The organism is Algoriphagus sp. AGSA1 (assembly GCF_021390545.1).
Classification (GTDB): domain Bacteria; phylum Bacteroidota; class Bacteroidia; order Cytophagales; family Cyclobacteriaceae; genus Algoriphagus.
The window spans coordinates 57672-115342 of the sequence record NZ_JAJUWR010000010.1; the positions used below are offsets into that span (position 1 = coordinate 57672).

Sequence of the window (57671 nt, forward strand, 5' to 3'; positions counted from 1 at the left end):
ATGAAGATTTGGTGCTCCGGTATCCCAGTATGGAATGCCATCCGTTGGGGTATTTGCTAGATAGAAATCCGCTGTAGCAGTGGCCGCTTCTGAGAGTTCTTTGATCAGGTCTGCTTTCGAAATGATTTCAGAGTAATCGGTTTCTTCTACTTGATCTAAAATTTCAAGTGTTTCCCCAAGGCCGCAAATGGCCCATGCCAATCCGCGTGTCCAGGTGCTGAAACCTGTATAGCCTTGTTGTGAATTCGGGCAGCGATAATTCCCATCATTGGTGTTGAAGATGATCTCATGGGCAGTTCTGCCAGACAGGTCATAAGAATCCCTTCCGTTTCCATAAAATATTGAATAGCGAACGGTGCTCAGGATATGCTGTATTGCCCGCTGGATTAGGGAGATTCTACGGTCATTTTCGCCTTGGAGCACATGTCCTAGCGCATGGGAAACTATCAACGCCCTGCATGAGCGGATCGTGTCCACAAACAGGGAATGAGGACCATTAAAAGAATAAATAAATCCCCCGCTAGGGATTGATGTCCATCGCATGGCCTGCACTGCACCACTTACTTTCAAGGCAAGCTGGTAGAAGTTTTTCTCCCAGGCTGCACCCTCTATTTTACCCTCTTCTATCAATCTAAGGAGGTTTCCATAAGTGCTCACATTGTTAAATCCATGATCATGGACACCTACGTGTGTGAGGTGAGGAGCCATTTTATTCAAGGTATTATCACGGCCGATTTTCAAAAACTGCTCATCACCTGTGGCATCAAACTGAAGGATTGCGGATCCATATTGGAATCCCTGAGTCCATTCTGTCCAGCCTCGAGTCACATATTTGCCTTTTTCGGTAAAGACAGGAGCGCCCTTTGTAGTGTCGAAGGAGGATTCGATCAGATTGATTTTCCTCCCGGAGAGTTCCCAGAATTTTTTCAGAGGTTGTTGTAAGTTAGTTATAGAAATGTTCGAATCAAGCTTCATGAGTGGTTCTTTGGGTGAAATGATGTCTAACCATCAAAGTGAAAGTTAAAATAAACAGAATGCCATACATCAGGAAATCCAAAGGATATCCGGCTATTATACTAGGGACAATTTCTGTAAGTGACAGCAGGAAAATCGTAAGTGCGACAGAAGAGATCCACAGCAGTGCCTGCGGAGGTTTTTTGAAAATGACTGCCCCCAATACCACTGGCGCAATCATGGAGGTACCGGCAAAACTCACCCTGGCCAGGAGCACAAGTTCATTGCTCATGTACGTGGAAAATACCAGAACAATAAGGGAGAATATCAAAATGGAAAGCTTGGTTACTTTCATGTTGGACTTGTCAGTGCCTGAAAGTAAGGAGCGAAGTTCTGTGCCGAGGGCAAAGATCTGCGCATTTGTGGTCGATAGGCAGGCGGCAAAAAGACCTACCACAGCTAGTGCCGCCACAGGCACCGCCTGGTCAAATAACAGGGCGTTTTTCAAAAAATCCGCTGTACTTGCATCTGGATATTTGACAGCACCATAAAGTCCTATAAATGCTGTAGGCAAAATTACTAGAATAGCGAAAATCCCAACAGCATAAGCCATCCTATGCACGGATTTCAGGTTTTTCATCACCACCAAACGCGTAGTGAATTGAGGTTGGGAAACAGGAATCAATACAATTGCTATAGCAGACGCGATGAGAAATGGAGAAGTAAACAGACCTTTTGGGCCAGGAAGAGTCAGCAGACCAGCATTTGTTTGTGATATTTTTTCCAGGCCAGCTTCCAGTCCTCCGCTCAGTTTTAAACAAGTGGCCCCTATGATCCATATGACAGTCAGCATAATCACTCCCTGGATGGCATCGCTGTAAACTATGGCTTTTAGCCCACCTATTTCCGAGTAGATCAACATAATGAAAACCAGCACGGCAGACCATACCCAATACGGAAACATATCCGGAAATGCGGCATCCAGAAATATGGAGATGCCCCGGATTTGTATCGCCACATAAGGGATGAGAAACAGGAAGGCACTTGTAAAAACAAGATAGCCGGCAAAAGAATTCTGATAGCAGGACTTCATCAGTCCCGCTACTCCTTTATAGCCATTTATAGATGCCCGTTTGCGTAAAGCATAGCCAAACCATATCAGGAAGAAAACCATCAGTGCATCAGACAAGGCCAAGAAAATCCATGCCCCAACTCCATGGACACGAAAGAAGTCCGGCATCCCCATAAATGTGAAGGCAGAGAATAACGCTGCCGAAAAGGTCAGGAATCCCAGGATGGTTCCAATGTTGGATCCTGCAAAAATGAAATCATCAGAAGTCCTGTCTTTTCTATAGGATCGATACGAAGCATATCCCAACATTGCCAGGAATAGCGTGAAGAAGAATATTAACCATCCAATCATTGCTTCTTCGGATCATCAAATGGAAATACTTTTGAGCCGATGAAGGTGGCAAGTACCACCAGCACGGTAATCAGGAATCCAGACCAAAAGGCGAAAGGCACATTTGCCAATGAGGGGTCAGATTTCTCTTCTTTGAAAAGAAAAAGATATGAGCATGCTGTCAACACAAGCACAGCAAGCACCAATTGTTTCCATAGTTTGGATTTCATGTGTGTTTTTTTTAGCGGCCATATGCCCGCCTGTCTTCGGACAGGGAATCTTGCATTTAAGGATAATAATCCCTCTCTGTGTCGTTTATGACTTGCTCGATTTCATGGGAATAGGCCAAGGTTATTCTGGATATTTTGGGATTTACCTAAAAATAATTTCTAAGTAGCGCTTAAAATAGCAATTATCTCTTTTAATACTAACCTGTGGTGACGCTCTGTTAGATATTTCTTACGAAATGGATTTCATAAAAAACTAGTACAACTGAAATGGAGTTATTGGAATTACAGTTTCATCAGGCACAATTTACTTTTGGACAGCTCCCTCTTGTTTCCTTTAGAAAAGGGAGCTGTCAAATCCGAACATCTGAAATTGATGCCAGCGGTTTGTTTGAAAAAATGTGAAATTGCTGTTTGTTGCTTTTTAAAAATCAAATAGCCTTTTCCAAACTAACACGTACTGACTTGCTTATTGGGGTATTGCTTTTGTCGGCGAACTCATGAATTGGGACTAGAGGATTTGTTTCTGGAAAATAGGCAGCCAAATTACCAGGCGGGATCTGGTAAGGAATGACTAAAAATTGAAAGACCTTACGCTCCTGTCCTTCATAATTACTCATAATATTCACCACATCCATTTTCTTGAGATTCTCCCGAGCCATATCTGACTTGTTCATAAATAGCACCCGTCGTTCGTTGTGAATTCCTCGGTACCGATCATTAAGTCCATAAATGGTGGTGTTAAACTGATCGTGCGAGCGTATGCTCATCAGCAGGTACTCCTTTTCCTTTAGGTTGTGTATAGGTAATGAGGTGATGGAAAATTGTGCCCTTTGATTGGGAAGCATACTGAAATCAAGATCTCTGGCATTATTGGGCAGATAATAGCCAGATCCTTTGGACTTGGTATTTATGTCTTTGAAACCGGAAATCACTTCACCAAGTTTCTCTCGGAGTAAATCGTAATTAGAGCCCAACAGTTTCCATTTCACAGGATGATCTTCCCTGAAATATGCCGCTGCAATTCCGGCCACAATTTCCGGTTCGCTTTTGATATCATCAGAAATAGGAGTCAGAAATCCCTTTGATTGGTGGACGGCTCCCATGCTGTTTTCTACTGTGAAGTGCCGCTGCTCTCCATCCTTCATGTCCTTATCAGACCTTCCAAGAGTAGGTAAAATCAGGGCAGTTTTGCCAGTGATCACATGGCTTCGATTGAGTTTGGTGCTGATTTGAACGCTGAGGTCACAGTTTTGAAGAGCCTTGGCAGTGTATTCAGTATCAGAAGCAGCTGACACAAAATTGCCTCCCAGTCCAATGAACACCTTGGCTTTCCCTTCATGCATGGCTGGAATCGCTTTGACCACATCGACACCAGCATGTTCTGGGGCGTCGAAGCCAAAGGTGTTTTTGATGGCCGTATTTAATTCTTTGGACACAAAGTGCATGATGCCTACAGTTCTGTCTCCCTGTACATTGCTGTGACCTCGCACAGGACAGGTGCCGGCACCTGGTTTTCCCAAACTTCCTTTGAGCAAGAGTAAATTGACACATTCTTTGATGTTTTCTACCCCGTTTTTGTGCTGGGTAAGACCCATTGCCCAACAGATGATGATTTTGCTTTTTTTGGCCAAAAGCGCCACCGCTTCGTCGATTAACTTTTCTTCTATTCCGCAGAGTTCTAATAATTCCTGTTCAGACTGTGCGTGCAAGTGCTCTATAAGTGATTCATATCCGGCAGTGTATTTCCCGATGAATTCGTGGTCGAAAACTTTTCCGCTAACCTTATCCAGTGCGGCCAATTTCTTTTCAATCAATTTTAATAGCGCCACATCCTGATTGATTTTAACCTGTAGATAAATATCCGTCAATCCTACTCCATTCAGAAGTATCCCGGCAACTTCCTGGGGATTTCTAAAACGTATTAATCCGGCCTCCTGAAGTGGATTGACGGTAATGATTTTCCCTCCATTCCTTTTGCATTTCTCCAAAGCTGACAGCATTCGTGGATGGTTTGTTCCGGGGTTTTGTCCGATTACCATCACCACTTCGGCTTTGTCAAAATCCTCCAGTTTCACCGATCCTTTGCCTATTCCAAGTGTTTCAGAAAGCCCCACCCCACTGGATTCATGGCACATATTGGAGCAGTCAGGCATATTATTGGTGCCAAAGGCCCTAGCAAACAGTCCGTACAGAAATGCGGCTTCGTTGCTTGATCTTCCAGAGGTGTAAAAGATGGCTTGGTCTGGATGATCCAGTGCATGGAGGTGATCTGAAATAGTTCTAAATGCTTCTTCCCAAGTACACTCTTCGTAGTGATTTGAGTCTGGTCTCAGAATCATGGGGGCGGACAAACGTCCACTTTGGCCTATCTTATAATCTGACCAACTGGAAATTTCCTGTATGGAATAATTAGAAAAAAATGCATTGTCCACCTTTTTTGATGTAGCTTCTTCAGCTAAAGCCTTCGCTCCGTTTTCACAGTATTCTCCCAGTTTGGATCGGTTTTGAGGATCTGGCCAAGCACAACCTGGACAGTCAAAACCATCCTTTTGGTTCATGTGCGAAAGCGTCTGTAAAGACTTGATAACTCCCATTTCTTTGAAAGTATGTTGCAGCGCTACTTTTACTGCAGTGAAACCTGCGGCATATAGTGCAGGCTTTTTTAGATCTATTCCTGTAAATTCTTGATTGCTTTGAGCCTGGATATTCTTTCTGAAGGAGGATGGCATGGAGATGTAGTTCTAAAATTCGGTTTCTTTCTTAAGGTGAAAGGGCTATGAAACTCATAGGATTTAAGACTTAGGCTTATTTTTCTGATGGCTTATATCCGAATGGGCAGAAGCCAGCGCCTCGACAAGTGCTTCCTTGGATACCCTCTGGAGGTCAAAAGTAGTCCAGCCTTTTTCTCCCCACTTGTTGGGAACGGGGTAGATGGCACTTGGCTCATAGTCGCAAAAAGCGGTTTGTTCCGTTAGTGAAAGGAGCAGGTTTGCGGAGAGGGATTTCTCATGTAGTGTTGCGAAAATCCTCTTTTTTGCCACTTTGAAGGCTGTTCTGTCAAAATGTGGGGCACTTTCAGTTCCCGGAAAGGACAGAGCAAGTTGAGAAAATGAGTCTGGGGTTATCATGGTACATCATGTTTGCTTCCCTAAGTTCACAAATTCCCTCAAAAAAGTAAAAGCGGATTGGACATAGATCCAATCCGCTCTTTTTAAAAGAAAGTCGCTTCAGTTAGATTACCGTTACGAATTTCTCTTTTGGAGTACGTACTTTTTTCATATTGAGCAGCCAGTCGCTTTCCTCATTTCTATAGCCAAGTGGTAAGACGATCACAGATCGAAGGCCTTTGGATTTTAGATCCAAAATCTCATCCAAAGCCGTTGGGTCAAAACCTTCCATAGGAGTGGAGTCAATTTTTTGTTCAGCGGCAGCTATCAGGGCAGTTCCTAGAGCTATATAAGCCTGCCTGGCTGCATGGTTGAAGTTCTGTTCCGCAGTTTGGGCACCATAAGCTGTTATAAGTTTATTTCTATAGTCGTCCGTAGCTGAGTCAGGCAGGTTTCTCTGCTCGTTGTTATATTTGAAAACGCCATTGATTCTCTCTGGCGTGTAGTTGTCCCATGCTGCAAACACAAGCACGTGGGAAGCGTCTGTGATTTGGCTTTGCCCCCAAGCGATAGGCTTGATTTTTTCCTTTACTTCCTGATCGGTGATGACCAGGATTTCATACGGCTGCAATCCTGAAGAGGAAGCAGAAAGCCTAACTGCTTCGAGGATGTAATCTACTTTTTCTTGGGGAACGGGAGTCCCGTTCATTGATTTGGTGGCATATCGCCAATTCAGGTTTTCTAAAACTTGCATAATATGTTGGTTCAGTTTTCATGCGCTTGGGGTCTTGCCGACAAGCATTGATTGGTAAACACAATCAAAATATTAAAGTTCAATGTCTAGGTGATAAATGTTTATACATGTAATTTATTGCGTTGTTTGATAAACATCAGGCGACTTATTAATAATATCAGCAAAGGAAAATCGCATAATTAGGTGTCATCACATGAAATTCAATTTAACTTTGGGCGAAATTGATAGGCCCAGTTGGGGAATATTAAAAATATAGTATTAAATAGTATTAATAAATGTCCTATTTGATCAGAAAGGCCAATTTTGCTGACCTAAGTTCTTTGGTAGCAATGGCTAGGCTTTCATTTATTCAGGCGTTCACTGAGGGAAACAAAATCGAAAATGTGAATGCCTATTTGGAGGAGGCATTTACGGAAGAACAGTTTGCCGAGGAAATGGAAAATCCAGCCTCTGTTTTTTTCCTTTTGGAAGTGCAAGGCGTCCTGGCGGGATATACCAAAGTGAATTTCGTACCCGCCCAGACTGACCTCCATGACAACTCCAGTCTTGAAGTAGCCAGACTATATCTTCTGGAAGAGTTTATAGGGATGGGATTGGGTAAGGTTCTTCTTACCCATGCGATTAATTTTGCTAAGCTGAACAGGAAAAAATACCTCTGGCTAGGCGTGTGGGAAAAAAACAGACACGCGATCAAATTTTATGAGAAGCACGGCCTAAGTGTTTTTAGCTCACATCCCTTTCCTTTTGGGGATGAGATCCAGACGGACTTTTTGATGCGGATTGATTTCTGAACAGTTTCATCGGGCCAAAATAAATAACGGTCATGTTTTTAATGTGCTTGTGTACGCAGGGCTATTGATGTTTTTAGGGTTGAGACTTAGCGTGAATGACTCACTTCCAACATTTCATTGCTCGTCGTAATGGGAACTAAAGCACTATGAGAATTTTGGACTGCAATACTATCTCAGGGTTAAATAAGTCTGAAAGGGCAAAAAAAGACGACCCTGCCAGGTCGCCTTCGCTCTATAAATTGGGCTAGTAGGATAGGTTAATCTTCCCCCAGTTCGCCTCGTTCAGCCATTTTCTGCATCTTTTTGTTTGCATAGATAGCCACTTCTACACGTCTGTTTTGCTGACGTCCTTCGGCTGTCTCATTGGTGGCTATAGGTTGCATTTCACCATAGGCTGAGATTTCCATCCTGTTTTTTGCAATACCGTTTGCAGTCAAGAAATCTTCTACTGAATAGGCTCTTTTTCTGGATAATTCCATGTTATAATCATCTGATCCGCTGCTGTCTGTATGTCCTTCCACCAGGATATTTGTCTCCTCATACTTTTTCAATGTTTCAGCCAGTTCAGTCAAGTTTTGCTTTGAGACATCGCTTAGCTCAGATTTGTCCACTGGGAACATCAGTCCGGAATCGAAGGTGATTTTAATACCTTCTCCTACACGTTCTACTTTTGCGCCTTTTAGATCCCGCTGCAGTTCGTCAGCGGCTTTGTCCATCTGATGGCCGATGATCGCTCCCGCTGACCCACCGATCGCTGATCCTATTAATACACCTACTGCGGTATTCCCTTTGCCGGCGATCACACCGCCCAGTATTCCTCCTGCGGATCCACCGATTGCTCCGCCTTTTACTGCGTTGCTAGATTTACAACTCATAGCACCCAGAGTAGTCGAGGTGATTAGGGTTGCCATTAAAAGTTTGTTGGTCGTTTTCATAATTGTTGTCATTTATTTATCATATAACACTTCTGAGCTTGATTTGAGGGGATCTGATTCGATTGTTAATCCCTTTCTACCTATACTTTTCGAATTATCGATCTCAAAAGGTATGTTATGATGGAACATAGCACTCAATTGATGTACCAACTTAGCTAGGAAGCATCAGAAAAGATTTTTTAGGAAAATGCGTGGGAAAACTTCCCAATACTGTGGAGGTGTAGGATAAATAATCCCTCGCTGGTTTATCAAACTGTTATTACTGAAGTTTGGATTGTTTGCCACACCAGTAGCTGGTATTTTTGCGGAAAGTTTATCCGATGAAAAAAGTTTACCTGCTTCTCCTCAGTATTTTGGTTTTCCCACTAGTTTCTCCTGCACAGGAGAACACTGAGCCCATAGTGTTATTGATCTCTCTGGATGGGTTTCGATACGATTATGTGGCCAGATTCCAGCCGGAGAATTTAAGTAGATTTATAGCTACTGGTGTGGCGGCAAAAAGTATGATGCCCTCCTTTCCCAGCAAGACTTTCCCTAACCACTATACTATTGCGACAGGGATGAAGCCCGAGCATCATGGTCTGGTGGATAATTCATTTTATGATCCGAAGAAAGATCAGACCTACGGAATCGGTAAAACAGAGATCGTCCAAGATGGAACATGGTATGGCGGTACACCCCTTTGGGTACTGGCTGAGCAGAATAATATAAAAGCCGCCAGTTATTTTTTCGTCGGATCAGAGGCAGATGTGCAGGGAATCCACCCGAGCTATTATTATCCTTATGATGGAGGAGTGAGCAATCTGACTAGAGTGACGGAGGTGTTCAGATGGCTGGAGCTTCCAGCAGCCGAACGCCCCAGGATGATTACACTTTATTTCTCGGATATGGATGATGTGGGGCATCGCTACGGCCCGAATAACGATGCGCAATTGTCAATGGCTCTGGAAAGGCTGGATCGGGAGTTGGGGGCTTTATTTGAAGGACTAAAAAGTATTGATTTGCCGATCAATGTGATAATCGTATCGGATCATGGGATGACAGACATTCCTGTAGGTAATTTCCTAAACCTTAATGATCTCACACATGCTATACCCGGAAGGGTGGTTAATAATGGAGCTTTGGCTCATGTTTATTTGAAGAATGAAAAGGACAAAAAGAAAGTGATTAAAGCACTGGAAAAATCCTCTATGCCCATTCATGTGACTGATGTAGATCACAAGGAGAATTACCAGGATTTGATGTATAAGGATAGGATAGGGGATATTCTGATTATACCTGACAAAGGTTATTACTTTGCGTGGGGATCTGCCTTGCCCAGGATCAGGCAAAAAGCGGAGAGTATGGGGACTGATGTTTTAGGGGAGCACGGTTTTAGCCCAGCCTATAAGGACATGCATGCTGTTTTTTATGCGAATGGCCCGGCATTTAAATCAGGAATTGGGATAGAGACTTTTCAAAACGTCCATGTTTATCCCCTGATCTGTAAAATTCTTGGTTTACCGATTCCTGAGGATATAGATGGTAAATTAGAAGTATTGGAACCTATTTTAAGGTAGATAGAAATGGATAGAGGAGAGATCAAATCTAGAAAAGAAGTGGATTTTTTGGTCAGGAGATTTTATGACCAAGTCAGAAAACACGATACGCTGGGTCCAATTTTCAATGGAGTGGTTAAAGACTGGGATACCCATTTGATACACCTGAGTGATTTTTGGGAGATGATACTCCTACAAACAGGGCCTGGTGCGGGAAAATTTAATCCAGTGAAAGTACACCGACAGGTGGATGCGGAAGTGGACAACAGCATAGAACAAGCTCATTTTGGAAACTGGCTGAAGTTGTGGTTTGGGACAATCGACCGGTATTTTGAAGGGGAAGTGGCAGACTATGCCAAAGAACATGCAAGAAGGATGGCACATATGCTTTTTATGAGGATCTGGGAAGCAAGGGTGAGCTAGTAATCAGTGTTCAGTCACAGTATGTCAATGCCTAAAAAACGTTGGCCGATTTGAATTTTTCAATGCAGCCTGAAGACTGCAATACTTTGCTTCCAAGTCTGAAGCCCCAGGAAGCAAGCTAATAGATAGGAAAGTATCTCATGAGAATTGGCGGAATATTTTTAGCTTGAAGCATCGTTAACACTATCCCAAAGTCATGAAAAATATTTCGTTACTTCTATTTTTGATCTCTGTTCCATTTTTCGCGCGAAGCCAAACCCAAAACCTCTTTGATGGGAAAAGCTTATCAGGGTGGTACATGGATGTTCCAGACCTTGAAGCAGACAGCTCACTGAGAATCCCATTTATTGTCAGAGACGGACTTTTGGTGAGTTTGGGTACGCCTCAGGGCCATTTGATTTCGGAAGCTGAGTATGATAATTACACGCTGGAACTGGACTATCGTTTTGCAGGAGATCCAGGGAATTGTGGCATTTTAGTGCATGCCTCTACTCCTAGAGCTTTGTACGATATGTTTCCCCAGTCTATAGAAGTGCAGCTTATGCATAGCAATGCCGGTGACTTTTGGTGCATCCAGGAAAACATAGAAGTGGAGGATATGGAAGCGAGGCGCGGCCCTAGGGAGAATTGGGGAGTAAATGGAAAGAAGGAGAGGCGGATCAAAAATCTTACAGATGATTCTGAAAAGCCGTTAGGTGAGTGGAATCATATCAAGATCACCTGTGATGCGGATAAAGTGACGGTTTGGCTGAATGGTGATTTGGTCAATGACGGGTTCAATGCAACTGCCATGCGTGGCAAGATCGCATTGCAGGCAGAGGGAGCAGAAGTGGAGTTCAGGAATATAATGCTGACAGAACTTTAGGTGGAATGTGTAAGGGGCTAGATTAATTCAGAGAGAAGAAATAATAGCATTGAAGCATCCGGATTTTTTCGAAACCGAAGATGAATTTATTATATACTATAAGCTGAAACTTGTAAATTAAGTATGTTAAACCCGATTATAGATTTAAAAGCTACACATTGGGATGATTATTGATCGTCTGCCTGATTAAGACAGATTAAACATAGAAAACAGGTTGGGGTAAGGATATGTCCTTAAAAACGCAAATTAATCAGATGAAAAACTACAGTGTTCTAGTGTCGATCATTTCTGGAGGACTGCTTTTTTTGCAAAGCTGTGGTTCTGGCTCAGATAATATCACTACTCCTCAGGAATTGGTGACTGATGGAGAGGTGCTCTCTTTGCAGATCGATAGTCAGACCTCCAATGTGAGCGATGGACTTTTTGCTTACGAGGATAAAAACGGTTCCTGGCTCTTCAACCTGAATATGAGCAACAATGAAATCCAACTCTATAATCTGGATTCTGGTAAAATGCACAAGCGAATAGTATTTGACCTTGAAGGGCCAAATGGAGTAGGGTTTGTGCAGGGATTTTTCGTGCACTCGATGGATAGCATATTCTTGTTTGGTTTTCCTGACGGGGAACTCCATCTATCAGACACTACGGCTAAAGTGATTTCCAAGATCAATTATGAACCTCCTGCTGGTCATGATTTTGCCTTTATCCACAATGCCTATTTTGTTTCAGATCCTATTCTGCTGGGAGATAAGTTGTTGGTGAAGACACGACCGAATATGCGGGCATCCGAAGCCACTTCAGCATATCTTTCCGATAAAAAGCTCACCTATTCCATAGATCTAAATTCAAATGAGGTGACACTTTCCAAGATGGGATATCCAGCTGATTATACTTTAGGAGGCGCCAAACTACTGGATTTCAGTATGGCAAGAGCGGAAGATAAATTGGTTTACTCATTTATCGCAGATCACAATTTATATGTGTCCGATCTGGAGGGGGAAGTGCATTCGGTAGTTCCTGCCAAAAGCCAATATCTTGAGCAAACTTTTCAAAGCTTCCCGGATATTACTGATCGCACAGCTTTGCAGTCTTACTTGTTTGCATCTGACCGCTACGAGCGGGTTTTATATGATAAGTATCGTGGGGTGTTTTACCGCTTTGTATTTCCAAAAGTAGCCATAGAAAATGAAGAGGAAATCAATCAGCTCAGGAGATTTCCCAGAAAATTCTCAGTCATGATTCTTGACAAGGAGCTGAATATTTTGGGAGAAAAACTTATGCCTGAAAACACCTACTATCCAGGGAATTCCTTTGTGGGAGAAGAAGGGTTATATATCTCCATCAATCATCCGGACAATCCCAAAAACAGGGAGGATCTGATGAGTTTCGAAGTGTTTAAGCTGAGGGAATTGGAGTGAAGGATGTTTGGTGTCCGATGTCTGCTGCGGCTTCACTGTAGAATTTAGCCCTTCTTTGATGTTTGATAGTGTTTGCCGGAAGACCGATCCTGCGACTCCGCTCAGTACAGGTGACGGGAGGGCTAAGCTGTGGTCAATATTTTAGTGTTTAGCAACTAATCTACTTTTACTTTCATCAAAGCTTTAGATAGATTTGCTTAAGTTCAGGAGATTTGCCGTTTCGGTAATCTCTCTGCCTTCTAGAATAAATTTATCATAGTGATTTGAACTTACATATACCATGGAGTCCCCGACCTCGGCCAGCGTATTAAAACCGTTTGGAAATAGTGTTCTGCCAATGGGATATATCCATGCAAAGTATTTATACCAAGAAAGCACGTGTATAGCTCCTTCCATGGGTTTCATCGCACCGGGGCGATATGCAAAAACCTGCTTGAAGGACAGTTTTTTCAGGTCATTTTCGGTTTTTCCCTTCACTCTGGCCCAATGGGTTTTCCCTTTTTCGGAACTGTCGGTTCCCTGGCCAGATACATAAGTGAAGGTCATCTGGGGATTCAGCTTCGCTAAAGTGGTGGCAAAGCTCAGCGTCAACTCATACGTGATCATTTCGTATTGTTCTTTGCTGATTCCTAGTGAAGATATTCCTGCACAGAAAAAACATGCATCGTAGCCGGTAAGTCGGCTTTCTATAGTGCTTAAGTCAGTTAAATCACCATGGATTAACTCCTCCAGTTTCGGATGTTGGTGACCGTTTGGCTTGCGGCTTATAGCCAAAACTTTTTCTATTTTCGGGTTTTCCAGACAGCGCTGCATGACGCCTTCGCCGACCATTCCTGTAGTTCCTGTTATGATGATTTTCAGTGCCATGAGTTTTTATTATATGTTCGATGTCGGATGCCCGATGTCCGGTGCTGCCTCATCGTAGAGTTTAGCCAATCTTTTGATGGTTGATTAACACTGAAATTGATGCTACACCCGACACCCGACATCGGTCACCCTACACCATAACTACTTCAACTTCACCAGCGGATAGTTCAATCCATTCACCAGATTCTTCACCACTACATACTTGTCGAGGTTTCTAAAGAGCTCTGTAAGATTGCGGAAGCCATAGGATCGTGGATCAAAACTCGGGTCGATCTTTCTCAGAGAAGCCCCGATTTTGGCGATGTGGATTTCCTCCTCCTCATCGGAAGAGATCTCGAAAGCCTTATCTATAATGCTCAGATCCAGTTCCGCGGTTTCTTTTTCAGGCAATTCTTTCTTGACTTCCTCAGTCATCACTACATTTTTTCGTGTGGTACTGACCTGGGATTTCTCCACTTTCTTGGGAGCGGATTTGGGTTTTTCCTCAGGCAATAGGTTTTCTGCATAAGTGAAAATCTCACAGGATTGTACAAAGGCTTTCGGAGTGATCCTTCGGCCTATTCCCATCACAAACAAACCTTCTTCACGGATTCTTTTTGCCAATCCCGTGTAATCTGAATCCGAGGAAACAATGCAAAATCCATCCACACTTTTGCTGTGGAGTATGTCCATTGCATCGATGATCATGGAGCTGTCGGTGGAGTTTTTGCCGGTGGTGTAGGAAAATTTCTGGATGGGACTGAAGGAGTGAAGGTTGATCATCTCCTTCCAGCTGTTCATATGTGGAGTGGTCCAGTCGCCGTAAATTCTCCGGATGGTAGCCTTGCCGTATTTGGAAACCTCTTCGAGTATTTCCTTGATCAGTTTTGCCTGGGCATTATCCCCATCTATCAGGACGGCGATGTTGAATTTGTTGTTTTCCATTTATAAAAATTGAATGTATTCAATCTAAAGCTAGCAATTAATACGCCGAGGTGGGGAATTGGAGAGGGAAAATCCTTTTTAAGAGGAATGTTGAAGGTGAATGTGTTACTCTGCCGCCGTGGTCTGTGTCCTAACAGACCACTTGATGAATGTGTCGCCGTTGTGAGTGCTCACTCACAACTTTCTTCAAGTCATTTAATTAATGTTTCGAAATAACCAAAAATCAAGTGAGTGAAGACACTCACTTGGGCGGTGGGAGATCGAAGGTTACTCGATAGTTCGACCGCCGATGGGGTCGAATGGAATCGTGAGATATTCTTTTAACCATGGGTGCAACCCATGGTTATTGAGAAGTTTGATCCTTTCAGGATCATTCGTTTTTGTCACGATTTTTAAAACTGACCACGAAGTGGTCGAACCTTTCAATAACCGCGGGTGAAACCCGTGGATAACAAGGACTTTGAATAGAGAATAACAACCCTGAAGGGGTTGAACTATTTCTCTGCTATACTGCCGTGGTCTGTGTCCTCACAGACTACTTTTACGATTCCTATAAATAAGTGGGGCGATTACAAATTCCTCTCTTCGCTGTTGTGCATGTCCCCACTCACAACTTTTTTAGCTGTTTAAGAATTAAGTCTCTAATCAAGTGAGTGGAGACACTCACTTGGGCGGAAAATTGATCCTTTGTGATGACCGGCACCGCTGGTCTATCAGTTTAATTGGATTTATTTCTTCCGATTTTACCTGTTATAAGCATTACTGTTCCACCCCCAATAAAACAACCAGATAAAAAGCCAGTTAAATCATTGTAAGGAGCGAAAATCACTCCAATTCCAATGGTTATAAGGACAAGTCCAATAATTCTTATTTTGTTCATAAAGTGTGTGGTTTAGGCCGGTTTTGTGTAGTTCAACTACCATCAATTTAAAGGCTTTACCAAAGGTTCTTATTGATCTGCTGTCAATCATTGATTAAAGTTAGGAGAGATTAACCTCCTGTCCAATCAAGTGTAGCGGCTTCAGTAGCAGCTTCAAATTCTTAAGATTTACCCCTTCAACTTTTCCTCAAAAAAACCAACTGTCCTTTCCCAAGACAAAGTGGCTGCCGCTTCATCGTAGCGGGGAGTGGTATTATTATGAAAACCGTGATTCACATCTGGATACATAAATGCCTGATATTCTACTCCGTTTTCCTTTAGGGCTTCCTCGTAGGCTGGCCAGCCGGCATTTACCCGCTCGTCTAAACTTGCGAAATGCAGCATTAATGGTGTTTTGACCTGGACAGCTTCTTCCGCTGAAGGTTGACCTCCATAGTAAGGCACTGCCGCGCCAAGTTCCGGAATCCGCACTGCCATCATATTGGCTATCCATCCGCCAAAGCAGAAGCCCACCACACCCACTTCTCCCGTACAATTGGGATGGTTTTTCAGGTATTCATAAGCTGCGATAAAATCCTCCAGCATTTCATTTCGGTCTCTTTTGCTTTGCATTGCACGCCCTTCATCGTCATTTCCCGGATAGCCACCGAGTGGGGTAAGGGCATCCGGAGCCAAGGAGATAAATCCTGCCACTGCCGTTCTTCTTCCCACATCTTCTATGTAAGGATTCAAGCCACGGTTCTCATGAACGACTACTACTCCAGGGACTTTGCCGGAAGTACCTGTCGGAGTGGAAAGAAGTCCTTTGATCTTGCCACCTCCTTTTGGAGAATCGTAGGTGACGTAATCCGAAGCCAAGCGGGTATCGTCGGATTTGATCGTGCGGGTATCATCATAATTTGGCATCATCGCACTCATCAGTGCAGCGACAGTGATTCCGCCGACGGCGTAAGTGGAAAGTTTCTCGATGAATTGTCTTCGCTCCAGTTTGTTGTGAGCGTATGCATCGTATAGATCAAAAACCTCTTGGTTGATGTCTTCTTTTCTTAATTCTTGCATGGTTTGGGTTTTATAGTGTTTGTGGTAATTTACTGATTTGCATGAAGTAAATAAATTCGCTCGTGTAATTCTTTAGACGCTAGACATGAGAATCAAGAATCAAGACGTAAGACATAGGAATCTACCGTAACTTTCCCAACTTCCCACCTCCCAACTTCCCGCTTCCAACTTCCTTATATTCTTCCGAACTTGCAACTGCAAATCACTTCTCATTACCTTGGCTTCGAAAGTTCTATTTATCACCCCACCTTTTACCCAGCTGAACACGCCTTATCCGGCGACAGCTTATCTGAAGGGGTACCTCAATCAAATCGGCGTGGCCTCCAATCAGGTAGATCTTGGGATTGAGGTGATTTTGCGACTTTTTTCCAAGGCTGGATTAACCAAAATCTTTGAGGAAATAGACGTAAATCAGGCAGAATTGTCTGATAATACCGCCCGTATAGTGCGTCTGAAGGCTAACTACCTGCGGACAATTGATCCCGTGATTGCTTTTTTGCAGGATAAAAATCCCACTCTCGCCTATAGAATTGCCGAAGGAGATTACTTGCCTGAGGCAAGCCGTTTTGAGCAGTTGGATGATCTGGAATGGGCATTTGGGACACTGGGAATACGGGACAAAGCACGGTATTTCGCCACGCTTTATCTGGAGGATATCGGGGATTTGATTTCTGAGCAGATCGATCCGAATTTTGGGTTTAGCCGCTACGCAGAGCGGTTGGGTATGTCCGCCAATTCTTTTGATGAGATGCAAGAAGCATTGAATCAGCCTTCAGGCCTGATCGATGAATTGCTCTGTGAATTGCTGGAGCAAAAAATCCAGGAGTATGAGCCTACCACTGTGGCTTTTTCTGTGCCATTTCCCGGTAATCTCTACGGTGCTTTCAAGTGTGGGCAATACCTGAAAAGCCATCACCCAGAGCTGGTACTATGGATGGGGGGAGGCTACCCAAATACGGAATTGCGCTCGCTTAAAGAACCCCGGGTTTTTGATTACATGGATTTTATCGTGCTGGATGATGGGGAAGCCCCGATCAGACTTTTGCTGGATCATCTGAATGGGGATATTCCCGTTTCTGATTTGAAAAGGACGTTTACCAGAATTGAAGGCAAGGTCGTTTTTTGCAATAGTAGTCCTGCCAAAGACGTACCTCAGCGGGAAGTGGGAACGCCCGATTACAGCGATCTGCTGATCAGGGATTATTTATCCGTGATCGAGGTGGCTAATCCCATGCATAGACTTTGGTCGGATGGACGCTGGAATAAAATGACACTGGCCCATGGCTGCTATTGGGGGAAATGCACTTTCTGTGATGTATCTCTGGATTACATCGGAAGATATGAACCGATCACCGCTTCGATTCTTTGTGATCGTATTGAGGAGATTATCGTACAGACGGGTGAAAATGGTTTTCATTTTGTGGATGAAGCAGCACCGCCAGCTTTGATGCGGGATCTGGCGATAGAGATTCTCCGCCGGGGACTTTCGGTGGTCTGGTGGACGAATATCCGTTTCGAAAGCAGTTTCACGGCGGATCTTTGCAGACTTTTCCGGGCCTCAGGCTGTATCGCTGTTTCTGGTGGACTGGAAGTAGCTTCTGATCGTTTGTTAGCCTTGATCAAAAAAGGGGTGACTGTCTCTCAGGTGGCTCAGGTGACGAATCATTTTACCCAGGCAGGGATCATGGTTCATGCCTACCTGATGTATGGTTTTCCTACACAGACTGCCCAGGAGACGATTGATTCTTTGGAAATGGTGAGGCAGTTGATTCAGGCTGGAGTGATTCAGTCCGGTTTCTGGCATAGATTTGCCATGACGGCACATAGTCCGGTGGGATTGGACCCAAAAGCTTTCGGAGCAGTGAATCTGATGCCGACAGCAGGTTCTTTTGCCAACAATGATCTTCCTCACGATGACCCTACTGGAGCCGATCACGCGCTTTTTGGAGAGGGGCTGCGCAAATCACTTTTCAATTACATGCATGGTGTGTGCTTCGATGTACCGCTGGAGGAATGGTTTGAGACCAAGGTTCCAAGGACTACAGTTCCGAAGAATTTCATTGCCAATGAAATTAAAAATGAGCCTGCACCCGAGTATAAAGATCGAAACAGAATCTTATGGATTGGAGCCCAGCCGGAGTTGCAAATCTTCGAGGAAGATGAGCTCTCAGAATTGATTTTTTCAGGCAAAAAGGAAGATTTTGCAATGGAACTTCCGCTAGATTTGGGGCAGTGGATATATGAAATGCTGTTGACTGTGGGATATGGACAAAAACTAAATACGTTAAAGCCCATCCGGGAAAATTATGAATCGGCTATTGGGGATTTTGAAGAGCTGCTGGAATCTGAAGTATGGGAAATCCTGAGAGAGCAGGGCTTGCTGGTGTTTTAAAAGCTGGAAGACGGGAGACAGAAGAAGGTCACTTCGGTCACCCGTATTCCGTCCAGTAAAGCAAAGAGAATATTGCTGCTACTGGCATCATTGCGGATAATCACGTTTCTCTTAATACATTTCCAGATAATCTTCTAAACAACATCAGGTCAACAGTAACTTTTTCCCAAGTTGGGAAATGGCTCTTGTCTCAAATCGGGATTTTCTTACTCAAAGGTTGCCTTGAAAAAGCCAACAATTTTCCTGAAAGCTTGATTTTTTGGGTTTACTAATGTGTTTGTAGATGGAAAACTGCTATGGCACAACTTGTGAATTGAAGCCATAGCAATCAGTTAAGAACTTAAATATCCGCAATATGAACAACCTTTTCAAAGGATTAATCGCTGGCTACGGAGCTTATAAACTAGGTGGAGGATGTCTTGGAACTATCCTGGTCTTTGTGATAATTTTCATGCTTTTGGGACAGTGTAGCTAGGCTGTACTAGTTGTCTCTCTAGCTTACTTTGCCCATCTGCGGGTCTGAAATGCTGGCTTTCCCGGTTTCCAGTCTTCCGGCATAGGTGATTATCAGATCCGGATTTTCTTGGGTAGATAGGTGGATTTCATACCATCCATGGGTACTTAGGGTGTCGATTTTCAGGGTTTTTCCGGATCTTGGAGATAGGCTAAGTTCTTCTGTTATTTTCTGATATACTTCATCCCTAGCCAATAGTGTGAGTCGCGAAGAGGAGTGGTTTTTTATTTTAAACTCCAAAACACCCGTGGCTTTTTTGCTTTTAACAACCGGTATAGCACTTACCTCAATGGAAGTGTCAGAATTGTTGCATCTGAATTCTCTATAGAAGCCATTGGGTCCATAAACTCTAAGGTGGATCTTGCCGTTTTCAAATTCTTCAATTGGCCACTCATAAGTGATAGTGTCCCCAGATTTCACAGCGAAAGCCCAGGTTTTCACTGGTTCGAAAGCTTTTGATTTTGAACTAAGGTAGTTTCCAGGTGTATATACATTGAACGCAGACCCTAAGGAATCTTTGCCGAAAATCTTCTGTGAGGCTGAGAAGGCAATGATGAATTTCTTTCCATCAGGACTTAGTTTTCCATCCGCATGCAAGTCATACTTCAATCCATTAGAAGGCTTCGTGCCAGGCTCCTGTGTAGGAAATACCGAGGAGCTACTTGGGTTTTGTACTTCTCTTTTTGCTTCAGCTTCAGATAGTTTTATGAAATTGGTCGGTACGTTTTTGAATTTGGCATTATAGATCTGCTTTACAAATTCTTCCTGATTAATAGGTTCCGCATGTTGGATTTTCTCGCCGTTATAAGGTCTAAAAGCTGAGGTAAGATCACCACTCACAGTTCTTCTCCATGAGCTGATATTCGTTTCTTCAATGGATTTCCCCGTTTTTTTAGAAAGGAACGTTTCCAAAAACCGGATGGTGGAAGTGATGTCAAAGACTTCAGAATTTACCCATCCTCCACGTGACCATGGAGATACTATGATCAGTGGAACCCGGTAACCTAAGCCTACAGGGCTTGTTCTTGCTTCATCGGGTTTGAAACCTGCATTTAACTCTTCCTCCTCAGTGACGAATTCTCCAGCACTGGATAGTCCTTCGGATATTTTACCGTTTGGTTCCTTAGGATTTGGTGGTACGAAGGGAGGAACATGATCGAAATAGCCGTCATTTTCATCGTAATTGATGATAAAGATCGTCTTTTTCCATACTTCCGGATCTTCTGTCAGAATATTCATCACCTCCGAGACATACCAGGCGCCATACCATGGAGCACTTGGGTGATCAGAGAATTTCTGGGGAGCTACCAGCCAGGTGACAGTTGGTAAAGTACCATCCTTTACATCCTTGCGGAATTGGTGAAGTATATCTCCTTTGGGAATCAGGGTCTCTCTAGGCTCCCCATTTTCCTGATAACTGAGCTTTTCTGTCTGATGATAATCCGGATCGCCGGTATTCGTTTGGAAAGCTTTTTTATGTAGGTTCTTAGCATAGTCAGTTAGCTTTTCGAACTCTTCGGCATTCCATTTTTTCAGGTAAACTTCCAGATAGGCCAAGCTATCCTCTTTCTCCTTCAGTTCTTTTTGTAGATCTTCGAGATTGGTAGGATTGCTGGCTATAGTCACCTTTAAAGCAGCGATTTCGGAAGGGAGTTCCTTTTCTCTTTTTTGGAGAAAAAGGTAATGCTCGGGGTGAAAACGCACGCCGAACTGTGAAAACCACTCCAGATTGTTGTCTGTGAAGTTTGCCAAAAGCGACTCGGCTTCACCTTCCAGTTCTGTGGTGATACTGATTTCATTCTGATATACTTTCCAGGAGATGCCATTGTTCTCCAGTAGTTCCGGGAAAGTCCTCCAGTTCCCTTCCTTGGTATAGGTCAGTTCCCCATTTCGGACTTTGGCTTTTTCCCCATCCGCTCTGTGGGTTTTTCCTGTCCAGAAGTAGTTTCTGTTGGTGGTAGTGCCTGTGAGGGCTGCGCAAAAATGCTGGTCACATACGGTGAATGCGTCTGCCAGGGCGTAGTAGAATGGAAGATCCTCGCGACTGTAAAAACCCATTGTCAGTGGAATGTCCTTATAGCCCTTTCCGGGTCTTTTCGCCTCAATCCAGTTGTTGTACTTGCCATCGTTCCGGGCATCCACTTGATTTTCCCAAGAATGTGGGATGTCACTCATCCAGGTAGCATTGGTGTCCTTGATGTCTAACCGAAAAGGGGCGAAGCGGTTTCCATCCTTGTCCGGCTGCAGCCAGACGGGGTTTTGATCAGGAAGAGAGATAGCTCTGGGATCATTGAAGCCCCGGACTCCTTTCATCGTGCCAAAAGAATGGTCGAAGGATCTGTTTTCCTGCATTAGCAAGACCACATGCTCCGCATCATAAAAGGTTGTGCCTGGAGCGGCAGGAATGGCTATAGCACGTTGGATTGCAGCAGGCATAGCACTCCAGATACTTGCTCCGCCAGTGATCAAGGCTGCTTTCTTTAAAAATTCTCTTCTTGAATCGTTCATGTTCCCTGTTCTTATGGGGTAAGTATAGCGACTTTTGTTATTTGAGGACGACTTTTTAGGGTTTCCTTTTTGTTATTGTTTATTGATTTAGATAGAAAGCGAAACCCAATCAGAAACATAACTATTTTCTTGATTAATGGGGACTGGAAAGGGGACATTCCTTTATCCTAAGGGATGAAAAAAAGTTACCCTGGGAAGGCACAAAAAAAGTCCGCCTGAGCGGACTTAATATCAATAGGTGTATTTTACATACACTCGCTTTTGTATGCTTTGCTCATCCGGATTTAGCAGAGGAGGGGCAGCGACAGCATCTGCACTAGACCGCATCATTTCCATTTTGGCATAGTTCATTGGAATAGGCTGAGATTCTAAAGTCACTCTGTGCACCCGGATTGATTTGATTCCCAATGTCTGTGCGATTAACTGGGCTCTGCTTTCTGCGTTCTTCAATGCCTGGGCAAGAAGTTCATCCTCAAGGGATTTCTGGGTCGCTTCAGAAATCTGATAATTTATATTATAACTCATGTCGCCGGCACTTTGGATGGCTTCCACTATTTTCTGAATATCCTCATTCTTACTGTTCGTAGTTATTCTTAGGGTTTGTCTGGCCACATATCCAGAATCCCTGGAGACGTTGCTTCTGTAAATCCGGTTTACATTCACAGAGTAATTATCCGCTATCAGCTTGTAATCTTTGATTTTAGCTTTCTTAAGGGCATCTGATAGGATCTGTGTTTTTTTATTTAGCACATTTACCGCATCGGTGACCTTCATGGCCTTTTCTTCCAGATTGATATGGAAGGCGGCCTCATCGGGTGCGATCTTTTTCTCACTGAATCCTTCCACTTCTAGTAGAGGGACGGTCATATTGTCCTGAGCGAAGACTGGCACTGCGAGACACAAAGCCAGAAGTATAGTTAAGTAATTTTTCATATGTGTTTATAATTGTTTTTCAATGGTCACATGGAATCTCGCATAGTAGATAATCATCCCTTTGTGTGTCGCCTTCGACATGCTCGATTTCATATGTGTTAGGTTAGTTTTATATCCGTATGTTCAAAACCAAAGCCAAATTTAAGTGAGAAGGGTGCCGTTAAGAGAAATTAAGGAATGAGGAGTGAGTGGGCAAATTCTGATAATCATATATTGTGCAGACCATAATCCGAACCCCTTACTTCCACTCCAGTACTTCCATAGTATTCAGTTCGGGGCCTCCACCTCGTTTGGCACTTCCGGCGGCTACATGAAGTTTGCCTTTGTAATAAATGGCCCCTGTACCGTGTCTTCCCTGATTTAAATCTGGTAGCCGTGACCATTCTCCCGACCTAGTATCAAGTACTTCCACTTCAGCATGTGAAGCTTCCTGCATTGTACTTTCTCCATTCATGACAAGCAAATACGACCCTTTTCCAATGGAAGAAGTTCCGCCTCTAGGTGTAGGTAAAGCTGCTTCTACGGTATTCCAAGCGTTTGATGTAAAATCAAAGTAGTCCACTTCAGGAATTACCAGATCTAACACTTTACCGATTTCTGCATGCGAGGTTCTGCCCCCCGCAGCGTAAATCCTGTCCTCTACCAGTACTGCACCAAAGTGATCCCGTGGCCTTGGTGCATCAGGAAGTGCTGTCCATTTGCCGGTTTTGGTATCATATTCATCAAACCAAGGCACAAAATCTGCGTAATGCCCATCCACGATCCCACATACCATGTAAATCTTATCGCCTCTGACCACTATTCCCGCAGATCCTCTACGTCTGTCTTCAGGGATTTCAGCTCCTTCCCGCCAAGTATTGGTTTTGGGGTTGAAAATCAAAAAGTGTGTCAGTGGTGTTTCATGAGGATATCCGCCAGTCAAAGCTCCGATCACATAGATTTCATTCTTAAATGAGATGGCCTGGAAATGATGGAACTCCATTGGCGCATCGGCCAAAGTTTTCCAGGCGTTGGTTTTCGGATCGTATTCTTCGATTGGCTTGATGCCTCTTCCGCCAAGGAGATAGAACTTGCCGTCACATTCTACGAATGAGTTTTCATGTCTTGGCAGAGGATGATTGACGGATTCAACTGTAGTCCAATGACCCTTTGATTGAGAGAAACTTCCAATGGAAATCAGCAAAAACGTAAAAATCAAGAGGTGTTTCATGGGGTTTAAGCTAGGTTTGGTGGAGATATAAATATGCGATTTTGATTAGAAAAATTTAGGTTAACTCAGGTGGTAATTATTTCAACTTTTTAAAGATTGGTTACATATAGCCTAGAATATCTGGAGATTGCCGTGTGGAAAAAAATATCAATAATTAATAATCTTTTACCTCAAGTTTGGCTGCTTTTAAATCCATCTTTCTATTCTTTTTTACAAATTAACGATTTATTCCAATATTGGGTTTGATCGTATTTGGGAATTGATGGGTAGTTGAAAACGGTGACCTTTGTAAAGTTCTCTGTGCATCTAGAGGCTAAAATATAATTAAAAACACGCCACCTGTATTCCTGCAACTGACGTTTAGTGAAATTCCGACTTCAGGAATCGGCCTATTTCTCCAGATCCAGAATATCCCTAATCAGATTGATTTCTGTCATTTCTTCGGATAATCCCTGACCATCACTTGTTGCGATTTTATCCCGAAAAGCCGTCAAATTAGAAATATACCCGTCCAGTGCTGACAGAATATTTCCCTTGTTCTCCGTGAAAATAGGAGCCCACATCGCAGGACTTGATTTTGCCAGACGAACGGTCGAAGCAAAGCCGGATCCCGCCATATCCAGGATGTTTTTTTCATCCTCCATTTTCTGCAAAACAGTTTTGCCCAGCATAAATGAGGAAATATGGGATAAGTGGGATACAAAGGCTAGGTGTCGGTCATGCTCCTCGGGATCCATAAATCTCAATTTCAGATTTAATGCGTCAAAAAGCTGGTAAGCCTTCTCTTTCAGGTTTAAGTCAGTTTTTTCCAGTTCGCATATAATCAACACCTTTCGATCCAGTAAGTCAGTCAAGGCCGCTTTTGGGCCGGAATATTCAGTTCCTGCGATAGGATGGGCAGCGAGGAACTGCCTTCTTTTGGGGTGCTCCGCCACTAAGGCGCAAAGTTTGGCTTTGGTAGATCCCACATCAAAAACCAGAGTGTTCTCCCCAATTTGGCCAAGAGTTTTCAAAAGCAAATCTCCCAACGAATCAGCCGGGGTGGCCAGAATCACAATGTCAGTATCGGCATCCGGTGTATCAGTGACTTTTTGAATGATTCCCAGATTCTGGGCATCGAGTAGGTGCTTTTCATTTGCATCTGTCCCTGTAATCAGGATTTCAGGAAATTTGTTTTTTGCCGCTAAGGCAAATGAGCCCCCTAAAAGCCCAAGTCCGACAATGTGTAATTTTTTCATGTGTTTATAATTGATTTTTAACGGTCACCCCGAATGGTCGGGGCAGGCTATGGAATCTCGTACCTGCCTGTCCGGTAGGCAGGCTCGATTTCATTACTTCAGGCTCGATTTCATTACTTGTTATTTAATGCGGTTAATAGCTTCCAGGATCTTAAACTCTGGCATGCAAAGCGAAAATCTTACATAATCGTCGCCTTCCGATCCGAAAATTTTCCCCGGGGTGATAAATATATTCCTTTCGTAAAGTAATTCGTCCACCACTTGATCTGCTGTCTTTCCCTCTGGCACTTTGCACCAGACAAACAGCCCGGCTGCATTGGTGTCGTATGTGAGGTTCAGTTTGTCAGCCAGCTTCCAGACCAGTTTTCTTCGGCTTTGATAGGTGCTTTGTATATCTCCAAACCAATTTTCTCCCAAATTCAGTGCGGCGATCGCCCCTTTCTGAATCCCCAAAAACATCCCTGAATCCATGTTGCTTTTCACTTTGAGCACCTTTGCTATCCAGTCTTCCCTGCCCACAAGCATTCCGACTCTCCACCCAGGCATGTTGAATGCCTTGCTGAGCGAATTCAGTTCCAGAGCGACATCGTTGGCTTCAGGAATGGATAAAATACTGATAGGTTCCTTGGTCAAGATATGACTGTATGGATTGTCATGTAGAATGACGATTTCATGCTTTTTGGCAAAAGCCACCAATTCCTGCAAAATGGCTCTGCTACCGGGAGCCCCGGTAGGCATCTGGGGATAGTTGATCCACATCAGTTTCACCTTGCTGAGGTCTTGGTTTTCCAGTTCTTCCAGATTTGGTCGGCCTGCTTTTGTAAGGTCTAGCGAATAAAAAACCGGAATGGCGCCCAATAAATTAGTCACTGAGGTGTAAGTGGGATATCCTGGATTTGGTATCAGGACTTCATCTCCGGGATTCAGAAAGGTCATGCTGAGATGCATGATCCCTTCTTTAGAGCCCATCATTGGAAGTACTTGTTTGGTGGGGTCTAAGGTTACGCTGTATTCTCTGGAATAGAAGTTAGCAATAGAAGCCCTGAGTTCAGGGATCCCCTGATAACTTTGGTATCCATGGGCCTGGCTGTTTTCAGCGGTACTTCTCAGTGCATCCACCACCACTTTGTCCGGAGCCAGATCCGGACTTCCTATGCCAAGGTTTATCACAGGTTTGCCTTCAGCAATCATCTGGTTTACCTCACGGAGCTTGGCCGAAAAGTAATATTCCTCCACGCTTCCTACTCGTTCTGCAAAGCCTTTCATGTGTATTCTTATTTTCTACTTTGGTACTCTCCAAAAATTTTCACCTCGCCAAAGCTAGCCCTAATTTCTTCAATTGTCTGTGAGAAAATGGCATGATCTTCAAAAACCAAGTCGAGGAAAAACGCATATTCCCAAGGTTTTTCGATCACGGGAATTGACTGGATTTTGCTCAGGTCTATTCCATTTTCGGCGATGAGCGTCAGAAGTTTGGCCAGACCGCCTTTTTCGTTCAGAATCGTGACTTTGATGGATGCTTTGTTGACTGGTTTTTCTAAATTTACGGCATCTTTCTGTAGTATGATGAAGCGGGTAAAGTTGTTTTTCACCGTCTGAATGTCCGGCGCCAAAATCTCCATCCCATAAATATCAGCAGCTATTGTCGATGCAATCGCCGCTACGCCTTTCCAGTTTCCATCGGCAATATCCCGAGCCACAGAAGCGGTGTCTGTATCTTCCTTGAGCTGTATATGAGGATGCAGCGCAAAAAATGCCTTGCACTGCAACAAGGCCATAGGGTGGGAGCGCACTTCTCTGATCTCTTGAATGCTCTGCCCTGGAAGGGCCATAAACTGGTGTCCTATCGGTAGATAGTATTCATCACGGATGCTTAGACCATAGCGATCGATGAGATCGTAGTTGGGCAAAATCGCTCCGGCTATTGAGTTTTCTATGGCCATCACAGCAAAATCCGCTTCCCCCCTTGCCACAGCTCTGGCTACAGGTTCGAATGTAGTGAAGTCTAAAATAGATATGTCTTCACCGAAATTGCGCAGTGCAACTTGGTGATGAAAGGAGCCGAGAACTCCCTGAATTGCTATTTTGAGCTGTGCCATTAGTTGTCCTGATTAAGAACGGATATTCCGGCAAGCTGGCAATGCTTCCAAAAGCTTGGGTAAGATTTGTTCACTACAGACGGGTCTTCTATGCTGACACGGGTCTTGGTGAGCAAAGGCATAAAGGCCATAGCCATTCTATGATCTTCGTAGGTATGGATCTTTACCTCAGAAGGCATAGTGACAGAAGGGACTACCTGATATACTTCCGGTTCGATTTCTTTCAGGTCAGCATTGAATTTGGCGAGCTCTTGCTGAAGGGCGAAAATTCTGTCAGTTTCTTTGATTTTCAGACTTTCCAGTCCGCTAAAGATGGCGTTTTGACCTAAAATTGCGCAGGTCACGGCGATAGTTTGCGCCAGATCAGGGCAGTGTGTGAAGTCCCAGTTTTTCAATCCCGTTACTTCTTTTTTCTGCAACAAAACACCTCCGTTTTGGAATGTACTTTTTACGCCTAGTTGTCCCATGATATTTACTACCGCCGAGTCTCCCTGTAGGCTGTTTTCCTTCAGTCCTTCCAAAAATAATTCCCCGGAATCAGCGCATGCCAGCAGACTAAACCAGTATCCTGCTCCTGACCAATCACTTTCCACTGCAAAAGTTGTGGGCTGATACGCTTGAGGCGCTATGCTGATCCTATTTTCTTGCCATGAATAGCTTATGCCAAATTGCTTCATAGTATCCAGCGTCATTTCTATGTAGGATCTGGAGCCTACTTTCCCTTCCAGCACAATTTCCAAGCCTTGCGGTAGCAAAGGGGCAATCATCAGCATGGCTGATATGTATTGGCTAGAGACGTCTCCTCGGATGTTCACAGTTTTACTTTTCTGCTCAGCTAGTCCATGTACAGCCATCGGAGGATAGCCCTCCACGCCTAAATAATGGATCTCAGCGCCCACAGTTCTCAGTGCATCCACCAAAATCCCGATCGGCCGCTCACACATACGAGCCGTTCCGGTCATTACTTTATTTTGGTTGGTGACTGCCGCATATGCTGTCAAAAACCGCATGGTCGTGCCAGCATCCAACACGTCAAAAACCGGCGGGTTTTTCTTCAGCAAGCTGATCATCGTCTGCGTGTCCCTGGCTTCCGCTAGGTTGCTGAGTGTGTTTTTTCCTTTAGTCAGTGCATCTATAATCAGGACGCGATTGGATTCACTTTTGGAGGAGGGGAGAGGGATGTGGGTATGGGTGAAATCTGATTTTTGAGCCAGATGAATAACTTCCATGGTTTCGGTTTTCAAGGGACTGAGTATTAGGAATGAGATAGGTTTTGGTAATAATGTATGGCTTCACGGATCTCTTCCCTGGTGACGGGAATATTATAGGTGCATTCGCCAATCGAACTTAGCAAAGAAAACATGAGCTCTTTGCCTTCATTTTTTTTGTCTTGCAGGCAAAAATCCAGCACTGGGATTAAATCGCTTTCCTGGATTTCTATTTTGCCGTACACTTTCAGTAAAGCCTCCTGAATCTGTTTCAGTTCGGCCATAGAAAGGTCTAATTTCTTATGAGACAGCCAGGCTTCGCAAATCATGCCTACAGCAATGGCTTCTCCATGTAATAGATGTCTAGGGCCATCGAGAAAATAGGTTTCGAAAGCATGCCCGATCGTATGCCCAAAATTTAGGATTTTCCTAAGTCCGGCTTCTTTTGGGTCTTCTTCTACCACCGCTTTTTTTATCCCTACAGAATGGTGGATCAGTGGAGTCCAATAGGAATTTGCCCAGTTGTCAAAATCCAGGCTTTCAAAATACACTTTATCTCTGATCAATCCATGCTTGATGATCTCAGCATAACCAGAACGAATCTCCTTTTCTGGCAAAGATTTCAGGAATTCTGATGCCACAATGACCGTTTCTGGTTCATTGAATACTCCTAGATGGTTTTTCAGTCCTTCAAAGTCCACGCCCAATTTACCACCCACGCTGGCATCTACTTGGGAAAGTAGGGTAGTCGGCATATTGATAAATCGGATGCCTCTTTTGTAAATACTTGCACAAAAACCGCCCATATCACCCAGCACCCCTCCACCTATATTCAGAAATAGGGCTTTTCGGTCAAGCTGGGCTTCAGTCATAGCTGCCCAGATTTGCATGCAGGTAGCGATGGTTTTGTTTTTTTCACCCGCATCAATAGTGAAAAAGGTAGTGTTGGAAGGGAAAATTTCCTCTACCAGAGGAAGGCAATGTTCCTTGGTGTTTTCATCTGTGAGAATAAAAAGGCGGGAAAATCTGATTTCGCTGAGAACAGCGGTCAGATCCACGGATGCCTTTTCAGAAAAGATAATTGGCTTCACGAAGAATAGAGTTTGCTAAGGCTGAAATTAAACTGAAAAAGTCTAAGGGGAGAGGGATCCTTCCCCTCAGACTTGAATAAGCTCAGTAGTATGAATTTACTGTTTTTGCCTAGCTGCTTTCATCTCAAAACATGTAGGAATTGAGAAGTATATGTAAGCACAGCTAGTTAAATTTATTTTTTAACCGGATCAGCCTCTCTCAGCTGCTTCTCCTGACGCTTTACTGACTCCTCATGGATACAATAGAGCAACTCACGCATAAACTTCTCGCTAAGGTTTTTGGCAACTCCCTTTGCGGTACGTCCTTCCATCACTTCCTTCCAGCGATCAGACTGAAATACGGATAAGTGGTGCTCTCTTTTATGTGCTCCGATCTGATCGATCACTGCAAATCTTTCCTGAAGAATATCCAGCAATTGATCGTCCAAGTGATCTACCGCTCTTCTTAGATCATTCAGTCTTTCGCTTGGCTGCTCAGATTCCAGCGGCTTCTTGAAGTCGATGGCTGCAATGATTTCCTTTAATCTTGCCGGGGTCACTTGCTGCTTGGCATCGGACCATGCATTGTCTGGATCATGGTGTGTCTCGATCATCAAGCCGTCTAAACCGAAGTTCATCGCTTTCTGGGAAATCTCCAGGATGCCGTCTCTTTTGCCCACGATATGGGATGGGTCATTGATTACTTCCATGCCAGTCCACACCCGCTTCAGGTGCATTGGCATAGACCAGTTTGGTTTATTTCGGAATCGTTTGTCGTAGGCGTCAGAGAATCCTCTGTGGATGGCAGCAAGTTTATCCAATCCCACAGCGTGGAATCTTTCCAAAGCCCCCATCCATAGATCGAGATCTGGATTCATCGGATTTTTCACCATTACGGGTATATCAGATCCTTTGAGTGCATCTGCAATCTCCTGTACCGCGAATGGATTGACGGTAGTTCTTGCGCCTACCCACACGACATCCACATTGTTTCTTAGAGCTATTTCAGCATGGGCTGCATTTCCCACTTCCACTGTGATCGGGATATTCAGATGATGACGGACGATTTCCATCCACTTCAATCCCTCTTCACCTATGCCTTCGAAGCTTCCCGGTCTGGTTCTTGGCTTCCATATCCCTGCACGGAACATAGAAGGAATCATGTTGTTCTCTTTCATTTCCAAACAGATCTTTTCGATCTGCTCTGGGGATTCTGCGGAGCAAGGTCCTGCGATGATGGTGGGTCCGGTCAGGCCCAAGCCCCAGTCTTTGATTTGTTTGTGTGCTTTCATATGATTATAATTTGATTTTTATTGGCCATATGGAATCTCGCATGGTTTATAGTCATCCCATTTTGTGGCATTTTTCGTCATGCTTGATTTCATAACTTTCTGAGCATTAAATAAAAAAAGCCCGACTCTCTCGAATCGGGCTTTATGTGTTTATATTTTCTTTTAGTTTTTGGCTAGGCAATACACAGCACCGATTCGATTTTGGCTTCGAAAGTAAAAGTAAAAGAAGGTAAAATACGTCGCTGCTGTTTTTAACATGTGCCAAATGTACAAGACCAAATTTTAAAAACAAAATAAATTTTCTTCTCTTTAATTAACATTCCCCTAATACCTAGCTGAATTCTTTGTGTTTTGTGTAATTCTAAGCCTAAAAATGAGGTGCTGCGAAATTATATTCTGTTAATGTTTTGAAATTTTTAGAATTATTCCAGGAAAAAAATCAGGAAAGTACTTGATAATGAGTGTACTCTGCCAATTCTCTGTCAGCCGCTTTGTTCAACTGTCTTTTTGGATCGAGGAATAATGGTGTTTTTTGCTGGATACTTTTCCATATAAAGCCATGAATAAGAACAGGTAAGTCTTGACTCATTTATCAAAAGGATACCTGTCCTAAAGTAGTTTTTTTGATATCTTTGCAGCCTTATTTGAGGATTATGCCCGCCCAACCCAATATTTCTTTTGAGAATTTAAAAGTAGCCTTTGCGTCCAAATCAGATGCGGAGCTAAAAAGGATGTATCTCGTCTTTGCCTTGCTGAACAATAAAACGGTATCAGATATAGGCATTGGCTTGACTCATTTTGCACTAAGGTTTCGTCTTCCGATCAAGTGGATAATGAAGCGGACCATGTTTGGACACTTCTGCGGAGGTGAGACGATAGAGGAAAGTGTGGAAGATTGTAAAAAACTGGCTGAATATGGGGTGGAATCATGTTTGGACTATTCTGTGGAAGGAAAAGGTGACGAGGAGAGCTTTGAAAAAACTACCCTGGAAATTCGACAGACCTTGATAGAATCCGCCAAAACTGATTACCTGCCGTTTGGTGTGGTGAAAGTCACAGGCTTGGGGGATTATCATATTCTGACCAAAGTCCAAGCAAGGGAAAAGCTTTCCCAAGCCGAAGAAGAAGCTTTCCAGCGATGCAAGGCGAGGGTGGATTTACTTTGTAAAACAGCCCATGATCTGAAACTGAAAATCCTCATTGACGCCGAAGAATCATGGTTTCAGGATGTTGTGGATTCCTTGACCTATGAGGCAATGGAAAAGTACAATAAGGAGCGTTGTGTGGTTTATAATACTTTTCAGATGTATCGTGCGGATATGCTGGGAAGATTGAAGGAAGCTAAGATGCTGGCTGAGGAGCTTGGCTTTAAGCTGGGCGCAAAGCTTGTAAGGGGGGCATATATGGAGAAGGAACGTGAGCGGGCGGAGGAACTTGGATATCCAAGTCCTATCCAGCCGGACAAAGCGGCCACAGACAGGGATTATGATGCAGGGGTGGAATTCTGCCTGGCTAATCATCAGCTGGTCTATCTAATGAGTGGCTCGCATAATGAGAACAGTAACTTGTTAGTCGTGGAGCTGATGGATAAATTTGGGATTGATCCCAAGTCAGATCAGGTTTTCTTTGGTCAGCTGTATGGAATGAGTGACAACATTTCCTTCAATTTGGCCAATGCGGGCTATCGCGTATTGAAATATGTGCCGTATGGCCCTGTGGAAAAGGTAATGCCATACCTGACACGCAGAGCGGCAGAGAACTCCAGTATAGCGGGACAGAGCAGCCGGGAGTTTGAGTTGATCAAGCGGGAATTAATAAGACGGAAGAGGAGTAAGTGAGCAGTGGGCAGTGTCCAGTCACAGTGGTTCAGTTATCATTGATTTAGGCAACAGTTTGGTCAGGCTGAGCGGAGTCGAAGCCCCCTTGAGTAGAAAGTAGTAAATAGTAATAGATGAAAGGTAGAAGGTTGAAAAGTGGCAATGTTGAAAAAGTTGAACATACACCTGACATCGGATATCAGTCACCTAACAACACATAGGACAACAAATTTCAAATCAATACAATGCAACTTTTAAGCGAACAGGAACTTGAGCGTCGTAAAGACCGGGAAGAATTGATGAAGCTGGGGATAAATCCATATCCGGCAGAGGCATTTCCTATCAATGTCACTGCGGAAGATATTCATAGAAACTATGAAAACCGGAAGAACGACTATAAGGGGGTTTCCATCGCCGGGCGATTGATGAGCCGCAGGATTATGGGCTCGGCTTCCTTTGGGGAGATCCAGGATGCTACCGGACGTCTGCAATTCTATGTACGAAGGGATGATATTTGTGAAGGAGAAGACAAGACGCTTTATAATACTGTTTTCAAAAAGCTCTTGGGTATAGGTGACTTCCTGGGTTTGAAAGGGTATATTTTTACTACACAGACAGGGGAGATCTCGCTCCATGTGACGGAACTGACTGTGCTTTCCAAAGCTGTGAAGCCTCTTCCCATCGTGAAGAGAGATGAGGATGGCAATGTGCACGATGGATTTACAGATCCTGAACTCAGGTATCGTCAGCGCTATGTGGATCTGACAGTGAATCCTGAAGTGAAGAAAGTTTTCATCACTCGCTCAAGAATCATCACGCAAATGCGTCGCTATTTCGACGATCATGGATGGTTGGAAGTGGAGACCCCGATTTTGCAGGCGGTTCACGGAGGTGCCGCTGCACGCCCTTTCAATACACACCACAATACCTTGGATATGCCTCTCTATTTACGTATAGCAAATGAGCTTTATCTTAAGAGATTGATTGTTGGGGGATTTGATGGGGTGTATGAGTTTGGGAAGATGTTCCGAAATGAAGGCATGGACCGCACGCATAACCCGGAGTTTACCTCCATGGAGATCTACGTGGCTTATAAGGATTACATCTGGATGATGAAAATGGTGGAAGAGATGATCGAGCAGGTGACGCAATCAATCCATGGCAAAACCAACATCACAGTTGGCAACCACGAAATTGAATTTGCCGGACCGTATAGACGACTGACCATGTATGACTCCATCAAAGAATACGCAGGCGTGGACGTAAGTAAGATGGATGAAGCAGGATTGCGCAAAGTCTGTGCGGAAATGGGAATAGCAGTGGATGATTCCATGGGTAAGGGCAAACTGGTGGATGAGATCTTCGGGGAGAAGGTGGAGGCTAACTTGATCCAGCCTACTTTCATCACGGATTATCCTATAGAAATGACTCCATTGGCCAAGAAGCACAGAACTGAGCCTGGGTTGGTAGAGCGTTTCGAACTGTTTGTGAACGGCAAGGAGATTGGAAATGCCTACACCGAGCTAAATGACCCGATCGATCAGCGTGAGCGTTTTGAAGATCAGTTAAAGCTGGCTGAACGAGGTGACGACGAAGCCATGGCCATGGATGAGGATTTTCTCCGTGCATTGGAATATGGTATGCCCCCTACCTCAGGTCTGGGTATAGGTATAGACCGACTGACCATGCTTATGACCAATAATACCACAATTCAGGAGGTATTGTTCTTCCCTCAGATGAGACCGGAGAAAAAACAGGTAGAAACGACCGAAGAGGAGAAACTGGTGTTGGATTTACTTAAGAAAGAGCATCCTATAGACTTGACCAAGCTGAAAGATCAAACCGGGCTAAGCAACAAGAAATGGGATGTGGCCATCAAAGGTTTGACCAAAAAGGAACTGGCCAAAGTCCAAAAGGACGGTGATCTGCTGACGGTTCATCCGCTTTGATAGAAATTGGAATTGAAAACCGGGCTGAGAGGCTCGGTTTTTTTGATATTAGCCACGAAGTAAACACAAAGGCATTTGCCGTTATGAGTGTTTTCACTCACAGCTAACTGATATAGGGTTTACAATCTTCGGTTGGAAGTTTATTTAACCCGCATTATGCATTAGCATTTCTATTGCGCCCAATAATTGCTTCAAAATCAGTCACTGCGTTGCAATTTTCGACTTCACCATAGCGTTGCTATGCCTCAGTCTCCAAACAGCCTGATTTTATCGCAATTATTGGTCTCTTAACGAAACCTAATGCAAAATCCGGGTTTAATTCGGTAGTGAAATGATTGAGTGCTTCCTAATTCATGGATAAAGCAAATTATTTTGGGTATTGAACATGTGAGTGGAGACACTCACGTGGGCGCAGACTAACTGATCCATCCATTTCATGGTGGCTATTCATTGTTCGGATGCCTCGCAGTCATCCCTTATTGTTTTCACCTGATAATACCTCTGATCCCTAAAGGATCAAACTATGAATAGCCATGGGGGCAACCCATGGAAATGATGAGTTTGAATGAGATTGGATCAAACCTGAAGGGCTTGGACTTATGAGTAGCGATTTATATCCGAGGTGTTTTGTTAACTAAGGAATATGGCAACAGTGAATGCCTCCACTCACGGTTTTCTTCAAATAATATTTTCTTTTCTTGGATAGAAAGAACCACTTTTGTAAGTGAAGAGCACTACTTTTATCCGGTTAGTAAAAGGGCTGAATTTTCTTCACTGATTAAAATCTTACCGTTAAATACATGAACCTATGAGAACTTTCAAGGACATTTTTAAGCTATGTTCAGCAGCGATACTTGTAAGTTTAAGTGCATGCGCAACCAACCCTGTTACAGGCAAAAAGCAGGTTGTATTTATGTCTGAAGCTCAGGAAGTAGCCATGGGGAAACAGTCGGACCCTGAAATAGTTGCCTTTTTTGGGCTATATGAAGATGCCAAGCTTCAGGAATTTATCACTGCCAAAGGAAATGAAATGGCAGCAATCTCCCACAGGCCAAACTTGGAATACGAATTCAAAATTGTGGATTCTCCGGTCATCAATGCCTTTGCAGTCCCAGGTGGTTACGTGTATTTCACACGAGGAATTATGGCGCATTTCAATAATGAGGCGGAATTTGCGGGCGTGTTGGGTCATGAGATTGGTCATATTACGGCAAGACACTCGGTGATTCAGCAGCGGAATCAGTTATTCAGTCAATTAGGGCTTTTGGCAGGGATAATTTTGGTGCCGGAGTTGGGTCAGTTTGTGGATCCATTATCCCAAGGAATGCAACTGGCTTTATTAAAATTCGGAAGGGATGCAGAGCGTCAGTCGGATAAATTAGGTGTTGAGTATTCTTCGAAGATAGGATATGATGCCGTTGAAATGGCAGGCTTTTTCGAAACACTCGAAAGGCAACAAGGAAATTCAGGAGCAAGTGAAATCCCACCTTTTCTCTCAACCCACCCTTCTCCTGACGAAAGGAATGCCACTGTGGAAAACTTGGCGAGAAGCTGGCAGCAGAAATCAGGCATTGCCAAATTTGAGGTAAATAGAGATAGTTATCTGCGGAAAATTGATGGACTGGTAGTGGGTGAAGATCCGAATCAGGGATTTGTGGAGAACAATACCTTTTACCATCCGGTGCTGAAAATCCAGTTTCCGATTCCAGCTGCCTGGGGTCATCAAAACACTCCTCAGCAGTTTCAAATGGCACCTAAGACAGGAGATGCGATTATGATGCTCACGTTTGCCCCAGGGGCTACATTGGAGGAAGCTGCAAATGCAGTTTTGGAAAAGTACAAGCTCACCAAGGTAGAATCTAAGAAAGAGACTATCAATAAACTGCCTGCTCTAGTCATGGTGGCCGATCAAAAGCAGGAGCAGGGTACCATTCGTGTTCTTTCTACGCTTATTCAGTTTGACGGGAATATTTACAGCATGATGGGGATTGCAGACCTTGCAAAGTTTGACTCGTATCAGCCTCTTTTTCAAAAGACCATGCGGGATTTTCAGGAATTGCGTGATTCAGAGAAACTTAATCGGAAGCCTGACATTATCAAAATCAAAACCGTCCCTAATCAGATGACCTTACAGGCAGCTTTCCAGCATTTTGGTATGTCAGCTGAGCGCTTTGAAGAACTCTCCCTTCTCAACGGGATGAAGTTGACAGATCAAGTTGACAAAGGCATTCTGATCAAAGTCATCGGAAAATAGCAGGCATCCCGAAGGACTCAATTAGTATCCTCTTCCTTTCCAAACCATACCACTGCATAACCTTTGTGAATGCTCATCCCAACGGCTTTCCATGGGCTGATCCAGATTCCTCCGTTGATCATCACATCATTGTGCCCCTGACTATTTTTCCAGCCAGTGAAAGCGCTTTCTGCGGTGGCTACAAATCCTTCTGAACCCCCGTGTGCAATTTCAAACCCACTCCCTTTATAATTAGTAAGTTCTGAGGGTTTTTTCCACATGCATTCGCTTTGCGAGTGATCTGGTGTATAACAGCAAGAAGACCACTTATCGCTTTTTGACCAGCTATGTGGATTACAGTTACTGTCAGCATCAGGGTTATTAACCACGAGATCGTAAGTGTGCCACTGGGCAACCAGGGTCAGGGACTTTGATAAAGGGATAGCGGAGAGCCCTTTTCAGGTCAAAAAAAATCCTTACCACATAGTCAAGCATCACGATGATCCATTTATAGGACTGATCCCGTTTATTTCATCGGGAGAGCAGGTCGGTCGAAATAATTTGGTCGGTAACGCTCTATGAGAACGCTTGGTGATCTTATTGCTACAGGAAATCTTAGTATTAGGAAAAAGATTTAGTTGACCTCTAAAGGTTTTTGTTCACGACCAGTTCATAGAAAAAGTCCTTATAGCTGGCACCGATCAGAATGAACTCTTCCTTGGTCTTCATCTTAACCCGGTTTCTACTGATGTTTTCGATTTTGTCTATGGAGATAATGTGTCGCTTATGAACTCTGACAAAACCTTTTGAGAAGAGGGAAGTTTCGTAATGCTTTATGCTGCTCAAGGTTAAAATCGGCTTCAATTCGTTCAGCAAGTGGATTTTGACATAATCTTTGTAGCTTTCCAAAACCACAATGTCTTTCAGGTTGATTTTGATGGAGGAATATTCAGATTTCACAAAAATGTAATCCTGTGAATCATTCAAGGTGAAATTTGAAGAAGAAGCCTGGGGTATGGGCATATTTATACCTGCTGCCATAAGTTTATTTACAGCCATGAAAAACCGTTCGAAACTGAATGGCTTCACGAGATAGTCAACAGCGTTGATTTCAAATCCCTTCACGGCAAAATCACTGTATGCTGTGGTGAAGATCACTTTGGGCTTCACCGGTAGATTTTCATAGAATGAAATCCCATTGATATCAGGCATATTGATATCCAGGAATACCAAATCCACAGACTGTGTCAAAATCACATTCATCGCTTTCAGTGGCGAGTCGAACGTTCCTATCAATTCCAAGTTGGGGAATTTGTTAATGTAATCCGCTACTACATCGATAGCCAGTGCCTCATCATCGATCACTATACACTTGTAGTTCATTTTTTGATAGTCAGAAAGCTTTTGAATAGGTTGTTTTCCCGTTTTTGTCGGAAGGAGTATTTTCCGGGGTAGATCAATTCCATCTGATTTTCCAGATTTTTGATCCCCAGTCCCACATGTCTTTTTTCTGCGGGATCTTCAAACTTCTTAGTAATGCTGTTGATTACTGAGAATCTCAATTCACGTTCGTTTTCCTCCAGTGAAATGAGAATGAATGAAGGAGTTAGATAGCTGACGCCATGTTTGAAGGCATTCTCCACCAAAGTCATCAGGATGAGCGGCTCAATAAGTAAATCCTTGTTTTGTATGTTTACATTGAAGTTTATATTCGGCGCATTTTCTTCAGTGAATTTCAACTTCTCCATTTTGATGTAATTGTGGATAAAGTCTATTTCCTGTTTGATAGGGATCTTGCTTTTGCCTGCTTCATAGAGGACATGCCTCAGAATATCCGAAAGCAGCAAAATAGCGTTTGTTGTGTCCTCTGATTTTTTCCGGGCCAGCGCATAGATGTTGTTTAAAGCGTTTAGGAGGAAATGTGGGTTTAGCTGGGTTTTCAGGAAATTGAGTTCCCCGATGGCCTTTTGTTTCTCCATTTCATCATTTCTTGTCCGCTCGTTGTCGAAAAGCAGGAGTACTTCGAATGCTGTGCCCAACCCTAAAAGCAGGAAATATCGGAAAGTGAATGATAGGGTTCGGAAGAAAAAGGGGGGGAGCGGAAATAGGAAGCCTTGTGGCTTTGGGGAGGGTGCTATTTCTAATTTATCAAACTGATTCCTCTTTATACTGATCATGTGATAAGGATCCCAAAGGTAATAGTCAATCAAGTGATGGATACTAAGTGAGGCCAACAATAGAATAAGAACGCTAAGGAAGTACCTGCGATAGGAGCGTTTCTCAATGTACTTAGGTATTAATATCGCAATGTTAAGAATGTAAAAAAGCACCAGATTGATATTCGTCAGGCTGATATTTATCATATTGCCTCCTGGAAGTGGTCTGGAGAAAGAGGGGATTGATTGGGAAAGTAGCACCCCGATAATCAGTAGGTGTACGATCCCTTTCAATAGTTTCCTTTGTTCCATGTTTGGTGCAGTTAGATCAAGTTGCAAATGAAACTGGGTCAGGTCTTTCCATAACAACATGAAGAGTTGTTTTAAGAAAAATTAAACCTTGGGACTAGTGCAGTGTTAACCAAAACCTGTCAGGCTTGTACCATCGACTTTTGATAAGTAAGTAGCTTCTAATGGCAAAACCTGACAGGCTTATCCTGTACTTTTTACACTTAACATAGCACCTGGTTTAATCGTCGTCGTCTGAATCTTCAAACGGAAGGAATTCCCAGATGTCATCAAATCGCAAAGCGGAACTTCTTCCAAGCAAGACGAAAGCCCTGTTGCCGTCAGAAAGGACAGAAGCCCCGGTTCTGGCTGTTCCTTCAAAGGCGGTTTTGTCTTCCCAATCATCCAATATAGGATCGTATTCCCATGTTTCTGAAAGTAAGGATCCCTGGGTTCCTGTCGCTATATATCCCAGCGAGCCTATGCTGAATCCGACCCCCTCACTTCTTGCGATGGTATAATTGTCATCTTCATCCAAGTCACCTTTTTGAGTCCATGTTTCAGAGGTTCCGTCTAAAGCCCAGAAATCATACTCATATGAGCCATTGTTGATACCACCACCAATGTAGGCTACATCATTGATTACAAAAACAAATGCTCCCTGTCGCTTTGCTCCGCCCATACTTATAAATGAACTCCAAGTATCAGTCTCAGGCTGATACTGCCAAAAATCTTTCTGCTCGCTTCCATCAAATCCGGTACCGATGTAGCCTTTACCAGCTAATTCAAACCCAATTGCACTATATCGGGCAGTCCCCGGAAAAGAGCTCACCTCACTCCAGATATCAGTTTCTGGGTCATAAGACCAGAAATCCCCAAGTCTGTTTCTACCGTCATATCCTGTGCCATAATAACCTTTAGAGCCTATGGTAAAAGCCACGGCATTGGATCGGGCTGTTCCGGGGAAATCAGCTCTTCTGACCCATGAATTCTGTGCAGCATCATATTCCCATACATCCCTGGTGTACTCATCGCCCGTGTAGCCACCCACGACGAAATGTCTGCTGCCCACACTGAATGAAGATGAGTTGGATCGGTTGTTCCCTTCGAAATAGGATCTTCTTACCCAGTTTCCTTCGGTGGTAGTATCTTCTGCGTCCTGACAGGAAAAGAGTGGGACTAGCATGATCAATGCTGCCAGAGTTGATAATAGCCAATTTGGTTTTTTCATAATCTTAGTTTAAAGGGATAATTGTGATTTCTAATTTTGATTTGTATTGGGTGTTGTTTTCGCCTACCACCAAATAGCCCATATTGAATGAGGTGGATGAAGGGACATCGAGCCAGAGCCCATCTGTTTGCCGACTGCCCGAAATTTGACTTTCGACAAAGTCTTTGACAGGGATTTTGAAGTAGGTGGCTTCTTGGAAAATCTCATCAAAAGAGGTGAGGGTGGCTTGAGTCAGGTAAGATTGGATGTTGTTGTTTTTATCCATCACATATACATCTAATTCATGCAGGGGCTGATTGAGCTTTCCGTCATAGGTGGCTTTTTTGACAGGCATGTAGAGATAAGCTTCCGAGATATAATAGTCATAAGGTACATCTCCGATGTAGGCTAGATCACCCAAGTCAATCCGTATTCCGCCAAATCCCAGATCATCTGCGAGAACAAGATCTTGACTTTCTTCAGAGGGAAGGGCGGTGTAATTCTGCGATGCAGAGAAGGGGGTATTTGATCGATCGACTTGCAGATGTGTATAACCCAGAGCATATTCGCCAATGGGAATTTTGTACTCATCACTGTCTTCACGAAGCTCTAAAGGAGTTTTATGGTAGAGTGAGAGGTAAGATTCTTTAGAGACTAGCATCAGTGGGCTCTGACCTGTTACTTCCAGCATAAACCCGGGGAAAAAGTCCAGAAAATCTTCATTGTCCTCAAATATTTTGTCCGATCCTTTGGCTTTTTCCAGCAGTTCCATTCCAAATTCCATCGGTAAAGTGATCCTGATCGAATCCCGCGAAGGAAGGTATTGGACTTTAGTCGTGATCAGTGGATTGCTGTAAGTGCCGAAGGTCTCAAAGTCGTAAAATACATCATCATCGTTTTGATATTCCAACCGCTGTGAGAGTTGGTATATGTTAAGGTCAAATTCAGGTAAGGTGTCGAAATGTGAGGCATCTATTTTTAAGACAAATACAATAGAATCCAATAGGGTGTTATCATCAAATCCGGTGACAGTGCTGCTCAATGAAAATTCGAAATATGGATTTGCTTTGACCGTTCCTCTGTATGGATCCGTATTGTTTCCCAAAAGAAAAGTCTCCTGTGTACTGGTGACCATACTGTCTTGAAAATAGCTGGAATAGGAAATTTCAGTGAGCTCTATTTTATGGATAGAGAGATCATCTTCGATATCTACTTCAGGAATTCCCTCTAAAAAGCTATTTTCATAGCAAGAACATAGGATTATAACCAGCAAGCTGAATGCTATTCTGGGCTTCATATTTTTTTGTTTCAAAATTATCTTCCCTACTATGGATATAATGAGAAAGTAGAACAACGGGCAGATTGTCTAGAGGAAAAGCTATATCCCATCTACCAAATGAGAGGGGGTGAGTATTGAACAGTATGGTTCTACGTCTGGATAATTTACTCTTTTATCTACAAAAACCGGCTGTTCCTCTAGATTCAGCCTTACACTTACTTGTTGTATATAGCTTGCATTCAAAAATGTAAAGATGAGTAAATACTTTCCATGCTTGTTGATTTGTTTTTGGCTTATGTCCGCGACCTTAGGCATGGCTCAGCGAGGCCATGGGTCATTGTATTCTACCATAGGCCTGGGTTTGCCTACCTATGATAATTATGGACTTGCCAAGCGCCTAGGAGGAGTGGGGGCAGGGGTAAGGTCCCCGTATTTCCTAAACACCATCAATCCTGCTTCGCAAACTAGCATAGGACTATCACATACCTTTATCCTTGATGTAGATGTGTCCTACAACCAACAAAGAATCGCAACTGGAAATGAGACCATCTCTAATAACTTTTCTAACCTCAATTATTTCAATATGTGGTTTCGACTTTCTCCGGAATCAACAGTTTCATTGGGCTTAAGTCCGGCTACGATCCAAGACTACAGCTATTCCGACACCTATTATTTTGAAGGAATGGCCGATAGGTACACAAGGATATTTAAGGGCTGGGGAAATATCAATAAAGCATATTTCAATTTTGCTACTAGTCTCAGTTCAAGGATTTCCGTAGGAATTAGACCATCGTTTCTCTTTGGGAATTTCCAAAAAGAATCAACCTACCTAGATCAATATGGGGCTGGATTTCTATATGATAGGAATAATTCATATACAGGATTGGGTGCGGAAGGAGGTATTCAGGTCGATATACTACAAAATGAAAAGCATACTCTCACCTTTGGAACTTCTGGGCAGTGGTATTCCAAACTTGAGGGGACAGGTACTTCCCGGGTGGAAAATTATCTGGAGCAGGACGTTCTGTATGAAGCGGATGAAGTAGAATTGGATTATCAGCTTGGCAACACTGTTCGTTCAGGACTTTCTTTTCAAAACAAATCTTGGACAATTGGAGCTGATGTTCTTTATGGATTTCCTGCAACAGACGAAGATTACGGCATTTCCAATCAAGTGTATAGTGTCGGAGCTGAGTTTGTTCCCAGTTTTTTCGACTCAGAATTTATTAAACAAATGAGCTTCTCACTTGGAGCGAATTACGATACGGGGTCCATTATGATCGAAGGAGCCAAAGTCTCCTCTTACGAAGTGAGTTCCGCTATCGGAATACCCCTCAATAGATCCAGTAGATTAGCTATAGGCTATAAGTATAGAAATATGGGGGATGTCGATATTATTTCCAAAGAGTCTCTGAACACAATTACACTTAACTTCAGTTTTGGAGATACTTGGTTTTTCCGTAGAAAATTCGAATGACCCCGATGAAAAAAAAATTAGTAGTGCTGCTCATGCTGCTTGCGAATAGCTCAATTGCCCAAGAATTGGATGGAGAAAAAGTGTCTGGTTTTTTCCATTTGCCTGTTGAGAACCTGCTGGGTATCCTGGATTTCAATATGGAAGAAGTTGCAAAGCGCTTGCACCTGAAAAGCCAATCTTCCGAATACAAAAAAATGGATCGTATTATCTCTTGGTATCAAGTTAAAACAGATAGTATCTATACTGCGAACAAACCGCAGTTGGTAGCCATTGAAAATTCCTATTGGGCAAAAGTGGCAGCGATAGATGACAGGAATGACTTTGACAGGGTGTTTGCCGTGGTGAAGGAATACACAGATGCGGTAAAGCCCTACAGTCCGCCAATTCAAGCTTTGGAACTGGAGGTAGGTAATTGGATCTCGACATTTTTGAGTGAGAGACAATATGATAAATGGGAAAAGTATCTCGCAAAGAAGCATAAAAAAAACAAGCCTAAAACCCCGATGCCTATGAGTGGGCCTCCGATTGGGGATTTATGAAGTATGATTCCCGAAAGGATACCAATAGCCATAATTTCTTTATTTTATAGGCTGGATGACCGAGAAGTGATGCCAATCTCTTGATGCCTGGGCCGGTCTCATTAGAATTACAATCTCATGTCCTTTAGAATACGGGATAAATAGACAGTTATGGACTAATAAACCAGGATGGATTGATTGTCGTCCGTCTTGGCAACTTAGACTCGTAAGTTTCTTTTTACCCAAAAAATAGTCATGGTCAATCAGGCCGCAGCCTTCCAATTCAACTGCCCAAACGCTCCAGTACCGACAATTTATAACTTTCCCCAATTGGAAGTTCCACCTTTCCTATTTCAATGTCCTGATTTGTATAAGCGGTGATTTTATCAAGATTTACCAGGTAAGAACGGTGTGTTCTCAGAAATCTATTGTCAAGTCCTTCCAAAAAGGAGGATAGACTTTGTTTGGTCAGGTGATTATCATCATCGGTTACGATCTTGATGTAATCCTTGACGCTCTCCACGTACAATATATCCGCAAAGAATACTTTTACTTGTTTCCTGTCTTTTCGAACAAAAACAGCATCGGTTTTGGCTTGCACATTTATTTCTGCTACAGAAATAGCAAAGGAACTCTGATCCAAGTATTTCTCTATAGCCTTGAAAAAACGTGCAAAGGAGATGGGCTTCAATAAATAATCTATGGCATTCAACTCAAAACCTTCCAATGCGAAATCACGATAAGCCGTCGTGAAGATGACTTTGGGTTTGTGGCTCAGGTTTTTAAAAAATTCCGTGCCCTTCAAAACGGGCATTTCAATATCCAAAAAGAGGAGATCTATTTTTTGGTTTTTAAGAACCTTGTTGGCCTCAATAGCACTGGCACAAGAAGTGACCAGCTCAAAATCATCAAGTTTGGACAAATGATTTTTGATGAGTCCCCTGGCAAGCTCTTCGTCATCAACTATTACGCATTTGTATTTCATTTTCGCTTTAGTTTTAGTAAAACCTCATAATTATATGTCCTTTCACTAAGGGCTAGCTCGTATGAATCCGGATATAATAATTCCAGTTGTTTTTTTACGTTCTTGAGCCCCAACTGCTCTTCATTTTCCCGACACTTCTCCAGGGTGTTAGCCGGCATTGAATTGCTGATGGTGAATAGTAAATCCGTTTGATTTGTGGTAATGGAGATAGTAATTTTTGCTTTTTTCAATTCTTGCGTTACCCCGTGTTTAAATGCGTTTTCGACAAATGTCAGCAAAAGAAGAGGGGCAATATTCAGATCAGATTCAGCCTTATGGACAAAATTAACATCTACGCGATCTCCATAGCGTATTTTTTCCAATGATAGATAGTTTTCGATCAGCTCAATTTCTTTTTGAACAGGTACATAGTTTTCGTTGCAGCGGTAAAGAATATAATCCAGGATATCAGAAAGCCGTTCGATAACCTCGGGCGTCTTTTCTGATTTCTCCAATGCAAGGGCATAGATGTTATTCAGGGTATTGAATAAAAAATGTGGATTGAGCTGATTTCGTAAGGCTGTAAGTTCCGCTGTTCTTTTTTGCTCATTCAGTTTTAGAAGTTTCTGTTGGTTTTTATAAAAACGGGCCATCAGCAACAGCGCAGTAGGCGTGAGGTATAGAATGCTTTTGCTTAGAAAAACGGAAAAAGAGGAAATTCGCTTCCAATAAGGTTCCTCCGCATATTTTTTTTGTATTTCATCGTAGGAATCGAAATAGACAACATCGAAATAAAGCATCCTAATAGCCTGATACAGTGCAAACATCGAAATCAACAGAACCAACATCCAAAAGACAAAAAGACCTGTTTGCTTCTTATCTAAAAATGTGGGTATCAAACCATAGATACAGACATAGGCAGTAATGATCTGCACCAATAGGATGAGTCCGTATGTTTCAATTATGTGTCTGTGGCTTTCATAACTGCTAATATTAGAAACGGACAAAACGAAGTATAAATACACAGCTATCCAAAACAATACATGTTTTAAAACCTGATTTTCTGAATATATCCGTAATTTTTCCATAGGTCGAAAGCATAAAATTAACCTTATATGTCTTCTTGGGCGGTTATTGTCTATAAAAACTTCCTTACAGGCCACGAACAGCCCAAAACCGACGACAAATCCGCAATTGACTATCCATAGACAGAAGTCCTTGGTTCATCTACTTTTCCAAAATCCGGTTATACCTATCCCTAGTTTTGAAAAAAGCAGAACAAATGATGGGTTATTTCACAAAAATCGCCGTAACGGTTATTCTCCTTAACTTGGTACAATCCCTATCAAGGGCACAGTCCATCACATCCGTTTCAGGAACTGTGGTCAACACAGCTAGTGAGCTTATGTGGGGAAACGCCCTCATCATCTCCCCACTGGATTCAACTATAGTGGCGGGAGTCAGTTTTTCCGATGGGAAGTTTGAATTATCAGGTTTAAATTCCGGAAGGGCATACTTAAAACTCACCTCGCTGGAATTTCAGGACACCTTTATCACTGTCGAATATAAAGGGGATACAGTTGTTGACTTGGGTACTATTGTAGTAGAAAAAGCCCAAATCGAACTGGAAGAGGTGGTGCTGATAGCCAATATGCCTTTATTCGAAACAAGATCCGACGGAATAGTCCAGGTAAATGTTGAGAATACCATACTTGCGACCAGTAACACCGTTCAGGAGATTTTGTCACGCTCACCAAACGTGTTTGTGGAAGACGAAGGTATTTCGGTCCTGGGTAAAGGGGCAGCCATCATTTATTTAAACGGCCAACGTATTTTGAACGAACAACTTTCGAACATACAGGCATCCGAAATTAAGAATATAGAAATCGTATCAAACCCCTCGGCAAAATACGATGCTGAAGGACAGGCTGTCATTAATATTGTCACACGCGCGGATGTACTGGAAGGGATAAAGGGAGTGCTTAGCCAGAATGCCAGTTTCTCAGAATTTTCGCCTACCAATACCAGTACCAATTTAAGCATGGATTATCGAAAACAGCGTATTTCGGTAACTGGAAACTATGGAATGCAGCTTGGAGCCTATCGTTTTCTATTGAATACTACAAGAAATAGATCCCAGGAAGAGGATTCTTTTAATTCAGATATTACAACCGATTGGAAAAGAAAACAAAAATATTTTGCAAATTACGGGGTTGGTGTACAGTATAATTTTACGGAAGACAGCTATTTGTCCATAGGTTATAATGGTCTGACCAATAATCTGGGAGGTACCGAGAACAGCACTAATGATATCACTGCCAATGGGGAACAGCAACAGTTCGAAAGTGTCGTAAACAAAGATGACCTTACGACCCAAAACTCTATAGTTCTGAATTATTTTCAGTCGGTGGACACCTTGGGTTCTTCCTTGACCATCGCAAGTCAATATTCGTCAAATGGAACAAGTATAGATGATCTTATCGCTGAAAAATCTGTTGCTGATGGGAAGACAACAAATAGGACATTAAAGAATCTTGTCCACCGTGAGATCCCCATATTGAGCGCACAGTTAGATTATACTAAGGCATTTTCAAACCAAGGACAATTGGAAACAGGAGTCAAATTCGGTAGTGTGAGCAATACCTCCGATTCTGATTTTTTGGTCTCAGCTAACGATGGTGATTTTATAGTAGATGAAAGCTTATCACGGGATTTCGAATACCACGAGAGGATTTATGGCACCTATGTGACTTATAAAAAAAACACTTCGCAAAAATTGAATTATAGTTTTGGCCTCAGGGGGGAGCTTACTGAATACGACCTGCAGACTGACCTTTCGGGCGGATTCACTGAAAACAGCTACTTTAATCTGTTTCCGAATGCATCTCTGGGAATAACCCTAAGTGAGAACAAGTCCCTATTTGCGTCATACACTTCACGAATTGCACGTCCGAGATATGAATCTTTAAATCCTACTATTGTCTATCAGGATGCTTTCACTTCGATTCAGGGAAATCCGAATATTGTTCCAGAAAAAATTTATGCTTTTGAGCTGGGGGCGAATCTCAGGTCATTTACGCTAAAATTCGGCTACAACCACACTATTGACCCAATTACCGGCGGAGCTGTTCAAGGAGATGATCCAAAAAGCTACATTCTACAGGGTTTTAACAGTACTAAACAACATGATGTTTTTGCCGGCATTATCGTACCCATTGACACCAGATGGTGGACTTCAATGAATACTATCACAGCCAGTTACAATAAACTGGTTGATACCCGCTCATCATTTGGCGTTAACAAAACAAGACCGCAGGCCTACGTGTACACCAATAATAAATTCACTTTGTTTCACGGGTTGAAATTGCAGTTTATCGCTTGGTACCTGAGCAACCGCTACGATGGTATATACTTCAGGAAAAATCAGGCCGAGATTACGGTGAGCCTGGAAAAGGACTTTTTCAACAAATCTTTAAAGCTGCAATTGGTTGCAAATGATATATTTCAGACCAATAAGCCTGACGGGGATTATCAACTTGGGAATACGTTGATTCTTTTTGACCGAATAAACAACACTCAGTACTTTAGGATGACGGCGAGCTACAATTTCGGCAAGTTGAAGAAAATAAATTACCAGCATAAATCTTATGAAAATGGAGAAAATGACAGGTTGTGATTTTGATTGGCTATATGCTGCATTTTCAGGCGTTTATGTTTTTTTGATAATGAATGTCGAACGTTGAGTTGCGAATAGCGAAATTTTAAGGTTAAAATTCCATCTCCACCATCACTGGGAAGTGATCGGAAGGATATTTCTTGCCGTAATTATCGGTGAGAATACCATGGCGGATTACCTTTAGGTCACCCTTTACAAATATGTGGTCTATTACCCCGTCAGGTAATTTGTCCCAATCAAAACCTGTGAATGTGCCTGCGGGGCCGTAGGAGGGTATTTCAGAAACTGTCTTGGCATCTTTCCAATCCGGGTTCGCCGTGATGGTGCTATAGGCTGCGTTTTCAGGTGTTATATTGAAGTCCCCCATCAGAATTGCTGGTGCATTTTCTTTGTTGAGTAGAGATACTTGTTCCATTACCAGCTTGCTGCTTTCTTCACGGGCCTGCTGGCCGATGTGATCATAGTGAATATTGAACACATAAAAGGTTTCACCGTTTTTTTGTCTGAATTTACCCCAAGTACAGATCCTGTTCAGTGAAGCATCCCAGCCTTTACTAGGTTTTTCTGGTGTTGGTGATAGCCAAAAGGTGCCCTGATCAAGTATATCAAATTTAGCAGGATTATAGAGTATGGCAGCATATTCACCTTTCTCGGTTCCGTCATCACGTCCTACGCCTATGAATTCATACCCGAGAGTCTCGTTAAGGTCAAGCAGCTGCTTGTTCAGGGCTTCCTGAACTCCCACTAGGTCGATCTGATGAAATTGGATCAGGTTGGCAACATGTGGAAGTCTGTCTTCCCAAAGATTCCCTATGTCACTTTGATTGGCATAGCGGATGTTGAAGGTGGCAAGATTGTGTGTTTGGGCCAGTGAAACTACTTGTGTTCCCATCATCAAGACGATTAGGAAAACACCTGTTTTTAAACTACCTCTTACTGTTCTTCTCATGATTTTAGAACTTATTCTTGAAAATGGTTTAAGTATTTAAAATTGAATCATAATTTCATCAAATGAAAACCATTTATCCCAAAGACCTTTCTACGCTTGAATTTTATGGGTTATTGCAAGGAGCGGTGGCTCCAAGACCCATTGCCTTTGTGAGTACGATTGACATAGAAGGCAATGTCAACCTTAGCCCTTTCAGTTTTTTCAACCTGTTCAGTTCAGATCCTCCGATTCTTATTTTTTCTCCATTGAGGAGGATGAGGGATAATACCACAAAACATACCCTACAGAATGTGATGGAGGTGCCTGAGGTAGTCATCCATATAGTGCATTTTGGTATGGTGGAGCAGATGTCCCTCGCAAGTGCGGAATATGACAAGGGTGTCAACGAATTTGAAAAAGCGGGATTTACTCCATTGAAAAGCAATGAAGTCAGACCGCCCCGTATCAAGGAGGCACATGTGGCGTTTGAGTGCAAGGTGAATGAGGTGAAATCACTTGGGGAAAGTGGTGGAGCGGGCAATTTGGTGATCTGTGAGGTTCTGGCAGCTCATGTGAGGCAGGAGATCCTAGATGAAAAGGGAGTGATCGATCCTAAAAAGCTGGATGCCGTGGCTAGACTTGGTGGGAATTGGTATAGTAGGGCGAATGGTGCCTCTCTTTTTCAAATCCCAAAACCTGCCAGAAATCTGGGAATAGGAATAGACCAGATGCCCGCATCGGTGAGGAATAGCATGATTCTTAGTGGAAACAATCTGGGGAGGCTGGGGAACGTGGAGGTTTTGCCAGGAGAGGCAGAGGTTGTCGCTTTTGGGAGAGGGCCTGAGATTCAGGAAATGAGGGTACGTTTCCAGCATGATCCCGATTCCCTGATTGATCATCTGCATTTATTGGCCAAAGAGGCCTTGGATGAAGATGATGTGACAAGAGCTTGGCTGATATTGTTGCAAACAAGTTTTGAAGGGCAGTAGGTATTCATAGTCTTCAGTAGGCAGTCAGTCTTCAGTGAGCAGTTGTAAGAAATCCTATGGTGCATTTATTATTTTACTGCCAGAAAAGAGGATATACATAAAATTGAAATGCACTTTTCATGTTTTCAGCATACCTGAGCCTTTTTCATCAGGTCTGAGAAAAAAGCAGTGTTTTTGCCAAAGATTGGGCGAGCTCAGAAATGCTGAAGAAGGCAATAATAAAAGCGGCCTAGGCCGCTTTTATTATTTAATGATGATGTCCTGTGGTATTCTCACCTGAATGCCTTCGTAGGATTTTATTTTTTCTACCTGTTGATAGAGTGTGTAGTTGGTTCCTAATTCACCCTTAAGAATTTTTGTTTGGACATTTTTCCCAAAATCTTCCAATAGGGTTTCTATCCAGGATTTTTGAGCTGGGTAATATACCACCCGATAATCATCTCCCGCACCGATTCTCTCAGCGGCAAGTTTGATGGTGGTATTCAGGCCACCCAATACATCTACTAAGCCACGCTCTTTTGCTTGGTTCCCTGTCCATACGCGTCCTGATGCTATTTCTTTCACGGCTTCTGTGGACATTCCCCTTCCTTCGGACACGCGTGAGATGAATGTTTCATAGCCTTCCTCTATGAGGTTTTGAATGATGGATCGCTCCACATCGGTCATAGGTCTGGTAGGATTCATGAAATCTGACAATTCACCAGTTTTCACCACGTCAGTAGTGATTCCAAGTTTGTCATTCAACAGCTCCTGGGCGTTGAACATCATTCCGAAAATACCTATAGATCCAGTGATGGTATTCGGCTGAGCCACGATCGTATCAGCTGGGGCAGAAATATAGTAACCGCCGGAAGCCGCTACTTCTCCCATGGAGACATAGACCGGTTTGGCTTTTTTGGCTTCGGCCATTTCTCTCCAGATCACCTCTGAGGCCACTATGGATCCTCCAGGAGAGTTTACGCGGAGGACGATAGCTTTGATATTGTCGTCTTTACGGGCTTTTCTGATTTCTTTGGCGAATTTATCAGAACTGATCACCCCATCTGCTTTACCTCCGACGATCTCACCTTCCGCTACTATTACAGCGATTCTATTGGAAGAAGTGATGTTTTTTGATTTGACAGTAGAGTTAAGATCTGTGGCATTAATCGTTTTGATGTCATCATCTTCATCTATGCCCAGTTTATCTTTCAGTTTGGAAAGTACTTGGTCAAAATAGAGTAAATCAGTTGCAAGGCCATAGGTAACAGCGTCGTCCGGCTTGCGTACCAGCATCAGGTCATTGATTTTTTTCAGTGAGTCATAAGCTACCCCTCTTGATTCAGCTATCTCATGCAGGGCAAATTGATTCATATCATCCAGAAATGACTGGGTTTGTAACCTGGCCTCGGGGCTGCTTTTTTCTAAAATGAATGGTTCTACTGCAGATTTGAATTCACCCACCCTGAATATTTCAGGTTTCACGCCTACTTTTTCAAACAAACCTTTGAAGAAAATCCCCTCTGCGGAGAACCCGTTGAAATCTATTCCTCCAAGTGGATTTAAGTAAATTTCATCTGCCACTGAGGCGACATAATAACCGCCTTCCGTATAGGCTTCATCATAGGCAAGAATGAATTTTCCGGAGGTTTTGAAGTCCAGTAGTGCTTCCCTCAGCTCTAGCAAGCTGGCCTGACCTGCGAATACCATTCCGGTATTGAGGTAAATACCTTTAATTTTATCGTTATCTTTAGCCTCTGCTATGGCTTTTTTCAGATTGAGGAGCCCGGCAGTGAGATCCTGACCAAATGGATTGCCTAAGCTGGAGAAATCCATATCATCTTCAGAAGTACGCTCCACGATAGTTCTTCCGTTCAGATCTAGGTGTAGGACGGTGTTCTCACTCACCGTGACTTTGTCGCTCCCCGTCGCCGCCAGCATTCCGATCAAGCCAAACATCACAAGCACACTCAATATGCTAAAAACAAAAAGCCCGACGATGACTGCCAGTACATTTCCTAAGAATTTCATAAGCTAGATTATTTGAAGTTCCAAAATAACCTAATTTGGACCATGATTACAAAAACAATAATGTACTGAGCATGTTTGAGAAAGCCGTTTTATTACTAGGAGGGAATAAAGGCGAAAGATTGATGCTTTTAAATGCAGCGGTAGAGGCTGTGTCGAAACTTGGCGAAGTCACACTTCTCTCTAAGATTTATGAAACCGAAGCATGGGGAGGAGTAGCCAATGGGGCTTTCTTGAACCAACTGATTCAAATAAAAACAGCCTACTCTCCACCTGAACTCTTGGCTTTTATCCAGCAAATAGAAACTGATCTTGGGAGAAAAAGAGATGAACACTGGGGAGATCGCACAATGGATATTGATATTATTTATTTTGGTGAAAGAGTGATAGACTCTCCCGAATTACACATTCCCCATCCATTTATAGGGGCAAGGAAATTCGTTCTTGTGCCTTTGGTTGAAATCCTGCCGGATTATATTCACCCGATTATAGGCAAAACCAATCGACAGATGCTTATCGAATGTAAGGATGAAAGTGAGGTGAGGGTGTGGGAATGCTAATGATTTTCTACCCTCCTGCTTCTCCTCCTGTGTGTATCGAAATAAAAAAGCTTGATTCAAAATCTTTATAATTTGAACCAAGCTTATGTATTGATTTCTCTGCGCTTCTCTATGAGACCTTAGTGGACTTAGAGCCCTGAAACCTCAGCTTCAGAATGTATTTTCTTGACCAGCCCTTGGAGTACTTTACCAGGGCCACACTCCACAAACATTTTTGCCCCATCAGCTACCATATTTTGTACGGATTGGGTCCATTTCACAGGAGCAGTCAGTTGGGCGATGAGGTTTGCTTTGATTTCCGAAACTTCAGTAACCGCAGTTGTGCTTACATTTTGGTAAACAGGACAGCTTGGTGTATGAAAATCAGTAGCTTCTATCGCTTTTTGTAATTTTTCGCGTGCAGGTTCCATCAATGGGGAATGAAAAGCTCCTCCCACAGGAAGGGGTATTGCGCGCTTGGCTCCGGCCTCTTTCATTTTTACGCAGGCGATTTCTATTCCCTTATTTGATCCGGAGATCACCAGCTGACCTGGGCAATTATAGTTTGCCGGTACCACCACCTCTTCAGTGATGCTGGCACAGATTTCTTCTACTTTTTCGTCTGCCAATCCTAGGATAGCAGCCATAGTGGAAGGGTTGATCTCACAGGCCTCCTGCATGGCCAGTGCTCTTTGATGGACTAGCTTAAGACCATCTTCAAAAGCTAAGGTGTCATTGGCAACAAGGGCGGAAAGCTCGCCTAACGAATGACCTGCTACCATGTCCGGGGCGAAATCAGGAGTTGTTTTAGCCAAAATTACAGAATGAAGAAATACCGCAGGCTGTGTTACGTTGGTTTGTTGTAGTTGCTCTGCAGTTCCCTCAAACATGATGTCCGTGATACGGAAGCCCAGGATCTCATTTGCTTGCTCAAACAGTTCTTTCGCTTTGGGATTTTCTTCATAAAGTTCTTTTCCCATTCCTGGGAACTGGGCACCTTGGCCCGGAAAAACAAATGCCTTCATTGACTAGTGTGATTTTGTTCGGGGCAAATATAAGGCTTTTCCCAAAGTGAGTCTGCAAGGTGAAAGTTCAGGAATCTAAGCTGAGTCCGGTTTGGCGTAATGTTTCTTCAGAAAGAAATTTTGATTTTTCCTCTGGGGTAGGGAGACGGCAGGTATTTTTTTTGCCAAACCAGCGATACCGGTTTTTGCCGATCCAATTATATATTGGATCCCGTAGGGATTTGGGCAAAAGAATAATGGGATATAATACAGGCCATAGTCCTGAGAGCTTATTGGCTATTCTCAGTGCAGCGCTGCTTTTATAGTATATCTTGCCGTTTTCCAACAGGACCAATGAGTCAAGGTAATCTTCCCTTACTTCAAATCCGGAAAGGATTTTTCTGCTGAAATCATCCTGCAATGCTCCCACCAAAAAGTGATCTTTCTTATCTCTTCGGATCACAAAATCTATGGAAGCATTGCAAAGATTGCATACGCCATCAAAGAATATGATGGATTTGTTTGCCATCATCTAAGGAGCTGTATCGTTCCTTTTAGAGTTTGCTCTTTGAGCGCAGGATCGAGTACATCGAAGATTACATTGCCAGAATAGTAGTAAGTGCCTGCTGGCAGTTCATTTCCGTTTTTATCTCTTCCATCCCAGCGGATATAGATGTCATTCTCCGCAGATTCCAGACTATTGTATGAAAATACTTCTACTCCCCATCTGTTCACAATGAAGATCTCCACTCCCTGGACAAATCGAGGACATTGTGGAAAAGGGTTGTTAAAGGCCATAAAGGTCTCGTTGAAACCATCACCATTTGGGGTGAATGCATTTGGCAGGACGTAATTAGGACAATTATCCACGCACACAATATTGCTAGGCTCAGATTCGTTTCCAGACCTATCCACAGCCGTGATGTAATAACACCCGCGGTAATTTGGCAAGTTGGTAATAGTAGTTTCCAGTTGCAGTGATGATAGCGTAGCTACTAATTCAAATTGACCTGATTCTCCTTCAGGTGTAAAATATAATCTGTAGCTGCTGAGTTCATCATCACACTCTCCTGAGAAATCAGGTGTCCAGCTTAAATCATGCTCATAGGTGGAGTTGTTGCAGGGAACCTCAGCAAGATAGGCAGAGCACTCAGGTCCTTCAAAAGTAAGCACTGGCGGACAAGGCAATCGGTTGTCATCCGGCATGCCACATACGATTTGTGATTTGTTTTCCAAAGGATAGACTAACCCGCTTACATTATAAGACCCTTTGGTAATCACATAATAACAATACTCGATTTCTTTATTGAGAGGAATGCCGTTGAAACTGCCATCATCAAGGAAGGTGTAGCCTTCTGTAGTCACATCTACTTCTGCGATCTTCACAAAAGTATCTTCGTCAGCTGCGTCAGCATCAGTTTTGTTTCTATAGACCTCATGTTTGAATTCACTAACAGCATTGTTCCAAGGAACGGTAAATTGCCAATTTACTTCAATGGCCTCATTGATGATAGTCAGGTCTGCCCATACAGAAGAGGCTTTGGAAGAAGTGTCGATTTTGGTGTTTCTGTCTAGCAAGACCACCTCATAATTGTAAACCAAAGACGCTGTGTTCAGACCTGTGTCAGTAAAAAGCGTGTCTGAAGTTACTCCCAAAGATACCTGTCCCGTATTTCCTGTAAATCCGGAGCTTCTAAGTAATTCATAGCTGTATGGGCCAGGAAATTGCACTTTGTCTATATCATATGGAGGAGTCCATTTTACAAATATCTCTCCCGCTGTAGGATCGGTTTCTTCCACACTTACATTAGTAATGATGGGTACATCCACATCTATGGTGACACAGATTTCTTCTGAGACTATGCTTTCCCCAAGTCTAGGCTCTGGAAAAGCAGCGACCAATCTATAGCAATATGTGTTGCCTGGAGCCAATCCATCCCCTCCGTTTGTGTCAAGGAAATCTTGTGTCTGCATGTTGGTCGTTCCTATCAATTCGTAGCCTGCACGGATTCCGGTCTCGCAACTATCAGGCTGGTAGGGATCAGAATTGATTCTCCTCCAGACCTGCATTTCAGATGCGGAATTGGCACATACATAGGGATCCCAGTTTAGTTCCACTGACCTCCCGGACATCTGTTCTATCTCATCAAAAACAGGGGGAGGTCCCACAACTTTGATCCGCCAGGTCTTGATGTCCACTAACGCTGGGCCAGATCTAGGTTGGTCAGTGATACGCACCCGTACTTCATATTCCCTGGCACGCACATGGTTGCAGACGGTCTGCCAATTGAAGTTTACTATACCTGGGGAGGGTTGGAATGCACTTTCAGGTGAGTAGCTCGCCGGGGAAGAAGTGATTTCCATGGGTTCTCCAAAAACCTCAATTCTTACCGGGTCACCATCAGGGTCTTCTCCTTGGATGATTTCCTCAATAAGTGTTCCTGCTTCTACGCAGAGATCAGGCGGCAGAATCAGCTCTGGTCTTCGATTGTTCGAATTTTCTATAATGATCTGCATATCCCTGACCACACTGCCTATGAGCTCCCACTTGCCGTTCAGTTTTCTGTATTCATTTACCCGGAATGCGATGTTAAACTGCCCTGCAGTACCGGGCGCGTCCCACACCAGATCACCTGTGACAGGATCCAAGGTCAGGAATGCAGGGGTAGTCCCGTCTTCCTGACTGAAGCTGAATTCTGAGGATGCCGGACTTCTATAATTGTTTACCGGTCTTTGAAAAGCTTGCTTAGGTACATCCATCACATATGCAAGGCTATCTCCATCCGGGTCGTAAGCCCCGGGGTTGTGGATATACCTCACGTTTACAGCTCCGTTATCCACGGGAGGGATGGTCAGGACGGGTGAGTTGTTTACTCCAATGAAAGGGTCTATGGTAATGGTGGTCTCCACATAAAACGGTGTATCTACCGAATTGTCCATGTTCAGGGTACGGTCATTTCGGTTTTGCTCCAAAAAGCGGATGGTGTAGGTGCCAGGGCCCTGAAAAGTATGTTCAATGACAAAGGTATTTTTCTCGATTTGGTTTCCTAGATCCTCTACAAGTTCAAATGCACTTTCTGTATTTAGCCCATCTACGACTCTTCCGTCGCCAAAATCTATTGTTCCCGGGCCAAAAATCACATTCGATCTGGTATCCGTATATCCTACTACCGTGATTTTATATACCAAGGATTGTGGTGATTGCCGCTCTGCTGTGATTTCACCAGCCCTAATATGTGTGGCCCAAGCTTCAGAAATTCCGGTTATCAGAAATATTAGAAAAAGTCCGAGGGCGAGTTTCAGCTTCATGTTGGTCAAAGTCATTAGTAAGGAAAGATAGAATGTACGAATTTATTCCATTTTCAGGTTTTTACTATACTATCTTCTTGTACGAAAGAAACGGAAATAAGTAGAAAATCCCCGTAAAATCAAACGTATAATCTTTTCTTCGGGTTATTCGGGGAGATATTTCCTAGAGGAGTATTCCCTATTTAGAACTGATTAAAATAAGGAAAGTGCCTTAGATTGGATTGTTTGCTAGTTGTTCGGCATGTAAATTTGGCAGTAATAATCAAAGATTTCGTTTTAATCTAATCACTAAAATTGTATGAGCTGGGTTACAAAAACCTTGAGTAGCACAATAGGCAGGAAACTGATCATGGCATTGACCGGGCTTTTCCTGATTCTGTTTCTAATAGGTCACGTGTCGGGGAACATGTTATTGTTCAAGGATGATGGCGGGGAGGCATTTAATATTTATGCGCACTTCATGACCACCAATCCGGCAGTAAAGCTACTTTCTTACCTGACTTACATTTCCATCATTGGACATGTGATTTTCTCCATCTGGCTTTCCAAAAGAAACAGAGCCGCTCGTCCGATAGGTTATGGTGTTTCTACTCCTCCCTCGACCTCTTTTTCATCCAGAAATATGGGGATATTGGGAACCATCATTTTTATTTTCCTAGTTGTTCATTTGCAGGGTTTTTGGGCTCAGATGCATTGGGGAGAACTTCCTTATGTAAC

General features: G+C 43.2%; 47 protein-coding genes (2 of these 47 cut by a window edge). 15 read left to right on the plus strand and 32 right to left on the minus strand.

The window, feature by feature from the left end:
* The 6 genes from LZF95_RS09405 to LZF95_RS09430 all read right to left on the minus strand — a co-directional run.
* Positions 1–975, minus strand: the 5' portion of a protein-coding gene (locus tag LZF95_RS09405; protein WP_233754733.1) for a glycosyl hydrolase. 405 nt of this gene lie to the left of the window's left edge; 975 of the gene's 1380 nt are visible here — the first part of the coding sequence; the start codon lies at positions 973–975; the stop codon falls past the left edge of the window.
* Positions 965–2377, minus strand: a complete 1413-nt coding sequence (locus LZF95_RS09410; protein ID WP_233754734.1) for a sodium:solute symporter — start codon at positions 2375–2377, stop codon at positions 965–967. Before LZF95_RS09410 ends, LZF95_RS09405 begins: the two co-directional genes overlap by 11 nt.
* Positions 2374–2586, minus strand: a complete 213-nt coding sequence (locus LZF95_RS09415) for a hypothetical protein (protein ID WP_233754735.1) — start codon at positions 2584–2586, stop codon at positions 2374–2376. Before LZF95_RS09415 ends, LZF95_RS09410 begins: the two co-directional genes overlap by 4 nt.
* A 428-nt stretch (positions 2587–3014) precedes the next feature.
* Positions 3015–5315 (minus strand): FdhF/YdeP family oxidoreductase, encoded by a 2301-nt coding sequence (locus tag LZF95_RS09420; RefSeq protein WP_233754736.1) that lies wholly within the window; start codon positions 5313–5315, stop codon positions 3015–3017.
* Positions 5316–5378: 63 nt separating this feature from the next.
* Positions 5379–5714 carry an MmcQ/YjbR family DNA-binding protein gene (locus LZF95_RS09425; RefSeq protein WP_233754737.1) on the minus strand — a complete coding sequence of 112 codons (336 nt, stop codon included), beginning with the start codon at positions 5712–5714 and terminating at the stop codon, positions 5379–5381.
* A 103-nt stretch (positions 5715–5817) separates the two neighbouring features.
* The gene (locus tag LZF95_RS09430; protein WP_233754738.1) at positions 5818–6447 is read right to left on the minus strand and encodes an NAD(P)H-dependent oxidoreductase; all 630 of its coding nucleotides are present in this window, start codon (positions 6445–6447) and stop codon (positions 5818–5820) included.
* A gap of 275 nt (positions 6448–6722) precedes the next feature.
* Here LZF95_RS09430 and LZF95_RS09435 point away from each other — a divergent pair, with 275 nt between their 5' ends.
* Complete coding sequence (locus LZF95_RS09435; protein WP_233754739.1) at positions 6723–7238, plus strand: GNAT family N-acetyltransferase; 516 nt, start codon at positions 6723–6725, stop codon at positions 7236–7238.
* Between the two features lie 257 nt (positions 7239–7495).
* On the opposite strand, the gene LZF95_RS09440 is transcribed toward LZF95_RS09435, so the two are convergent.
* On the minus strand, positions 7496–8113 hold the full coding sequence (locus LZF95_RS09440) for an OmpA family protein (RefSeq protein ID WP_233754740.1): 618 nt from the start codon (positions 8111–8113) through the stop codon (positions 7496–7498).
* Between the two features lie 380 nt (positions 8114–8493).
* Here LZF95_RS09440 and LZF95_RS09445 point away from each other — a divergent pair, with 380 nt between their 5' ends.
* From LZF95_RS09445 to LZF95_RS09460, 4 genes are all read left to right on the plus strand, one after another.
* Positions 8494–9732 carry an ectonucleotide pyrophosphatase/phosphodiesterase gene (locus LZF95_RS09445; protein ID WP_233754741.1) on the plus strand — a complete coding sequence of 413 codons (1239 nt, stop codon included), beginning with the start codon at positions 8494–8496 and terminating at the stop codon, positions 9730–9732.
* Positions 9733–9738: 6 nt separating this feature from the next.
* Complete coding sequence (locus LZF95_RS09450) at positions 9739–10134, plus strand: group III truncated hemoglobin (protein WP_233754742.1); 396 nt, start codon at positions 9739–9741, stop codon at positions 10132–10134.
* Between the two features lie 196 nt (positions 10135–10330).
* Positions 10331–10999 carry a DUF1080 domain-containing protein gene (locus LZF95_RS09455; RefSeq protein WP_233754743.1) on the plus strand — a complete coding sequence of 223 codons (669 nt, stop codon included), beginning with the start codon at positions 10331–10333 and terminating at the stop codon, positions 10997–10999.
* A 254-nt stretch (positions 11000–11253) separates the two neighbouring features.
* Positions 11254–12417, plus strand: a complete 1164-nt coding sequence (locus LZF95_RS09460; protein WP_233754744.1) for a DUF4221 family protein — start codon at positions 11254–11256, stop codon at positions 12415–12417.
* A gap of 183 nt (positions 12418–12600) precedes the next feature.
* Here the strand turns inward: LZF95_RS09460 and LZF95_RS09465 are convergent, their stop codons facing one another.
* The 4 genes from LZF95_RS09465 to LZF95_RS09480 form a co-directional block, all read right to left on the minus strand.
* Positions 12601–13284 carry an NAD-dependent epimerase/dehydratase family protein gene (locus LZF95_RS09465; RefSeq protein WP_233754745.1) on the minus strand — a complete coding sequence of 228 codons (684 nt, stop codon included), beginning with the start codon at positions 13282–13284 and terminating at the stop codon, positions 12601–12603.
* A gap of 141 nt (positions 13285–13425) precedes the next feature.
* The gene (locus tag LZF95_RS09470) at positions 13426–14208 is read right to left on the minus strand and encodes an NYN domain-containing protein (RefSeq protein ID WP_233754746.1); all 783 of its coding nucleotides are present in this window, start codon (positions 14206–14208) and stop codon (positions 13426–13428) included.
* Positions 14209–14926: 718 nt separating this feature from the next.
* Entirely contained in the window at positions 14927–15088 is a 162-nt protein-coding gene (locus tag LZF95_RS09475) for a hypothetical protein (protein ID WP_233754747.1), read from the minus strand.
* 168 nt (positions 15089–15256) lie between these two features.
* Complete coding sequence (locus LZF95_RS09480) at positions 15257–16147, minus strand: dienelactone hydrolase family protein (protein ID WP_233754748.1); 891 nt, start codon at positions 16145–16147, stop codon at positions 15257–15259.
* A 217-nt stretch (positions 16148–16364) separates the two neighbouring features.
* On the opposite strand from LZF95_RS09480, the gene LZF95_RS09485 reads away from it, so the two are divergent.
* Positions 16365–18539 (plus strand): radical SAM protein, encoded by a 2175-nt coding sequence (locus LZF95_RS09485; protein ID WP_233754749.1) that lies wholly within the window; start codon positions 16365–16367, stop codon positions 18537–18539.
* A 493-nt stretch (positions 18540–19032) separates the two neighbouring features.
* Here the strand turns inward: LZF95_RS09485 and LZF95_RS09490 are convergent, their stop codons facing one another.
* From LZF95_RS09490 to LZF95_RS09530, 9 genes are all read right to left on the minus strand, one after another.
* On the minus strand, positions 19033–21561 hold the full coding sequence (locus LZF95_RS09490) for a phosphocholine-specific phospholipase C (protein WP_233754750.1): 2529 nt from the start codon (positions 21559–21561) through the stop codon (positions 19033–19035).
* Between the two features lie 231 nt (positions 21562–21792).
* The gene (locus LZF95_RS09495) at positions 21793–22494 is read right to left on the minus strand and encodes an SIMPL domain-containing protein (protein WP_233754751.1); all 702 of its coding nucleotides are present in this window, start codon (positions 22492–22494) and stop codon (positions 21793–21795) included.
* A gap of 238 nt (positions 22495–22732) precedes the next feature.
* A complete protein-coding gene (locus LZF95_RS09500; RefSeq protein ID WP_233754752.1) occupies positions 22733–23704 on the minus strand; it encodes a galactose oxidase in 972 nt (323 codons plus the stop codon).
* Between the two features lie 389 nt (positions 23705–24093).
* Positions 24094–24942: a prephenate dehydrogenase gene (locus tag LZF95_RS09505; protein WP_233754753.1), complete on the minus strand. Its 849-nt coding sequence runs from the start codon at positions 24940–24942 to the stop codon at positions 24094–24096.
* A 120-nt stretch (positions 24943–25062) separates the two neighbouring features.
* The gene (locus LZF95_RS09510; protein ID WP_233754754.1) at positions 25063–26208 is read right to left on the minus strand and encodes a pyridoxal phosphate-dependent aminotransferase; all 1146 of its coding nucleotides are present in this window, start codon (positions 26206–26208) and stop codon (positions 25063–25065) included.
* Positions 26209–26216: 8 nt separating this feature from the next.
* Positions 26217–27041 carry a prephenate dehydratase gene (locus LZF95_RS09515; RefSeq protein WP_233754755.1) on the minus strand — a complete coding sequence of 275 codons (825 nt, stop codon included), beginning with the start codon at positions 27039–27041 and terminating at the stop codon, positions 26217–26219.
* Entirely contained in the window at positions 27041–28270 is a 1230-nt protein-coding gene (locus LZF95_RS09520) for a 3-phosphoshikimate 1-carboxyvinyltransferase (RefSeq protein ID WP_233754756.1), read from the minus strand. The genes LZF95_RS09515 and LZF95_RS09520 overlap by 1 nt, the downstream gene beginning before the upstream one ends.
* Before the next feature lie 26 nt (positions 28271–28296).
* On the minus strand, positions 28297–29340 hold the full coding sequence (gene aroB, locus LZF95_RS09525; protein WP_233754757.1) for a 3-dehydroquinate synthase: 1044 nt from the start codon (positions 29338–29340) through the stop codon (positions 28297–28299).
* Positions 29341–29513: 173 nt separating this feature from the next.
* Positions 29514–30611, minus strand: a complete 1098-nt coding sequence (locus tag LZF95_RS09530; protein ID WP_233754758.1) for a chorismate mutase — start codon at positions 30609–30611, stop codon at positions 29514–29516.
* Between the two features lie 653 nt (positions 30612–31264).
* On the opposite strand from LZF95_RS09530, the gene LZF95_RS09535 reads away from it, so the two are divergent.
* The 3 genes from LZF95_RS09535 to LZF95_RS09545 all read left to right on the plus strand — a co-directional run bounded on the left by LZF95_RS09535 (position 31265) and on the right by LZF95_RS09545 (position 36631).
* Positions 31265–32449 (plus strand): proline dehydrogenase family protein, encoded by a 1185-nt coding sequence (locus LZF95_RS09535; RefSeq protein ID WP_233754759.1) that lies wholly within the window; start codon positions 31265–31267, stop codon positions 32447–32449.
* Positions 32450–32673: 224 nt separating this feature from the next.
* A complete protein-coding gene (gene lysS / locus LZF95_RS09540; RefSeq protein ID WP_233754760.1) occupies positions 32674–34377 on the plus strand; it encodes a lysine--tRNA ligase in 1704 nt (567 codons plus the stop codon).
* 808 nt (positions 34378–35185) lie between these two features.
* Entirely contained in the window at positions 35186–36631 is a 1446-nt protein-coding gene (locus tag LZF95_RS09545) for a M48 family metalloprotease (RefSeq protein WP_233754761.1), read from the plus strand.
* Positions 36632–36648: 17 nt separating this feature from the next.
* On the opposite strand, the gene LZF95_RS09550 is transcribed toward LZF95_RS09545, so the two are convergent.
* The 5 genes from LZF95_RS09550 to LZF95_RS09570 all read right to left on the minus strand — a co-directional run bounded on the left by LZF95_RS09550 (position 36649) and on the right by LZF95_RS09570 (position 41561).
* Entirely contained in the window at positions 36649–36891 is a 243-nt protein-coding gene (locus LZF95_RS09550) for a hypothetical protein (protein WP_233754762.1), read from the minus strand.
* Between the two features lie 364 nt (positions 36892–37255).
* On the minus strand, positions 37256–37993 hold the full coding sequence (locus LZF95_RS09555; RefSeq protein ID WP_233754763.1) for a LytTR family DNA-binding domain-containing protein: 738 nt from the start codon (positions 37991–37993) through the stop codon (positions 37256–37258).
* Positions 37990–39078: a sensor histidine kinase gene (locus tag LZF95_RS09560; protein ID WP_233754764.1), complete on the minus strand. Its 1089-nt coding sequence runs from the start codon at positions 39076–39078 to the stop codon at positions 37990–37992. The genes LZF95_RS09555 and LZF95_RS09560 overlap by 4 nt, the downstream gene beginning before the upstream one ends.
* 217 nt (positions 39079–39295) lie before the next feature.
* The gene (locus LZF95_RS09565) at positions 39296–40285 is read right to left on the minus strand and encodes a kelch repeat-containing protein (protein WP_233754765.1); all 990 of its coding nucleotides are present in this window, start codon (positions 40283–40285) and stop codon (positions 39296–39298) included.
* A 4-nt stretch (positions 40286–40289) separates the two neighbouring features.
* Positions 40290–41561, minus strand: coding sequence for a DUF4270 family protein (locus LZF95_RS09570; protein ID WP_233754766.1), 1272 nt, complete (start codon positions 41559–41561; stop codon positions 40290–40292).
* A 277-nt stretch (positions 41562–41838) separates the two neighbouring features.
* Between LZF95_RS09570 and LZF95_RS09575 the strand changes: the two genes are divergently transcribed.
* Together LZF95_RS09575 and LZF95_RS09580 are read left to right on the plus strand one after the other, a co-directional pair.
* On the plus strand, positions 41839–43020 hold the full coding sequence (locus tag LZF95_RS09575; RefSeq protein WP_233754767.1) for a hypothetical protein: 1182 nt from the start codon (positions 41839–41841) through the stop codon (positions 43018–43020).
* Between the two features lie 5 nt (positions 43021–43025).
* Entirely contained in the window at positions 43026–43559 is a 534-nt protein-coding gene (locus tag LZF95_RS09580; RefSeq protein WP_233754768.1) for a hypothetical protein, read from the plus strand.
* 262 nt (positions 43560–43821) lie between these two features.
* Here LZF95_RS09580 and LZF95_RS09585 read toward each other — a convergent pair whose 3' ends face one another.
* Entirely contained in the window at positions 43822–44523 is a 702-nt protein-coding gene (locus LZF95_RS09585) for a LytTR family DNA-binding domain-containing protein (RefSeq protein WP_233754769.1), read from the minus strand.
* Positions 44520–45590: a sensor histidine kinase gene (locus LZF95_RS09590; protein WP_233754770.1), complete on the minus strand. Its 1071-nt coding sequence runs from the start codon at positions 45588–45590 to the stop codon at positions 44520–44522. Before LZF95_RS09590 ends, LZF95_RS09585 begins: the two co-directional genes overlap by 4 nt.
* 176 nt (positions 45591–45766) lie before the next feature.
* Here LZF95_RS09590 and LZF95_RS09595 point away from each other — a divergent pair, with 176 nt between their 5' ends.
* Complete coding sequence (locus LZF95_RS09595; protein ID WP_233754771.1) at positions 45767–48178, plus strand: outer membrane beta-barrel family protein; 2412 nt, start codon at positions 45767–45769, stop codon at positions 48176–48178.
* 91 nt (positions 48179–48269) lie between these two features.
* Here the strand turns inward: LZF95_RS09595 and LZF95_RS09600 are convergent, their stop codons facing one another.
* A complete protein-coding gene (locus tag LZF95_RS09600; RefSeq protein ID WP_233754772.1) occupies positions 48270–49127 on the minus strand; it encodes an endonuclease/exonuclease/phosphatase family protein in 858 nt (285 codons plus the stop codon).
* Positions 49128–49189: 62 nt separating this feature from the next.
* Between LZF95_RS09600 and LZF95_RS09605 the strand changes: the two genes are divergently transcribed.
* Positions 49190–50095: a flavin reductase family protein gene (locus LZF95_RS09605; protein WP_233754773.1), complete on the plus strand. Its 906-nt coding sequence runs from the start codon at positions 49190–49192 to the stop codon at positions 50093–50095.
* A 243-nt stretch (positions 50096–50338) separates the two neighbouring features.
* Here LZF95_RS09605 and sppA read toward each other — a convergent pair whose 3' ends face one another.
* Positions 50339–52105, minus strand: coding sequence for a signal peptide peptidase SppA (sppA, locus tag LZF95_RS09610; RefSeq protein ID WP_233754774.1), 1767 nt, complete (start codon positions 52103–52105; stop codon positions 50339–50341).
* Between the two features lie 35 nt (positions 52106–52140).
* Here sppA and folK point away from each other — a divergent pair, with 35 nt between their 5' ends.
* Positions 52141–52662: a 2-amino-4-hydroxy-6-hydroxymethyldihydropteridine diphosphokinase gene (gene folK, locus LZF95_RS09615; RefSeq protein WP_233754775.1), complete on the plus strand. Its 522-nt coding sequence runs from the start codon at positions 52141–52143 to the stop codon at positions 52660–52662.
* Positions 52663–52790: 128 nt separating this feature from the next.
* On the opposite strand, the gene fabD is transcribed toward folK, so the two are convergent.
* The 3 genes from fabD to LZF95_RS09630 all read right to left on the minus strand — a co-directional run bounded on the left by fabD (position 52791) and on the right by LZF95_RS09630 (position 56954).
* Positions 52791–53666, minus strand: a complete 876-nt coding sequence (gene fabD / locus LZF95_RS09620; protein ID WP_233754776.1) for an ACP S-malonyltransferase — start codon at positions 53664–53666, stop codon at positions 52791–52793.
* A 67-nt stretch (positions 53667–53733) separates the two neighbouring features.
* The gene (locus tag LZF95_RS09625) at positions 53734–54177 is read right to left on the minus strand and encodes a thiol-disulfide oxidoreductase DCC family protein (RefSeq protein WP_233754777.1); all 444 of its coding nucleotides are present in this window, start codon (positions 54175–54177) and stop codon (positions 53734–53736) included.
* Positions 54174–56954, minus strand: coding sequence for a gliding motility-associated C-terminal domain-containing protein (locus LZF95_RS09630; RefSeq protein WP_233754778.1), 2781 nt, complete (start codon positions 56952–56954; stop codon positions 54174–54176). The genes LZF95_RS09625 and LZF95_RS09630 overlap by 4 nt, the downstream gene beginning before the upstream one ends.
* Positions 56955–57252: 298 nt before the next feature.
* On the opposite strand from LZF95_RS09630, the gene LZF95_RS09635 reads away from it, so the two are divergent.
* Positions 57253–57671, plus strand: the 5' portion of a protein-coding gene (locus tag LZF95_RS09635; RefSeq protein WP_233754779.1) for a succinate dehydrogenase cytochrome b subunit. It continues 262 nt past the right edge of the window; the window shows 419 of its 681 coding nt (coding positions 1–419); the start codon lies at positions 57253–57255; its stop codon lies off the right edge, out of view.

What these genes read in the sequence shown, in the direction of transcription:
- LZF95_RS09515 (WP_233754755.1), bottom strand. Translation starts at nt 27,041, where the DNA reads ATGGCACAGCTCAAAATAGCAATTCAGGGAGTTCTCGGCTCCTTTCAT.
- LZF95_RS09410 (WP_233754734.1), bottom strand. Translation starts at nt 2,377, where the DNA reads ATGATTGGATGGTTAATATTCTTCTTCACGCTATTCCTGGCAATGTTG.
- LZF95_RS09520 (WP_233754756.1), bottom strand. Translation starts at nt 28,270, where the DNA reads ATGGAAGTTATTCATCTGGCTCAAAAATCAGATTTCACCCATACCCAC.
- LZF95_RS09490 (WP_233754750.1), bottom strand. Translation starts at nt 21,561, where the DNA reads ATGAACGATTCAAGAAGAGAATTTTTAAAGAAAGCAGCCTTGATCACT.
- LZF95_RS09575 (WP_233754767.1), top strand. Translation starts at nt 41,839, where the DNA reads ATGTCCGCGACCTTAGGCATGGCTCAGCGAGGCCATGGGTCATTGTAT.
- LZF95_RS09470 (WP_233754746.1), bottom strand. Translation starts at nt 14,208, where the DNA reads ATGGAAAACAACAAATTCAACATCGCCGTCCTGATAGATGGGGATAAT.
- LZF95_RS09590 (WP_233754770.1), bottom strand. Translation starts at nt 45,590, where the DNA reads ATGGAAAAATTACGGATATATTCAGAAAATCAGGTTTTAAAACATGTA.
- LZF95_RS09545 (WP_233754761.1), top strand. Translation starts at nt 35,186, where the DNA reads ATGAGAACTTTCAAGGACATTTTTAAGCTATGTTCAGCAGCGATACTT.
- LZF95_RS09500 (WP_233754752.1), bottom strand. Translation starts at nt 23,704, where the DNA reads ATGAAACACCTCTTGATTTTTACGTTTTTGCTGATTTCCATTGGAAGT.
- LZF95_RS09585 (WP_233754769.1), bottom strand. Translation starts at nt 44,523, where the DNA reads ATGAAATACAAATGCGTAATAGTTGATGACGAAGAGCTTGCCAGGGGA.
- LZF95_RS09555 (WP_233754763.1), bottom strand. Translation starts at nt 37,993, where the DNA reads ATGAACTACAAGTGTATAGTGATCGATGATGAGGCACTGGCTATCGAT.
- LZF95_RS09550 (WP_233754762.1), bottom strand. Translation starts at nt 36,891, where the DNA reads ATGTGGAAAAAACCCTCAGAACTTACTAATTATAAAGGGAGTGGGTTT.
- LZF95_RS09600 (WP_233754772.1), bottom strand. Translation starts at nt 49,127, where the DNA reads ATGAGAAGAACAGTAAGAGGTAGTTTAAAAACAGGTGTTTTCCTAATC.
- LZF95_RS09505 (WP_233754753.1), bottom strand. Translation starts at nt 24,942, where the DNA reads ATGAAAAAATTACACATTGTCGGACTTGGGCTTTTAGGGGGCTCATTT.
- LZF95_RS09420 (WP_233754736.1), bottom strand. Translation starts at nt 5,315, where the DNA reads ATGCCATCCTCCTTCAGAAAGAATATCCAGGCTCAAAGCAATCAAGAA.
- LZF95_RS09460 (WP_233754744.1), top strand. Translation starts at nt 11,254, where the DNA reads ATGAAAAACTACAGTGTTCTAGTGTCGATCATTTCTGGAGGACTGCTT.
- LZF95_RS09475 (WP_233754747.1), bottom strand. Translation starts at nt 15,088, where the DNA reads ATGAACAAAATAAGAATTATTGGACTTGTCCTTATAACCATTGGAATT.
- LZF95_RS09530 (WP_233754758.1), bottom strand. Translation starts at nt 30,611, where the DNA reads ATGAAAGCACACAAACAAATCAAAGACTGGGGCTTGGGCCTGACCGGA.
- LZF95_RS09535 (WP_233754759.1), top strand. Translation starts at nt 31,265, where the DNA reads ATGCCCGCCCAACCCAATATTTCTTTTGAGAATTTAAAAGTAGCCTTT.
- lysS (WP_233754760.1), top strand. Translation starts at nt 32,674, where the DNA reads ATGCAACTTTTAAGCGAACAGGAACTTGAGCGTCGTAAAGACCGGGAA.
- LZF95_RS09455 (WP_233754743.1), top strand. Translation starts at nt 10,331, where the DNA reads ATGAAAAATATTTCGTTACTTCTATTTTTGATCTCTGTTCCATTTTTC.
- LZF95_RS09415 (WP_233754735.1), bottom strand. Translation starts at nt 2,586, where the DNA reads ATGAAATCCAAACTATGGAAACAATTGGTGCTTGCTGTGCTTGTGTTG.
- LZF95_RS09425 (WP_233754737.1), bottom strand. Translation starts at nt 5,714, where the DNA reads ATGATAACCCCAGACTCATTTTCTCAACTTGCTCTGTCCTTTCCGGGA.
- LZF95_RS09630 (WP_233754778.1), bottom strand. Translation starts at nt 56,954, where the DNA reads ATGAAGCTGAAACTCGCCCTCGGACTTTTTCTAATATTTCTGATAACC.
- LZF95_RS09560 (WP_233754764.1), bottom strand. Translation starts at nt 39,078, where the DNA reads ATGGAACAAAGGAAACTATTGAAAGGGATCGTACACCTACTGATTATC.
- sppA (WP_233754774.1), bottom strand. Translation starts at nt 52,105, where the DNA reads ATGAAATTCTTAGGAAATGTACTGGCAGTCATCGTCGGGCTTTTTGTT.
- LZF95_RS09440 (WP_233754740.1), bottom strand. Translation starts at nt 8,113, where the DNA reads ATGAGTTGTAAATCTAGCAACGCAGTAAAAGGCGGAGCAATCGGTGGA.
- LZF95_RS09495 (WP_233754751.1), bottom strand. Translation starts at nt 22,494, where the DNA reads ATGAAAAATTACTTAACTATACTTCTGGCTTTGTGTCTCGCAGTGCCA.
- LZF95_RS09565 (WP_233754765.1), bottom strand. Translation starts at nt 40,285, where the DNA reads ATGAAAAAACCAAATTGGCTATTATCAACTCTGGCAGCATTGATCATG.
- LZF95_RS09465 (WP_233754745.1), bottom strand. Translation starts at nt 13,284, where the DNA reads ATGGCACTGAAAATCATCATAACAGGAACTACAGGAATGGTCGGCGAA.
- LZF95_RS09605 (WP_233754773.1), top strand. Translation starts at nt 49,190, where the DNA reads ATGAAAACCATTTATCCCAAAGACCTTTCTACGCTTGAATTTTATGGG.
- LZF95_RS09445 (WP_233754741.1), top strand. Translation starts at nt 8,494, where the DNA reads ATGAAAAAAGTTTACCTGCTTCTCCTCAGTATTTTGGTTTTCCCACTA.
- LZF95_RS09625 (WP_233754777.1), bottom strand. Translation starts at nt 54,177, where the DNA reads ATGATGGCAAACAAATCCATCATATTCTTTGATGGCGTATGCAATCTT.
- LZF95_RS09580 (WP_233754768.1), top strand. Translation starts at nt 43,026, where the DNA reads ATGAAAAAAAAATTAGTAGTGCTGCTCATGCTGCTTGCGAATAGCTCA.
- LZF95_RS09430 (WP_233754738.1), bottom strand. Translation starts at nt 6,447, where the DNA reads ATGCAAGTTTTAGAAAACCTGAATTGGCGATATGCCACCAAATCAATG.
- LZF95_RS09450 (WP_233754742.1), top strand. Translation starts at nt 9,739, where the DNA reads ATGGATAGAGGAGAGATCAAATCTAGAAAAGAAGTGGATTTTTTGGTC.
- fabD (WP_233754776.1), bottom strand. Translation starts at nt 53,666, where the DNA reads ATGAAGGCATTTGTTTTTCCGGGCCAAGGTGCCCAGTTCCCAGGAATG.
- LZF95_RS09435 (WP_233754739.1), top strand. Translation starts at nt 6,723, where the DNA reads ATGTCCTATTTGATCAGAAAGGCCAATTTTGCTGACCTAAGTTCTTTG.
- LZF95_RS09570 (WP_233754766.1), bottom strand. Translation starts at nt 41,561, where the DNA reads ATGAAGCCCAGAATAGCATTCAGCTTGCTGGTTATAATCCTATGTTCT.
- LZF95_RS09510 (WP_233754754.1), bottom strand. Translation starts at nt 26,208, where the DNA reads ATGAAAGGCTTTGCAGAACGAGTAGGAAGCGTGGAGGAATATTACTTT.
- LZF95_RS09480 (WP_233754748.1), bottom strand. Translation starts at nt 16,147, where the DNA reads ATGCAAGAATTAAGAAAAGAAGACATCAACCAAGAGGTTTTTGATCTA.